Annotated in this window: 50 protein-coding genes and 1 pseudogene (1 of these 51 running past the window's edge); 27 read left to right on the top strand and 24 right to left on the bottom strand. The window is 65.2% G+C overall.

Going from position 1 to position 56979, the window contains the following annotated elements; translation table 11 throughout:
• The 4 genes from AB7290_RS02660 to AB7290_RS02645 form a co-directional block, all read left to right on the top strand.
• Nucleotides 1–220: the 3' end of a caspase family protein gene (locus AB7290_RS02660; RefSeq protein WP_085403653.1), read on the top strand. 1289 nt of this gene lie to the left of the window's left edge; only the last 220 of its 1509 coding nucleotides appear in the window; the start codon falls outside the window, past its left edge; the stop codon is at nucleotides 218–220.
• A gap of 146 nt (nucleotides 221–366) precedes the next feature.
• Entirely contained in the window at nucleotides 367–1038 is a 672-nt protein-coding gene (locus AB7290_RS02655; protein WP_085403654.1) for an OmpA family protein, read from the top strand.
• A gap of 177 nt (nucleotides 1039–1215) precedes the next feature.
• Entirely contained in the window at nucleotides 1216–2145 is a 930-nt protein-coding gene (locus AB7290_RS02650; protein WP_085403655.1) for an efflux RND transporter periplasmic adaptor subunit, read from the top strand.
• Nucleotides 2145–5279, top strand: a complete 3135-nt coding sequence (locus AB7290_RS02645; protein WP_063980494.1) for an efflux RND transporter permease subunit — start codon at nucleotides 2145–2147, stop codon at nucleotides 5277–5279. The genes AB7290_RS02650 and AB7290_RS02645 overlap by 1 nt, the downstream gene beginning before the upstream one ends.
• A 136-nt stretch (nucleotides 5280–5415) precedes the next feature.
• Here AB7290_RS02645 and AB7290_RS02640 read toward each other — a convergent pair whose 3' ends face one another.
• A complete protein-coding gene (locus AB7290_RS02640) occupies nucleotides 5416–6090 on the bottom strand; it encodes a Crp/Fnr family transcriptional regulator (protein WP_135215353.1) in 675 nt (224 codons plus the stop codon).
• Nucleotides 6091–6337: 247 nt separating this feature from the next.
• Here AB7290_RS02640 and AB7290_RS02635 point away from each other — a divergent pair, with 247 nt between their 5' ends.
• From AB7290_RS02635 to AB7290_RS02625, 3 genes are all read left to right on the top strand, one after another.
• A complete protein-coding gene (locus tag AB7290_RS02635; protein WP_085403657.1) occupies nucleotides 6338–8380 on the top strand; it encodes an AsmA family protein in 2043 nt (680 codons plus the stop codon).
• A gap of 247 nt (nucleotides 8381–8627) precedes the next feature.
• Nucleotides 8628–11075: an adenylate/guanylate cyclase domain-containing protein gene (locus tag AB7290_RS02630; protein ID WP_085403658.1), complete on the top strand. Its 2448-nt coding sequence runs from the start codon at nucleotides 8628–8630 to the stop codon at nucleotides 11073–11075.
• Nucleotides 11076–11285: 210 nt separating this feature from the next.
• A complete protein-coding gene (locus tag AB7290_RS02625) occupies nucleotides 11286–12152 on the top strand; it encodes a hypothetical protein (RefSeq protein ID WP_085403707.1) in 867 nt (288 codons plus the stop codon).
• Here the strand turns inward: AB7290_RS02625 and AB7290_RS02620 are convergent, their stop codons facing one another.
• Nucleotides 12153–13421, bottom strand: coding sequence for a Spy/CpxP family protein refolding chaperone (locus tag AB7290_RS02620; RefSeq protein ID WP_085403659.1), 1269 nt, complete (start codon nucleotides 13419–13421; stop codon nucleotides 12153–12155).
• A gap of 142 nt (nucleotides 13422–13563) precedes the next feature.
• Entirely contained in the window at nucleotides 13564–14577 is a 1014-nt protein-coding gene (locus tag AB7290_RS02615; protein WP_441253353.1) for a LysM peptidoglycan-binding domain-containing protein, read from the bottom strand.
• Between the two features lie 187 nt (nucleotides 14578–14764).
• On the opposite strand from AB7290_RS02615, the gene AB7290_RS02610 reads away from it, so the two are divergent.
• Both AB7290_RS02610 and AB7290_RS02605 read left to right on the top strand, forming a co-directional pair.
• Entirely contained in the window at nucleotides 14765–15460 is a 696-nt protein-coding gene (locus AB7290_RS02610; RefSeq protein WP_085403661.1) for a hypothetical protein, read from the top strand.
• A gap of 158 nt (nucleotides 15461–15618) precedes the next feature.
• Nucleotides 15619–18282 (top strand): bifunctional diguanylate cyclase/phosphodiesterase, encoded by a 2664-nt coding sequence (locus tag AB7290_RS02605; protein ID WP_085403662.1) that lies wholly within the window; start codon nucleotides 15619–15621, stop codon nucleotides 18280–18282.
• A gap of 35 nt (nucleotides 18283–18317) precedes the next feature.
• Here the strand turns inward: AB7290_RS02605 and AB7290_RS02600 are convergent, their stop codons facing one another.
• Nucleotides 18318–18641 (bottom strand): hypothetical protein, encoded by a 324-nt coding sequence (locus AB7290_RS02600; RefSeq protein WP_085403663.1) that lies wholly within the window; start codon nucleotides 18639–18641, stop codon nucleotides 18318–18320.
• A gap of 370 nt (nucleotides 18642–19011) precedes the next feature.
• On the opposite strand from AB7290_RS02600, the gene AB7290_RS02595 reads away from it, so the two are divergent.
• From AB7290_RS02595 to AB7290_RS02585, 3 genes are all read left to right on the top strand, one after another.
• A complete protein-coding gene (locus AB7290_RS02595; RefSeq protein ID WP_085403708.1) occupies nucleotides 19012–19278 on the top strand; it encodes a hypothetical protein in 267 nt (88 codons plus the stop codon).
• Nucleotides 19271–19567: a hypothetical protein gene (locus tag AB7290_RS02590; RefSeq protein WP_028149307.1), complete on the top strand. Its 297-nt coding sequence runs from the start codon at nucleotides 19271–19273 to the stop codon at nucleotides 19565–19567. Before AB7290_RS02595 ends, AB7290_RS02590 begins: the two co-directional genes overlap by 8 nt.
• A 117-nt stretch (nucleotides 19568–19684) precedes the next feature.
• Complete coding sequence (locus AB7290_RS02585; protein WP_028149308.1) at nucleotides 19685–19963, top strand: DUF1488 domain-containing protein; 279 nt, start codon at nucleotides 19685–19687, stop codon at nucleotides 19961–19963.
• Here AB7290_RS02585 and rpsU read toward each other — a convergent pair.
• Complete coding sequence (rpsU, locus tag AB7290_RS02580) at nucleotides 19953–20234, bottom strand: 30S ribosomal protein S21 (RefSeq protein ID WP_063980487.1); 282 nt, start codon at nucleotides 20232–20234, stop codon at nucleotides 19953–19955. The two genes, AB7290_RS02585 and rpsU, sit on opposite strands and share 11 nt — an antisense overlap.
• Nucleotides 20235–20706: 472 nt before the next feature.
• On the opposite strand from rpsU, the gene AB7290_RS02575 reads away from it, so the two are divergent.
• Nucleotides 20707–21003, top strand: a complete 297-nt coding sequence (locus AB7290_RS02575; RefSeq protein ID WP_085403665.1) for a transcriptional regulator — start codon at nucleotides 20707–20709, stop codon at nucleotides 21001–21003.
• Between the two features lie 30 nt (nucleotides 21004–21033).
• Here the strand turns inward: AB7290_RS02575 and AB7290_RS02570 are convergent, their stop codons facing one another.
• Nucleotides 21034–21156 (bottom strand): hypothetical protein, encoded by a 123-nt coding sequence (locus AB7290_RS02570; RefSeq protein ID WP_256376446.1) that lies wholly within the window; start codon nucleotides 21154–21156, stop codon nucleotides 21034–21036.
• Nucleotides 21157–21242: 86 nt separating this feature from the next.
• On the bottom strand, nucleotides 21243–21419 hold the full coding sequence (locus AB7290_RS02565) for a hypothetical protein (RefSeq protein ID WP_155794778.1): 177 nt from the start codon (nucleotides 21417–21419) through the stop codon (nucleotides 21243–21245).
• 143 nt (nucleotides 21420–21562) lie between these two features.
• On the opposite strand from AB7290_RS02565, the gene AB7290_RS02560 reads away from it, so the two are divergent.
• The 3 genes from AB7290_RS02560 to AB7290_RS02550 all read left to right on the top strand — a co-directional run bounded on the left by AB7290_RS02560 (nucleotide 21563) and on the right by AB7290_RS02550 (nucleotide 24100).
• Nucleotides 21563–21700, top strand: a complete 138-nt coding sequence (locus tag AB7290_RS02560; protein ID WP_161495889.1) for a hypothetical protein — start codon at nucleotides 21563–21565, stop codon at nucleotides 21698–21700.
• Nucleotides 21701–21823: 123 nt separating this feature from the next.
• Complete coding sequence (locus AB7290_RS02555) at nucleotides 21824–22939, top strand: lactonase family protein (protein ID WP_085403667.1); 1116 nt, start codon at nucleotides 21824–21826, stop codon at nucleotides 22937–22939.
• Between the two features lie 273 nt (nucleotides 22940–23212).
• Nucleotides 23213–24100, top strand: coding sequence for an efflux RND transporter periplasmic adaptor subunit (locus AB7290_RS02550; RefSeq protein ID WP_085403668.1), 888 nt, complete (start codon nucleotides 23213–23215; stop codon nucleotides 24098–24100).
• A gap of 260 nt (nucleotides 24101–24360) precedes the next feature.
• Here AB7290_RS02550 and AB7290_RS02545 read toward each other — a convergent pair whose 3' ends face one another.
• Nucleotides 24361–25212 carry a caspase family protein gene (locus tag AB7290_RS02545; RefSeq protein ID WP_085403669.1) on the bottom strand — a complete coding sequence of 284 codons (852 nt, stop codon included), beginning with the start codon at nucleotides 25210–25212 and terminating at the stop codon, nucleotides 24361–24363.
• Nucleotides 25213–25633: 421 nt separating this feature from the next.
• On the opposite strand from AB7290_RS02545, the gene AB7290_RS02540 reads away from it, so the two are divergent.
• The 3 genes from AB7290_RS02540 (at nucleotide 25634) to AB7290_RS02530 (ending at nucleotide 29690) form a co-directional block, all read left to right on the top strand.
• Nucleotides 25634–27361, top strand: coding sequence for a hypothetical protein (locus AB7290_RS02540; RefSeq protein ID WP_085403670.1), 1728 nt, complete (start codon nucleotides 25634–25636; stop codon nucleotides 27359–27361).
• Between the two features lie 251 nt (nucleotides 27362–27612).
• Nucleotides 27613–28338, top strand: a complete 726-nt coding sequence (locus tag AB7290_RS02535) for a thermonuclease family protein (RefSeq protein ID WP_085403671.1) — start codon at nucleotides 27613–27615, stop codon at nucleotides 28336–28338.
• Nucleotides 28339–28502: 164 nt separating this feature from the next.
• Nucleotides 28503–29690 (top strand): pyridoxal-phosphate-dependent aminotransferase family protein, encoded by a 1188-nt coding sequence (locus AB7290_RS02530; protein ID WP_063980480.1) that lies wholly within the window; start codon nucleotides 28503–28505, stop codon nucleotides 29688–29690.
• Between the two features lie 258 nt (nucleotides 29691–29948).
• Here AB7290_RS02530 and AB7290_RS02525 read toward each other — a convergent pair whose 3' ends face one another.
• Entirely contained in the window at nucleotides 29949–31049 is a 1101-nt protein-coding gene (locus AB7290_RS02525; protein ID WP_085403690.1) for a hypothetical protein, read from the bottom strand.
• Nucleotides 31049–32485: an MBOAT family O-acyltransferase gene (locus tag AB7290_RS02520; RefSeq protein WP_085403691.1), complete on the bottom strand. Its 1437-nt coding sequence runs from the start codon at nucleotides 32483–32485 to the stop codon at nucleotides 31049–31051. Before AB7290_RS02520 ends, AB7290_RS02525 begins: the two co-directional genes overlap by 1 nt.
• Nucleotides 32486–32715: 230 nt before the next feature.
• On the opposite strand from AB7290_RS02520, the gene AB7290_RS02515 reads away from it, so the two are divergent.
• Nucleotides 32716–34815, top strand: coding sequence for a S9 family peptidase (locus AB7290_RS02515; protein WP_354080951.1), 2100 nt, complete (start codon nucleotides 32716–32718; stop codon nucleotides 34813–34815).
• A gap of 285 nt (nucleotides 34816–35100) precedes the next feature.
• On the opposite strand, the gene AB7290_RS02510 is transcribed toward AB7290_RS02515, so the two are convergent.
• The 6 genes from AB7290_RS02510 to AB7290_RS02485 form a co-directional block, all read right to left on the bottom strand.
• Entirely contained in the window at nucleotides 35101–36192 is a 1092-nt protein-coding gene (locus AB7290_RS02510) for an SMP-30/gluconolactonase/LRE family protein (protein WP_085403693.1), read from the bottom strand.
• A 74-nt stretch (nucleotides 36193–36266) separates the two neighbouring features.
• Complete coding sequence (locus AB7290_RS02505; RefSeq protein ID WP_085403709.1) at nucleotides 36267–36986, bottom strand: ribonuclease activity regulator RraA; 720 nt, start codon at nucleotides 36984–36986, stop codon at nucleotides 36267–36269.
• Nucleotides 36987–37111: 125 nt separating this feature from the next.
• Entirely contained in the window at nucleotides 37112–38851 is a 1740-nt protein-coding gene (gene araD, locus AB7290_RS02500; RefSeq protein ID WP_085403694.1) for an L-arabinonate dehydratase, read from the bottom strand.
• On the bottom strand, nucleotides 38848–39711 hold the full coding sequence (locus AB7290_RS02495) for an ABC transporter permease (RefSeq protein WP_063980472.1): 864 nt from the start codon (nucleotides 39709–39711) through the stop codon (nucleotides 38848–38850). The genes araD and AB7290_RS02495 overlap by 4 nt, the downstream gene beginning before the upstream one ends.
• Nucleotides 39712–39722: 11 nt before the next feature.
• Nucleotides 39723–40484 (bottom strand): ABC transporter ATP-binding protein, encoded by a 762-nt coding sequence (locus AB7290_RS02490; protein WP_085403695.1) that lies wholly within the window; start codon nucleotides 40482–40484, stop codon nucleotides 39723–39725.
• On the bottom strand, nucleotides 40484–41503 hold the full coding sequence (locus AB7290_RS02485; RefSeq protein ID WP_085403696.1) for an ABC transporter substrate-binding protein: 1020 nt from the start codon (nucleotides 41501–41503) through the stop codon (nucleotides 40484–40486). The genes AB7290_RS02490 and AB7290_RS02485 overlap by 1 nt, the downstream gene beginning before the upstream one ends.
• Nucleotides 41504–41597: 94 nt before the next feature.
• On the opposite strand from AB7290_RS02485, the gene AB7290_RS02480 reads away from it, so the two are divergent.
• The 3 genes from AB7290_RS02480 to AB7290_RS02470 all read left to right on the top strand — a co-directional run bounded on the left by AB7290_RS02480 (nucleotide 41598) and on the right by AB7290_RS02470 (nucleotide 46495).
• A complete protein-coding gene (locus AB7290_RS02480; RefSeq protein ID WP_085403697.1) occupies nucleotides 41598–42308 on the top strand; it encodes a GntR family transcriptional regulator in 711 nt (236 codons plus the stop codon).
• A 205-nt stretch (nucleotides 42309–42513) separates the two neighbouring features.
• A complete protein-coding gene (locus AB7290_RS02475) occupies nucleotides 42514–42927 on the top strand; it encodes a response regulator (protein ID WP_085403698.1) in 414 nt (137 codons plus the stop codon).
• A gap of 67 nt (nucleotides 42928–42994) precedes the next feature.
• Nucleotides 42995–46495, top strand: coding sequence for a PAS domain S-box protein (locus AB7290_RS02470; protein WP_135215359.1), 3501 nt, complete (start codon nucleotides 42995–42997; stop codon nucleotides 46493–46495).
• 155 nt (nucleotides 46496–46650) lie between these two features.
• Here AB7290_RS02470 and AB7290_RS02465 read toward each other — a convergent pair whose 3' ends face one another.
• Nucleotides 46651–47286 (bottom strand): response regulator transcription factor, encoded by a 636-nt coding sequence (locus AB7290_RS02465; RefSeq protein ID WP_071916993.1) that lies wholly within the window; start codon nucleotides 47284–47286, stop codon nucleotides 46651–46653.
• Nucleotides 47287–47435: 149 nt separating this feature from the next.
• Between AB7290_RS02465 and AB7290_RS02460 the strand changes: the two genes are divergently transcribed.
• Complete coding sequence (locus AB7290_RS02460; protein ID WP_085398200.1) at nucleotides 47436–47726, top strand: hypothetical protein; 291 nt, start codon at nucleotides 47436–47438, stop codon at nucleotides 47724–47726.
• A gap of 54 nt (nucleotides 47727–47780) precedes the next feature.
• Here AB7290_RS02460 and AB7290_RS02455 read toward each other — a convergent pair whose 3' ends face one another.
• The 7 genes and pseudogenes from AB7290_RS02455 to AB7290_RS02425 all read right to left on the bottom strand — a co-directional run bounded on the left by AB7290_RS02455 (nucleotide 47781) and on the right by AB7290_RS02425 (nucleotide 54272).
• Entirely contained in the window at nucleotides 47781–48284 is a 504-nt protein-coding gene (locus tag AB7290_RS02455; protein ID WP_085398201.1) for a response regulator, read from the bottom strand.
• A gap of 155 nt (nucleotides 48285–48439) precedes the next feature.
• The gene (locus tag AB7290_RS02450) at nucleotides 48440–48757 is read right to left on the bottom strand and encodes a hypothetical protein (RefSeq protein WP_014490546.1); all 318 of its coding nucleotides are present in this window, start codon (nucleotides 48755–48757) and stop codon (nucleotides 48440–48442) included.
• Nucleotides 48758–48759: 2 nt separating this feature from the next.
• Nucleotides 48760–49641, bottom strand: coding sequence for a CheR family methyltransferase (locus AB7290_RS02445; protein WP_441253352.1), 882 nt, complete (start codon nucleotides 49639–49641; stop codon nucleotides 48760–48762).
• A 59-nt stretch (nucleotides 49642–49700) separates the two neighbouring features.
• Nucleotides 49701–50087 carry a response regulator gene (locus AB7290_RS02440; RefSeq protein WP_018321619.1) on the bottom strand — a complete coding sequence of 129 codons (387 nt, stop codon included), beginning with the start codon at nucleotides 50085–50087 and terminating at the stop codon, nucleotides 49701–49703.
• Between the two features lie 32 nt (nucleotides 50088–50119).
• On the bottom strand, nucleotides 50120–50596 hold the full coding sequence (locus AB7290_RS02435; RefSeq protein WP_063980462.1) for a chemotaxis protein CheW: 477 nt from the start codon (nucleotides 50594–50596) through the stop codon (nucleotides 50120–50122).
• A 27-nt stretch (nucleotides 50597–50623) separates the two neighbouring features.
• A complete protein-coding gene (locus AB7290_RS02430; RefSeq protein ID WP_441253351.1) occupies nucleotides 50624–53410 on the bottom strand; it encodes a hybrid sensor histidine kinase/response regulator in 2787 nt (928 codons plus the stop codon).
• 408 nt (nucleotides 53411–53818) lie between these two features.
• A pseudogene (locus AB7290_RS02425) lies at nucleotides 53819–54272 on the bottom strand (response regulator).
• A gap of 454 nt (nucleotides 54273–54726) precedes the next feature.
• Here AB7290_RS02425 and AB7290_RS02420 point away from each other — a divergent pair.
• The 3 genes from AB7290_RS02420 (at nucleotide 54727) to AB7290_RS02410 (ending at nucleotide 56857) form a co-directional block, all read left to right on the top strand.
• Nucleotides 54727–55437, top strand: coding sequence for a Crp/Fnr family transcriptional regulator (locus tag AB7290_RS02420; protein ID WP_085399711.1), 711 nt, complete (start codon nucleotides 54727–54729; stop codon nucleotides 55435–55437).
• A 191-nt stretch (nucleotides 55438–55628) separates the two neighbouring features.
• Nucleotides 55629–56327 carry a Crp/Fnr family transcriptional regulator gene (locus AB7290_RS02415; RefSeq protein ID WP_193560938.1) on the top strand — a complete coding sequence of 233 codons (699 nt, stop codon included), beginning with the start codon at nucleotides 55629–55631 and terminating at the stop codon, nucleotides 56325–56327.
• A 152-nt stretch (nucleotides 56328–56479) separates the two neighbouring features.
• Complete coding sequence (locus AB7290_RS02410; protein ID WP_063980460.1) at nucleotides 56480–56857, top strand: Hpt domain-containing protein; 378 nt, start codon at nucleotides 56480–56482, stop codon at nucleotides 56855–56857.
• Nucleotides 56858–56979 lie beyond the last annotated feature (122 nt).

Below are 56979 nucleotides of genomic sequence, written 5' to 3'. Positions count from 1 at the left end.
CCGGGGGCTCGTCAATCTGAAATCGGGAGCGGTCAAGAACGCCATCGCCGATTTCGACGCAGCCCTGAAGATCAACCCGCGCCTGACCTCCTCGCTCTTTGGCCGCGGGATTGCCAAGCAGCGCAACGGCTCGGCGCAGGAAGGCGCGCTCGACATCGCCAATGCCAAGGCGATGGACCCGAACATTGTTCAAGAGTTCGCAAGCTACGGAGTACGCTAGTATTTTTTTGAATTGAGGCGGCAGACGCCTCGAACCCTCGGCGGCCCAGGGAAGACTAACGGACGGATGCCGCAGGCGGCCTTTCCCGGGGGGCCATTGCAGGAATTTTTGGAACCGCGCGGTCAGCTGCGCAGGAGGGACTGGCAATGAGATTGGCTGCAAAGGGATTTACCGCGATCCTGTCCATCATCACGGTCGGCGCCGCTCTGTCGCTGACGACTCCGCTCGCATTCGCGGGCGACGACGGCAACAGCAAGAACGTTACCGAGGACGAGATCGTCCGCGCACTGGCGCCGCCGCCGAAGAAGCCGTTGACCCGCGGCCTCTCGATCGCCCCGCAGGCCGATCCCGCACCCAGTGCGGCGGAAACCAAGCTGATCCAGTCCGTGCGCGGCCGCTCGACGCGCTCGCTTTCGTCGACCGAGCGCGAAGAGATCGCGTCGGTGGCCAAGGACAAGCCGAATATCGATCTTGAAATCACGTTCGACTACAACTCGGCCAATATCAGCGCCAAGTCGCTCGGCTCGGTACAGGCGCTCGGTCGCGCGCTGACCAGCCCCGACCTGAAGGGCTCGACCTTCGTGGTTGCCGGCCACACCGACGCCGCCGGCGGCGAGGGCTATAATCAGGACCTGTCGGAGCGCCGCGCGGATTCGATCAAGCGCTACCTCGTCGACAAGTACGGCATCTCTGCGACCGATCTCGTCACCGTCGGCTACGGCAAGAGCAAGCTGAAGGACCCGGCCCAGCCGATGGCGGAGGTCAATCGTCGCGTCCAGGTCGTCAACATGGAAAACAAGACCACCGCATCGAAGTGAGAGCACGACGTAATCCTTTGAAGTGCCAAATCCTTTGAAGTGCCAAGTCGTGATGTGGTGTAAAGTCTTGCTTCAAAAGCGCGTCCCGCAGCCTTGTGGGACGCCGCTTTATTTCAGGGAAACGCTCTCAGCAGGCCTCGTGCGGATGGCCGTGAGCCAGGCCAGGACAATCCGGCGATGAACGCCTCCGAATATCTCAAGCCTGCCGGAACCGTGGTGTTCGTCGTTGCGCTCGGCGTCGGCTATTATCTGTTCGAGCATCGGCATCGCCCCGAGGCGAAGGAAACGCCGAGCGAGGCGCTCGTCATCGTGACGAAGTCGACCAACGCCTGCTTCTCCGACCTCGTGCGGGTGACCGGCTTCTTCGTGCCGCGCCGCGAGGCCGTGGTCGTCGCCGACCAGGAAGGCTCCAGGGTCACCGACCTCTTTGTCACCGAAGGCGCCATGGTCACCGACAATCAGGAGCTGGCGCGCCTGACGGCGCCGCCGCAGATCCCCGGCCAGCCACAAAGACCCGGCACGCAAGGCCCGATCTCGCTGAAGGCGCCCGCGCCGGGCCTCGTTACCGAAGTACGCACCATCGTCGGCGCGCCCGCCTCGCCGCAGGCCGGCCCGATGTTCCGCATCGCCGTCAACAACGAGATCGAGCTCGACGCCCAGGTCCCGGCGGTGCACATGCCCAAGCTCAATCCCGGCGCGACCGTGCGCATCAGCCGCGATGACGCGCCCGATTTGATCGGCCGGGTCCGGCTGGTCGCGCCCGAAATCGACCGCACCACGCAGCTCGGCCGCGTCCGCATCAGCGTCACCAACAATCCTTCGCTCAAGGTCGGCGTGTTTGCCCGCGCCTCGATCGACGCCAAGCGAAGCTGCGGCGTCTCGATCCCCAAGACCGCGATCGACCATCTCACCATTCAGGTCGTCAAAAACAATATTGTCGAGACGCGCAAGGTACGGGTCGGGCTGTCGTCCGACAGCGCGACGGAAATTCTGGAAGGCCTCGAGGTCGGCGAAATCGTCGTGGCCGACGCCGGCTCTTCGCTCCATGACGGCGACCAGATCAAGACCATGTTCGCCGATGAACTCGATCGCACGCGGGTACGCTGATGGCTCTCAATATCTCGGCTTGGTCGATCCGCAATCCGCTGCCGTCGGTCGTCTTCTCGATCATCCTCCTGGTCCTCGGCTGGGTGTCCTTCACCAAGCTCGCGGTGACGCGGCTGCCTTCGGCCGACATTCCCGTGATCTCGGTCGTGGTGTCGCAGTTCGGCGCAGCACCCGCTGAGCTCGAATCCCAGGTCACCAAGACGGTTGAAGATGCCGTCTCCGGCGTCGAGGGGGTCAGGCACATCACCTCCTCGATCACCGACGGCGTGTCAGTGACCACCATCCAGTTCGCGCTGGAAACCAACACCGACCGCGCGCTCAACGACGTCAAGGACGCGGTGACGCGCGTGCGCTCCAACCTGCCGCAGAACGTCACCGAGCCGCTGATCCAGCGCGTCGACGTCATCGGCCTGCCGATCGTCACCTATGCCGCGATCTCGCCCGGCAAGACGCCCGAGCAGCTCTCCTATTTCGTCGACGACGTCGTCAAGCGCGCGCTGCAGGGCGTGCGCGGCGTTGCCCAGGTCGAGCGCATCGGCGGTGTCGAGCGCGAGATCCTGGTCTCGCTCGATCCGGACCGGATGCAGGCGATGGGGCTGACCGCGGTCAATGTCAGCCAAAGCCTGCGCGGCACCAATGTCGACGTCGCCGGCGGCCGCGCCGAGATCGGCAAGAACGACCAGGCGATCCGCACGCTTGCGGGCGCGAAGACACTGGGCGATCTCGCCGGCACCATGATCCCGCTGTTCGGCGGCGGTGAGGTCCGGCTCGACGATCTCGGCACCGTCACCGACACCATCGCCGACCGCCGCACCTTCGCCCGCTTCAACGGCGAGCCGGTGGTCGCGCTCGGCATCAAGCGATCCAAGGGCGCCAGCGATGTGAAGGTGGCCGAGGCCGTGCAGAAGCGCATCGACGCGCTGAAGGCCGCCTATCCCGACGTCGACCTGAAGGTGATCGACACCTCGGTCGAATATACCAACGGCAATTACCACGCGGCGATCTCGACCCTGTTCGAAGGCGCCATCCTTGCCGTCATCATCGTGCTCCTGTTCCTGCGGGACCTGCGCGCCACCATCATTGCCGCGATCTCGCTCCCGCTGTCGATCTTCCCGGCGTTCTGGGCGATGGACCTTCTCGGCTTCTCGCTGAACCTCGTCAGCTTCCTCGCCATCACGCTGTCGACAGGTATTCTCGTCGACGACGCCATCGTCGAGATCGAGAACATCGTCCGGCACATGAACATGGGCAAATCGCCCTATCGTGCCGCACTTGAAGCCGCAGACGAGATCGGCCTTGCGGTGATCGCGATCTCGCTGACCATCATTGCGATCTTCGCGCCAGCGAGCTTCATGTCGGGCATCGCCGGACAGTTCTTCAAGCAGTTCGGCATCACCGTCTCGGTGCAAGTGTTCTTCTCGCTGCTCGCGGCGCGCTTCGTCACGCCGGTGCTGGCCGCCTACTTCCTCAAGCACCATGCGCACGAAGAGCCGCCGCCCGGCCGCGTGCTGCGGGCCTATCACAGGATCGTGGCCTGGTCGGTGAAGCACCATTTCATCACCGTGCTGATCGGCTTCGGGGTGTTCGCCGCCTCAATCTGGAGCATCACGCTGCTGCCGCAGGGCTTCCTGCCGGCGCAGGACAGCGCGCGCTCGCTGCTGGCGCTCGAGCTGCCGCCGGGCACCCAGCTTGCCTACACCGAGAAGGTCACCGAGGACATCGTCGCACGCCTGCGCAAGCGGCCGGAGGTGAAGAGCATCTTCGTCGATGGCGGGCGCGTCCCGCCGGGCACCCAGGAAGTCCGGCGCGCCTCTCTGATCATCAACTACACGCCCAAGGACAGCCGCGACATCACCCAGCGCGAGCTCGAATTCTCGATCAGCCAGGAGCTGGAGAACGTTCCCGACATCCGCTTCTGGTTCCTCGACGAGAACGGCCTGCGCGCCATCTCGCTGGTCGTGACCGGCGTCGACGCCAACATCGTCAACAACGTCGCCAGCGAGCTCGCGACGCAGATGAAGCGGATTCCGACGATCTCCAACGTGATCTCGGAAACCACGCTCGAGCGGCCCGAGCTGCGCATCGAGCCGCGCGCAGATCTCGCCGCGCGCCTCGGCGTCTCCACGGAAAGCCTGTCGCAGACCATCCGCGTCGCCACCATCGGCGATGTCGGGCCCGCGCTCGCCAAGTTCGACGTCGGCGACCGCCTGGTGCCGATCCGCGTCCAGCTCGAGGACGCCGCGCGCGGTAATCTGAGGACGCTCGAACAGCTGCGCGTGCCGCTCGGCGAGCGCGGCGAGAAGGGCGGCGTGCCGCTCTCGGTCATCGCCGACGTCAAGCTCGACCAGGGTCCGACCAGCATCAACCGCTACGATCGTGAGCGGCAGGCAACCGTCGCCGCCGACCTCGTCGGCTCCGCCGCACTCGGCGACGCGACCAAGAAGATCTACGACCTGCCGGTGATGAAGAGCCGGCCGAAGGGCGTGAAGGTCTCGCCCTCCGGCGACGCCGAAAGCCTGAACGAGCTGTCCGACGGCTTCGCCACTGCGATCACCGCGGGCCTGATGATGGTCTACGCCGTGCTGGTGCTGCTGTTCGGCACCTTCCTGCAGCCGATCACCATCCTGTTCTCGCTGCCGCTCTCGATCGGCGGCGCCATCGCCGCCCTGCTCATCACCGGCAAGCAGCTCACCACGCCGGTCTGGATCGGCATTCTGATGCTGATGGGTATCGTCACCAAGAACGCGATCATGCTGGTGGAATTCGCCATCGAGGCAATCCGCGCCGGCAAGCCGCGCGAGGAAGCGATGATCGACGCCGGCATGAAGCGCGCGCGCCCGATCGTGATGACCACGATCGCGATGGCCGCGGGCATGACGCCGAGCGCGCTCGCGGTCGGCGCCGGCGGCGAGTTCCGCTCGCCGATGGCGCTCGCGGTGATCGGCGGCCTGATCTTCTCGACCATCCTGTCGCTGGTGTTCGTGCCCGCGATGTTCATGGTGATGGACGATCTCGGCGCCCTGATCTGGCGATTCGCAAAGCGCCTGATCGTGCACAGCGAGGATGCCGACACCGCCGATCATCACGGCACGGCGCCGGATAAAAAGGGCATGGTACACCCAGCGGCGGAGTAGCCGTGATACGTCGACAGCTCAAGCTGGTTCAGCGAGCGGTGTCAGCGAACCCGGCGTCGCAGGAGATCGTCTCCGCTACGAAGCGTTCAAGCGCACCGGTCGCGCCGTCCGAACGACGAAGGTTTAGCCGATCTCTCTACTCGTTCCGCGCGATCGCCGTCAGCTTGGTCATGTTCCGCAGCAGGATGCGGCCGCGCTGGAGGTCCAGGATCGCCTCCTTCCGCCAGGCCTGAAGCTGGCGGTTGACGCTCTCGCGGGCCGCGCCGACGAAGATGCCGAGCTGCTCCTGCGAGATGTGGACCTCCGAGCCGAAATCGGCGGCGAGCGCGCAGAGCCGCCGTGCCAGCCGCACCGGCAGGGGTTGCAGCATGGATTCTTCCATGCGCTCGCTCTGCCAGCGGATGCGCTGGCACAGCAGCGCGATGATCTTGATCGCGACCTTCGGCTCGCGTTCGAGGAAGCTGAGAAAATCTTCGCGCCGCAGCACGAACAGTTCACTGGCTTCGCCTGCGGTCGCATCCGCAGTCCGGCTCTGGCCGTCCAGCACCGCGACCTCGCCGAACAGGTCGCCCGGCCCCATGAAGTTCAGGGTCAGACGGCTGCCGTCGGAGACGCCGGTCTCGATACGGACCTGGCCCCGGCGCATGCCGAACAGCGCGTCCCCCGCATCGCCCTTCTGGAACAGCACCTCGCCATTCCCCAGATGCTGGGTGTGGCAGAGATTCGACAGCCGCTGGAGCTCGTCTGCGCCGAGATCGGCGAACATCGCGTTCATCTTCAGGATGACCGCAAATTCGGCCTGCTTGCTCATTTCAATGTCCTTGTGAATTTCCTTAGCCAGTTTCCCTGGCAAATCGCTTGGAACCATCAAATCAGGATCGCGTAATACCGCGCCGGCGAAGTGTGTCATAAGTCACATAACTTTGCAGCACCCCCTGACTATTTTTACGTGCTTGGAGCCGCTTCCCGTCCGGGGATAAACTCAGGTGCAAAGGACGGATGCATAGGACGGTCATCTGCGGGATTCGCCGCCGATTGTCCGTCGTTGGAAAGTTGACATGAGAGCAGTGAAATTCGCCGGCGCGGCGATCGCCGCCGTCATCATCGTGATCGGGCTTCTCCTCGTGGTCGGGATTCCCTCGGGATTCCTGACCACGACGATTGCCTCGCGGGTCGAGAGCGCGACCGGTTATCGCCTGTCCATCGACGGCACCACGAAGATCAGCCTGTGGCCGACGCTGAACGTCACGCTCAACGATCTCACGCTTCAGGACCCGAAGGACCGCAGCGGCATCACGCGCCTGACGGTCGACAGCGTGCAGGCCGACATGTCGCTCTCGAGCGTATGGTCGGGCAGCCCGAAGATCAGCGAACTCGTCGTCACCCATCCCGTGCTCCACCAGCCGCTGCTGCGTGAGCGACTGCCGAATGCCGGCACCGCGTCGAAGCCGCTGGCGCTCGACACCGGTGGTGCGACCATCGACCGCGTCAAGGTCATCGACGGTGAAGTCGCATTCGCGCGCGTGCGCGACCGTGTCGAGGGCCGCATCAGCGCCATCAACGCCGACGCAGTCGTTGGCCGCGACCGCAAGGTCGACATCGCCGGCACCGCGCGGGTCGGCGATCACCCGACCAAGTTCGACATCAAGGCGTCGACGCCGGCGCCGCCGGCCGACCGACCGACCATTCCGGTGGATTTCGCCATCGACATGCCCGATGTGCTGAAATCCCAGCTCACCGGTCATGCCGAGATGCGGCTGAGCGGCGATGTCGTGATGATCAACGGCGTGAACGGCAGGCTCGGCGACGGCGCCTTCAACGGCTGGGCCTCGGTCGATATTGCGAGCAAGCCTCTGGTCAAGGTCGATCTCGACTTCCAGCGGCTCGCGATTCCGGTCGCGAAATCGCCGGAGGGCACGTCGGGACAGCCCTGGAGCAATGCACCGATCGACGTGTCCGGGCTCAATTATGTCGACGCACAAATCAGGATCTCCGCGAACGAGGCCGTGATCGGCGATACGCGCATCGCGCCGCTGGCGCTCGATGCGAAGCTCGCCGGCGGCGTGCTGAAGGCCGGCACCGCCAATCTCGGCGCCTATGACGGCCAGGTCTCGGGCGAGGTGATCCTGGATGCCACAAGCGGCGCACCGAGCTTTGCCATGCATTCCGATCTCGTCGGCGTGCGCGCATTGCCGCTGCTCCAGGGCCTTGCCGAGTTCGACCGGATCGACGGCAAGCTGCAGGCCAAGCTCGCGTTGCGCAGCGCCGGCACCAGCCAGCGCGCGCTGATGGCGAACATGCAGGGCACGGCCTTCGTCAATTTCCAGGACGGCGCCATCCGCGGCATCAATATCGCGCAGATGATCCGCTCGCTGACATCGGGTACGCTGTCGGGCTGGCAGGACAGCGAGGCCCAGAGCACGGATCTGTCGCAGCTCTCGGCGTCCTTCCGCATCGACAAGGGTCAGGCAGTGACGACCGATCTCAACCTGATCGGACCGCTGGTGCGCGTGACCGGCGCCGGCACCATCGCGCTCGACACCAAGATGATGGGTTTTCGCGTCGAGCCGAAGCTCGTGATGACCACCGAAGGCCAGGGCCGCGCGTCGGAGCCGGTCGGCTTCGGCATTCCCGTGATGATCCAGGGCAGTTGGTCGCAGCCGCGGATCTACCCAGACATGGCCGGCATGCTGGACAATCCGGACGCCGCCTATGCCAAGCTGCGCGAGATGGGCAAGGGCCTGTTCGGCCCTGACGGCGCCGGGCTCGGCAATATTCTGGGCAGCCTCGGATTGGGCGGCGCCGCAGCGCCGGGCAGCGGCAACGCGGCCGGCAATGCCAATCCGCAAACCCAGCAACCGGGACAGAACAACCCGCTCGGCGGCCCGCTGGGCGAGGCGATCGGCAATTTGATCCAGCAAGGGCTTTCCGGCGGCGCGGGGACCAGCACTGGCACCGGCCGCAGCCGCGGCCTGCCGGCAACACCGTCCACCCCCGCTCCGCAAGCCTCTCCCGCGCCCCCGGCCCAGGACGACCCGGCGGTGGTGCAGCAGGACAGCCAGCCGATGAACGACGTGCTGCGACAGCTCTTTAATCGATGATTGGCCGACCAACGCACTGGACTCCACGCCAATCCCTACATCGGCCTCCCCGTCCGCCGCTTCATCCGAAGGGATGAGGCCGCGACAATTCACGACCCTTTCGGCCTAGCCCGGCGTCGACAGCGGGTAACCACGCTGGGCGGTCGACCGGTCGCAGGACCGTCTCCTGGCCCGAATTGTGGTAGAAGGGCGCCTGGACCGGTACGGCCCGTAGCGCCGGCGTCGATGACGGCGCGAGAGGATCTGGATGGCGGGAGCGAAAGACAAGACACGGTTTCTGCGCGAGGGCCTGTTCGCCAAATACGTCGTCTCCCTCGTCGGCCTCGTCGTGTTTGTCCTCGCCGTCAACGGCGCGATGGAGACCTGGATCTCCTATCGCGCCACCAAGACCCAGCTGACCGACGGGCTCGACGACAAGGCGCAAGGAGCCGCCCGGCGGATCGAGCAGTCGATCTCCGAGCTCGAGCGCCAGATCAGCTGGGTGACGCGGGCAAGCCAGGACACGCTCGAGAAGCGCCGCGCCGACTACGCATCGCTCCTGCACCAGGTCTCGGTCGTCAATCAGCTGTTCCAGCTCAACGGCGAGGGACGCGAGGTGCTGCGCGTCTCGCGCCAATCGACCACGACCGGTGGCAATGCCGACCTCTCCCGCGACATGCGCTTCACCGACACGGTTGCCCGCGGCGTCAGCTACGCGCCGGCCTGGTTCTCCGACCGGACGCCGATGATGTCGATCTCGGTGGCGCATTCCGGCTTCAATGCCGGCGTCACCGTGGCCGAGATCGATCTCAGCTTCCTCTCCGACTTCCTGTCCGACGCCCAGGTCGGCAAGGCCGCGTTCGCCTATGTGGTCGATCCGCGCGGCCGCGTGCTGGCGACGTCGTCGAAAGGGCCCGATGTCGGCAAGGATCTGTCGAAGCTGCCGCAGGTGGCGGCGGCGATTGCGCCCGGCCGCGAGCCCGACACGTCGGGTACCGACTTCAACGGCCATGCGGTGATGAGCGCCGCCAGCACCGTGCCGAAGCTCGGCTGGAACGTGATGTTCGAGCAGCCGACGACGCAGGCGTTGATGCCGATCCGCGACCAGCTCGTGCGCATCGCGCTGTTGATCGGCATGGGCCTGATGGTCGCGATCCTCGCCGGCACGCTGCTCGCCCGCCGCATGATCATCCCGATCACGGCGCTGCGCGACGGCGCGCACAAGCTCGGCGAAGGCGATTTCAGCCACCGCATCGACGTCCACACTTCCGACGAGCTGGAAGACCTCGCCGGCCAGTTCAACCGCATGGCGGGCCAGCTCCAGGAAACCTATTCGGACCTGGAGACCAAGGTCGAGGAGCGCACCCGCGATCTCGCGCAGTCGATCAACGAGCTCAAGGCGCTGGAAGAGGTCGGCCGCGCGGTCGCCTCCTCGCTCGATCTCAACGCCGTGCTACCGACCATCGCCGCGCGCGCGATCGAGATTACCCATGCCGATGCGGTGCTGATCTACGGCTTCGATGCCGAGACGCGCCGCTTCAACCTGATCGAATCCAACGGCATCGACAAATCGGCCGACGGCGCGCATGTCACGATCCAGCAAGGCGCGAACATCCTGAGCGATGCCGCCGAGAGCGGCGAGCCGATCGCGATTGCCGATCTCGACCGGGCCTCCGAGCAACCGCTGCGCGACGTCGCGATCGATGCCGGCTTCCACTCCGTGCTGGTGGTGCCGCTGGTGGACCAGCAGGGCCCGCTCGGCTCGCTCGTGGTGCTGCGCCGGGCCGGCGGCGAGTTCGGCGGAAGCCTCACCGGCCTGATGCGCACCTTTGCCAACCAGGCCGTGCTGGCGATGCGCAACGCGCGGCTGTTCACCGAGGTCGATCACAAGGGCCGCGAGCTCGCCGCGGCACATAACACCGTGCAGCAGCAGGCGGCAAAGCTCCAGGAGCAGACCGAGCAGCTTCGCAACTGGAACCGCTCCCTGGAAGAGCGCGTCGAGAAGCAGCTCGGCGAGATTAGCCGCATCAAGCGGCTCGAACGTTTTCTCGCGCCGCAGGTCGCCCAGCTCATCGCTTCGTCGGATGGTCATGACTCGCTGCTCGACAGCCATCGCCGCGAGGTCACCGTGCTGTTCTGCGATTTGCGCGGCTTCACCGCCTTCACCGAGGCGACCGAGCCGGAAGAGGCGATGAACGTGCTGCGCGAATATCACGCAGCGCTCGGCAAGCTGATCTTCAAATACGAGGGCACGCTCGACAAATATGCCGGCGACGGCGTGATGATCCTGTTCAACGCGCCGATCCAATTCGAGGACCACACGCGGCGCGCGGTGCAGATGGCGGTGGAGATGCGCGACACGATCGGCCCGCTGACCGAGAAGTGGCGCAACCGCGGGCACACGCTCGGCTTCGGCATCGGCATCGCGCTCGGCTATGCCACGCTCGGCCAGGTCGGCTTCGAGCAGCGGCTGGAATATGCCGCGATCGGCAGCGTCACCAACCTCGCCTCGCGGCTCTGCGACGAAGCCAAGGCCAACCAGATCGTGGTCAGCCGCCGCGTCTACGGCATCGTCGAGCCCTGGGTCGAAGCCCGCGCGCTCGACGACCTCGTGCTCAAGGGGTTCAATCACCCGGTGCTGGCGATGGAGATTTTGTCCTGGCGCGAGGAAGTGGAGAACGTAGTGGATGCCGCGGCGGCGCGCCGGCGAGGGTAGCCAACAACAAAAACGCGAAAACAACCCCATGCACAGTAGACGGGGGCTGTCGGATCAATGACTTACGCGGGTGCCGGAGCGGTTTGACACGTCGGGCAAAACACCGGCAGGATGGTATCATCTCCCACACCGCGCCCACGAACCACATCCCTCCTCCCCGCGACTAACCATCGCCTCGATGGCGAGGCGAGAATCCGGATGGAGACGATCGTGGCGTTTGCCTTGCCTTCGCGCGCGTATGATTTGCAGATGCTGGACCGTCCCGCGGATCGTGCGCGCGATCACGGTTGGGTCTTTGGCCTGCCGCCGGGCATCAGCAGCGAGCAATGGCCGCTCGATCCCGTCACCGGCTTTCCGCTGATGCACGGCTTCACCTTGAAGCTGCCGGACGATTATCGCGTGCATGGCGAGGACATCGTCGCGGTCTCGTTCTTCGCCACCGCGCCCGATCACAATGACGGCGGGGCGCCCGATGATCCCGAGATTCGCGAGGCCGTGGCGGCGCGACCCGCGCATCCGCGGCTTTCGCGCATGACCGACATTCTCGACTACGAATATGCCGCGTTGCTGCTGACCAAAGCCGAATATGAGGGCGCATTCGCGGCGCCGCCGGCGCCGCTTCCGCTTGCGACAGCAGATCGGCCGCGCTGGCTCGACGTCGGCGGCGCCAGTGCCTTCTTCGAGGCCGCCGCGCCTTACGCAAAGAAGATGTTTGCCGCGCAGCCGCGCGCCGATCTCAGCGAGACCCGCGCGATCGCGCTTGTGCCGCGCGCGACCGATCCCAATGCCGGCAAGGGCCCGCAGGACGAGCACACAAGACAAAACCCGCCGACCGGTTATCAGCCCTACTATTACTATGTCGGCGGCGTGCCGAGCCGCGACAATTTCCGCCTGCACGACTGGGGCAAGGATCACGCGCACAACCATCTCGGCGGCACCATGCGGCCGTGCCAGGCGGTGCCGGAGATGAGCCCGTTCTACATCGAGTTCGAGGAATATTTCGGCGGCTACAATTTCGGCGGCGGCAACGCGCAGCTCGACTTCAAGGACATGAAGTTCGACTGGGCGTGCGGCTGATCACGCCCCTCGCTTCGGCCCGATCGCCTCGAAGCCGGCCTTCTGCTCGTTGCTCAAGTCTGCCTCGAAATCGTCGAGCGCGTCGCCGACGCCCTTCACCGCCTGCAGCATCGTCTCCAGCCGCGCCTTCACGGCCGTGAGGCGGGCCTGCGGCGTAGGCTCGGCCTTGGACGGGCAGGCGCTGAGTGTCTCCATGGTGCGGAGCGTGGTGTCCTGGAGCACCTCAAGCCGGGCGCGAGCGGTGTCGTCAAGCCTCAGCGTGGACGCGATCTCGCCGGCGGGCCATTGCTGCTGCACGAGCTGCTCGTATTGCCGCTGCGCCTGCACATCATAGCGGGGATCGTAGCCGGCCTCGCAGGCGGCTGGCGCCTGCGCGTCCTTGCGCTGGCCGGCCGCAAGCGCGGCACGGCGCTCATTGGCCAGCGCGTCGAGCTTTGCCTTCTGGCCGGCATCGAGGAGATCGACGAACTTTGCGAGCGGCGGTGCGATAGCGTCCGTCGCCTTGATCATGGCCGCGAGGCGCGTCTGCATCAGGCCGAGGCGCTCCGCGGCGGTCGCGGGGGCCTGCGTCGGGCAGGCCGTGCGGATGGTGTCGCGCGCAACGACCCAGGCGGTCGCGAGCTCATCGAGCGCGGCGCGCTGCAATTCGTTCGGCTGCACCAGGGCGGCGATACGGTCGACCGGCAGGCCGCCGGTGTCGCTGGCATCGCAAACGGCCTCGACCGAAGGGACCTTTCGCGCGCGCCTGCCTTGCGGCGCTGTGTAGGCGGCGAACTCCGTGGCCGCATAGGGCGCGAAGATCGCGGCATAGATGTCGCCATAGCCATAGAGCGAGAGACTGGTCGTATCGCCCAGGATGATTGCGGTGGTGAGGTCGTCATGCGCGAACGGCCAGAACACGGGGCCGGCCCAGCCATAGCTGCCATCGGGGTGGCGCCACCAGCCCTGCGGGCGGCGGCCACCGTGCCAGCCCGACAGCGCAGCTTGCGCCGTGAGCGCCGCACGCAGGATGTAGGGGTTGGCCGGCTGACCGCGTTCGGCGCCGCGAGGATCCTGCGACCTCAGCGCGGCGGAGCGGTATCGGCCGCCCCGTACCGCCATGCGCGCATGGCGCAGGCGTGTCATGCCGATCACGTGGCCGACGGCAAAGCGCGCGACACCGAGCGGGCCGCCGCGCAATCCGAACTGTGCCTCGGCTTTATTCGGCAGCAGCACTGCCGCAATCATGAGAGCAGCGCCCGCCAGCGCCAGTCCCATGCGTCCGGACATGAAAGCGGACCTGACCACCTCGGCCTCCTCCCAGCGCCAAGCGCGCAGTGGGTCGCATCACAATGACGCGCTGGGGAACCGAATGTTCCGGAGAGACGGAGGGCAAAGCGTCGCAACGCGCACCGGCGTTGCCGATGCGACCTCAATCCGCCTTCCGCGGCACCACAAAAGTCTGGCCGGGATAGATCAGGTTGGGGTTGTGGATCTTGCCCCGGTTGGCGTTGTAGATCACCGCGTAGCGGGCGCCGTCACCGTAAGCGAGCCTGCTGAGCGCCCACAGGCTGTCGCCGCGGGAGATCACCCGGTTGCCGCCCGCTTCGGCCGGTGCGCCGCTGATGGCGTCCGCCGGCGACGCCGATGCAACGGTCGTGGCCGCGGGCGCTCGCGCCATCACCCTGGGTTTCGGTGCACCGATAAATCTCGGCTGAACCGTGGGCCTGTCATGCGCCGATGCCTGGCGCGCCGATGCCGACGGCAGGGATGCCACGACATCAGACTTGTCGTCGGACTTCTCGGCCTGCTTCAGCTCCTGCTTCGCGGCCGGTGCCGGGCGCGCGGGCGGCGGCGCGGCTTCGGCGATGGTCACCGGCATGCTGCGGCCCGACTGCGTCACGGTACCGTCAGGCGCTTTCGCCCGCAGGGTCAGCTCATAGGAGCCGGCGGGAAGCTGCGGCGGGGTCATCACGAACTGGCCCGAGGCATCGGCGACAACCGTATCGAGCGGCCTGCCGTCGCGCAGCAGCTCGACCTGTGCACCCGGCGCGGCCCGACCCGCGATCACCGCCGCCTCGCCGTGATCGTCGACGCGCGCGACGTCGAACCGCGGGCCAGCATCGGTCGTGGCCGCCGGCGGCTTGGCCGGCACGAGATCGGCCAGCGCCGTGGCCTGCTTCTGCGTCTCGGCCAGCGCATCGACCTTCGGCGCGGAGGCCGGGGGCGCCGATGGCGCGGCGGCGAGCTTTGGCTCGTCCAGCTTCGGCTCTGGCTTGGTCTCCGCTTTGGCTTCGGGCTTTGCCTCCGGCTTGGCGGCGACGGCGATCTCGGTCTGCGCGCCGCCCGGCAGCAGGCGGCGCAGCTCGGTGGGACCGATCACCAGCAGGGTGCCGCCCACCGCGAGCAGGCAGAATGCAATGAAGGCCTTGGAAGCGGTGATCATCAGACAATGAACCCTTGGGTCGCAAATCAACCGAGGCCGGCAAATTGCGCCGATTTGGCTGCGTCAGCAAGTCGATCATTGGGATGATGCACCTTTCGTTCCGGCACGCCCGGCATGAACCGGCGGGGCACCGACGGCGTCAAATCACCGAGGCCGCATCGCGGTCATTTCTCGAGGATTTTTTTCCGTGACCGCATTTTGCCGTCCCGCACCATGGCTGGCGCTTGTCCTGACACTGGCCGCCTCTCCGGCGCTCGCCGCATCCGGCCCGCCGCCGGACTACATCCTCACCAACAATGCCGGCCTCGCCTTCACCTCGCCCGATGGCGCCACCAGGATCGAGCAGTACATGAAGGACGACGGGGATTGGGACGTCAAATGGCAGGTCTGGGCTCGCCGCGGCGAGCAGATGACGGAGCTGAAGCCCGAGCAGGGCTACGGGGCCGGCTTCCGCTTCACCGGCGACTCGCAATGGCTGGTGCGGATGCAGAAGACCGGCTCGGGCGAGCAGGACCTCTATCTCTACCATGTCGAGAAGGGCGCCTTCGCGAGCGCGACGAAGAAGCCGCTCAGCGATCTCGCCTGGGCCTATTTCTACGGCCGGCCGGAGACGAAGAGGTTCGCCAAGCTCGACTTCCATATCTCGGCCAATCTCATGGAGGGTACGGAAGAGGCCTATCGCTCGCTCGGCATGGACTGGCCCAACAACCGCTACCTCGTGATCTCGCTGTCGGGCGAATATGACAACCATCCCAAGAACGTCGCCATGAAGGGACTGGGCGGCTGGCGTTGCCGCTATGATCTCGAGACCGGAAAGTTTGACGTGCCCGAGACGTTCGCCAAGAAGAATGCGGAAGCCTTGAAGTGGGAAATCCGCCGGTGATCCCCGGAATCGCGTCAGCGTAAATCCAGCCTGCGGAACTCCCGCCGACCGAGGGAAAACCAACCCTCTGATTCCGTTCCGATTCATGTTTTCCTAACCCTTACTGGTAACGGGCTCTTGTCGGTTTTGCTGCATCTTGCATCCCACGGGAGGGCTGGATGGGCACATCAATCCGATGGACCACGCGCATGCGCGCGTTGCTCCGCCGTTGGCAGGGCGCGCCGCTGACGTGGCTGATCGCCGGCGGCTTCGTGCTGATGGTCGCGATGGCCATCGGCACCGCGCTCACCGTCGATCGTTTCCGGCAAAATGCAATCGAGAGTGGCCGCGACAGCCTGGAAAACTCCGTGCGCATGCTCGCCCGGCATTTCGACCGCGAATTCGCCGACTTTGCGGTGCTCCAGAAGAGCGTCATCGCCGAGCTCGAGAGCCACGGCATCACATCCGCCGATATCTTCCGCAGCGAGATGGCCACGCTGGCCATGCACGAGGTGCTGCGCGCCAAAGCCAGCGGCTGGTCCGACGTTGCCGGCGCCAACGTGTTCGATTCCAACGGCGTGCTGATCAACTCGTCGCGGCGCTGGCCGGTCGCCGATATTTCGGTCGCCGACCGCGGCTATTTCAATCGCCTCAGGAACGATCCGGCCTCGCAGGAAGAGATCGAGGTCGTGCCCGGCCGGTTCGGCAACGGAGCTGCGATCGTGTTCGCGCGGCGCGTCTCCGGTCCCCACGGCGAATTCCTCGGCATGGTGTCGCGGGCCATTTCGCCGGAGCAGCTCGAATCCTTCTTCGCCTCGGCGGGGCTCGGCGAGGAATCCTCGATCGCGATGCACCACCAGAATGGCCAGCTGCTCGCGCGCGTTCCGCATGTCGACGCGATGATCGGACAGAATTTTCGCAACGGCACGCGCGAGCAGATGGCGGTGTTCGAGCGCACCTTCGTCACGACGCAGCTCGCCAGCCCGATCGACGGCAAGGACCGCATCGTCGCCGCGCGCCTCCTGACCGGCGAGCCGCTGGTCGTGGTCGCGACCAAATCGCTGGACGCGACGCTGGCGACCTGGCGGACGCAGACAAAATTCTTCGTCGCCGTCGCCGTGCTGTCGATCGGCCTGCTCGTGCTCACGCTGTTCCTGATCTTCCGCCAGATGACGCGCAGGCTCGCCGCGGAGAAGCAGCAGCTCGACACCGCGATGAACACCATGACGCAAGGCCTGTTGATGTTCGACCAGGACGAGCGGCTGATCGTCTGCAACCGGCGCTACATCGAGATGTACGGGCTGTCGGCCGACGTGGTGAAGCCCGGCGCCTATTTCCGCGACGTGATCCAGCATCGCCATGACACCGGCTCGTTCCACGGTGACGTCGCGTCCTATTGCGACGACATTCTGAGCAATACCGGGCGAACCCAGAGCGCCGTCGTCGAGACCGCGGACGGCCGCCTGATCGAGATCAAGAACCAGCCCGGTGCTGCCGGCGGCTGGCTCGCGACCCACGACGACGTCACCGAACGCATCCGCGCCGACGAGCGCATCGCGCATATGGCGCATTACGACGCGCTGACCGACCTGCCCAACCGCGTGCTGATGCGCGGCCATCTGGAGCGCCGCATCGCGGAGCTTGCCCAGGGCCAGCCGTTCGCGATCCTTTACATCGACGTCGACGAGTTCAAGGGCGTCAACGATTCGCTCGGCCACGAGGTCGGCGACGAGCTGCTCCGCCAGGTCGCCAACCGCCTGCGCGCCTGCGTCAGCGGCAACGACCTCGTTGCGCGGCTCGGCGGCGACGAATTCGCCATCGTCAAGGCCGGCACCAGCGACCGGGCCGAGCTGACGGCGCTGGCGGAAAACATCCTCAAAGCGCTGCGTACGCCCGTGGACTGCAAGGGCCAGGAGATCCCGACCGATGCCAGCATCGGCATCGCGATCGCGCCGGATCACGGCGACAATCTCGACGACCTGCTCAAGCGCGCCGATCTCGCGATGTATGCAGCGAAGTCCGAGGGCCGCCGCACCTTCCGCCTCTTCGTGCCCGAATACGACGCCAAGGCGCGGCTGCGCCGCCAGCTCGAGCTCGACCTGCGCCAGGCCCTCGCCCGCGGCGAGTTCGAGGTGCATTACCAGCCGCTGGTCGATCTCGCGGCCAATGTGGTCAACGGCTGCGAGGCGCTTCTGCGCTGGCGCCATCCCGAGCGCGGCATGATCTCGCCCGCCGACTTCATTCCGGTCGCGGAAGAGACCGGGCTGATCGGCGAGATCGGCGAATGGGTGCTGAAGCAGGCCTGCACCGAGGCGGCGAGCTGGCCCGGCGATATCCATGTCGCGGTCAACGTCTCGCCGGTGCAGTTCCGCGCCAGGACGCTGGCGCTCAAGGTTGCAGCCGCGCTCGCGGAGTCAGGACTTGCGCCCGGACGGCTCGAGCTCGAGGTCACCGAGACCGTGCTCATCCGCGACGACGAGGAGGCGCTGACGATCCTCCAGCAGCTGCGCGAGCTCGGCGTGCGCATCGCGCTCGACGATTTCGGCACCGGCTATTCGTCGCTGAGCTATCTGCACCGCTTCCCGTTCGACAAGATCAAGATCGACCGCAGCTTCATCAGCGACATCGGCCAGTCCGAGGATTCCTCTCCGATCGTGCAGGCGGTGGTGCACATGGCGGCCGCCCGCCACATGGCGACGACGGCCGAAGGCGTCGAGACCGAGGCCCAGCGCGAGGTGCTGCGGCAGCTCGGATGCAGCCAGATGCAGGGCTGGCTGTTCAGCCCCGCCGTGCCGGCGGCGAAGCTGAGGCAGCTGTTGTCGGCGCAGGCGGTGGCCGCTTAGCGCGGCCAGTCACCCCATCCCTCGCCGACGCCTCGCTACTTCTTCTTCGCCGGTCCGAAATCCGGTTGCCAGGCGGCTTCCTTGCGGCTCGGCGCCGCCGCGATCACCTTGGATTTTTCCTTCTTCGGCTTCTTGGTTTCGCGATTACCGCGTTGCTGGCCCTTTGCCATGTCGCTCTCCGTTGGTTCGAGCTCGTCGAGCTCATCCGATTGCAGCAGCCGTCCACGAGGGGTGCAGACCCTGATGTCCATGTAGCCTTCGCGCAGCAGTTTTCGAGCGAGGCGCAGCGCGAACGTCGCCTTGCCGCGACCGAGATTGGAGCTGCCGTATTCGTTGGTCCCGCTGACCAGATACGGCACAATTGTTGCCCTAGCCATTGAAGATGGCGGCCGCGCCGACGAGAAGCAGAAGAAACCGCGGAACCATCACCGGCGGCACGATCCGATCCGCGATGCGAACGCACGCCATCGAACGCTCCTGCGAAGCCTTCGGCGGGAGCACACGTGCCCCTCAGTCACCGGTCGAAGCCGTTGAGACGTGCGGTGATGGCAGCGACCCTACGCCCGCACCGAGCCAATAGCGAGGGTTAAAATGCTGCGGAAACAATGGCTGCTGTGACATCGTCGCTTGCCGGCCCGGCGACGATAGTACTGGCTATTGCTGCGGCGAGCGCGCATGGTCGTGACGGCCGGCACCGGTTGGGGCTTCACTTGCGAAAGGCAGGCGTGCATGACCATCCGCTCGCGGCGTGAAACCGTCACCTTCAGGCATCCGTTCCGCATCCGCGGCGTCGAGCGCATGTTGCCAGCCGGCGCCTATGAGGTCGTCACTGACGAGGAGGCGATCGAGGGCCTGACCTTCGCGGCCTATCGCCGCGTTGCCACGATGATCACCGTGCCCGCCGAAGGCCCCCGCGGAACCATGGAGATGCTGTCGATCGGCTCGGTCGATCTTGCGAACGCGCAGGCCGCAGACGCGAGCGTGGCGAATGACTGACCGCACCGTCGATCTCGACAAGCACCGCGGCATGGCTGCGCAGAAGGCGACCGACCTGCGCCGCGCGCTGGCGGAGGTCGAGGCCAATGTCAGGGAGCTGCGCGAGCGCGAGGCCGATCTCGAGAACCGCATGATGACGGTGCCCGCCACGTCCTGGCCGGAAGCGGCGGTGAAGGCGCGCCATCTGCTCAACCTCTATGCTGCGAGCCTGCCCGCCGAGGACACACGCCACCGCGCGCTGGTGGCGGCGCTGTTGGACGATTTCGTCCGGCTGTCGGGGGATGACTGAGGCAAACGACGACCGCCTGCAGTCTCGACGCGCGCCTTGCTCCGGCCAACCGGGAATCGGGCGGCGATGATTTGAGGGACAATCATGCCAAGAAGCAATCAGGTGACGGAGTAAGCCATGACATTGACCAGCGGCCGCTTTATCGGCCACGAATACGATCGGATGATCGTTCGGTTCTCGATGCATGACGGCGCCAGGGAGATTCCTTGCGCAATCTCGACCTCGGCGATGGACTACCTCGAGCCCAGCCCGCAGGTCAGGCCCGAGCAACGTGAAGCCCAGTTCACGCGCCTGCGGGATCGCATCGAAGCACGCGCGGCAAGCAAATATCGCGCGACGGAGTTCGAAGGCACGCCGCCCGGCATCGTGCTGCGAGGCATCGACTTCAGGCTATAGGGACCCGGGCCTTGACATCCGGCAGGGGCGGCTTGCGCTCAAACGGCTTCTTCTTCGGCGGCGCGGGCAGCAATCCTTCGCGGATTGCCTGCTTTCGCGCGAGCTTGCGGGCGCGTCGAACGGCCTCGGATTTCTCGCGAGTCTTTCTCTCCGAGGGCTTTTCGTAGGAACGCCGCTGTTTCATTTCGCGGAAGACGCCCTCGCGTTGCATCTTCTTCTTGAGAACACGGAGTGCCTGCTCGATATTGTTGTCTCTGACGAGTACCTGCAATCGATCTTCCTCCTCGCTTGGGGCTGCAAATGCGACACGCCCTGCATGGCAGCCAATTGCGCAGGAGCTTCATTGCGAATTTTGAGGATAGCGCTGCGACATTCGTCGCCAGCTTCGGACAAGTCGATGCGCTTGTCACAGCGATGCAACTTCGCGCTGGCACGTGACCACTCCAGTGCAGCCCTGTCAATCGATAAAGCCTTGGCTGCACCTCGACCGGATCGTGTGAAGCCTCTCGATCGAGGCGCCGGAGCTGCCTGGCCGAGCCAAATCGGCCTTGCCGTCCTTGCAGAAAATCGAACGAGACATATATCGAGGGCGTTCGATCAACCGCTGTGCCTTGTTGAATGCGCCCGCGGGCACCTTTTCCAAAGACATCGACCGAGTTGAAGGCGTTCGCGCGATTGTCGCGCGCCAGCCCGTTCGATCCCCGGATCGAGCGGGTTTTGCCGGTTGCACAACGGAGTGAAGCATGAGTGCCAGGAAACCCGCCGAGCTGTCACCCGAAAGCATCGCGCGCTCCAATCGCAGGCGCCTCGCCGCCGAAGAGGGAGCACTTGCACTGGCAGACGTCGAAAGGCAGTCGATCGAGATTCGCAAGAACATGGCGCGGCTTCGAGAGGCGCGCGAAGCCAAACAAGCGGCTGACGCAGCCCTTCAGGCGACCTTGCCGGCGCCCACGGTTAGGAAGCGCGCGAGCAGAGCGGCGCGAAAGCCGTCTTCGACGCCGCCGGCGGACCAGCCATCGCTGCCCGCGAACGGTTCATAGCCCCGGAGGTCGGGCCTCAGGCGCGCGGGCTCACTTCGCCTGCTTTGCCGCCCGGATCTCGGCGAACTCGGCGTCGGGATGGGTGACGATGGTGGTGAACATGATGCCGCTGATGATGAGCGACCAAGCGGTGTTCCAATAGATCCAAAACACGTGCCAGCCTCCGGTTCGACCTCGTCCGCTTGCGGGATCAGCATAACGGCAAGGCGAGGCTGATGTTCCCGGCGCGAAATACAGCGCTATTTTTGTTTGGTCGGCGGCGGCGTGCGATCGGTTTGGCCGGTGTGGCGCTTTGCCACGACGTCCTCATCGCGCGGACCCTCGCGCGGGCGCGGCGGCGGCTTGGGCTGGCCTTTCTGGCCGCCATGCTTGCCGCCCATGTCGGGCTTGCCTTCGAGGTCGTTTTCACGCGGCATATGGGTCAATGCACTCCCGCGGCATTGGTTCGCAATGCCGATGCGATGTTGTGCCTGTGAACGAGTTCATAGGATCGTCGCCGTTTGCAGTGCACGATCATGTGCGGGCCCCGGGGTTTCAAACAACGGATGGACTTGGCTTGATGCGGAAACGATTGGTCGCCTGGACCATTTTGACCTGCGCGCTGCTGGCGGTGGCCGTGTGGGGCCTGCTCGGGGCACCCAACACTGCGTCCGGCCCGCATCTGCTCTCCCGCAGCCAGACGGCCGCAGTGCGGTAGCCACCGCGCGACCGATACAATTTCGGCATCGATCGATCTTCAACCGGAACTTGGTACGGCGGCACGGCTCCCGCTATCCTCCGGACAAAACGACAAGGCCGTAACGCTGTAAGGAGGAGCCCCATGCCGAGACCGACACGCCGCATCGCGCCACGCGCTGCGATCGCCACCACCCTCGCCTTCCTCACCCTCGTTTCAGGAGTCCGCCCCGGCATGGCCGAGACCTTCGCCTATGTCGGCAACGCCGACAGCAACGACATCAGCGTGTTCAAGCTGGCCGAGAGCGGCGAGATGACACCGGTGCAGACCGCCGCCTTCACCGGCGTCGACAAGCCCGGCTCCTCGACACCGCTCGCGATCACGCCCGACCACCGCGTGCTGATTGCCGGCGTGCGCTCGCAGCCATTCCTCGCGGTGAGCTTTGCGATCGATCCCAAAACGGGCCAGCTCAGCCCTATCGGCAACGGGCCGCTCGCCGACAGCATGGCGAACATCGCCGTCGACGGCACTGGCAAATTCCTGTTCAGCGCCTCCTATGGCGGCAACAAGGTCGCGCTGAATCCGCTCAGCCCGAACGGCGTCGCCGGCGAGCCGAAGCAGGTGATTCCGACCGGGCTGAATGCGCACGCCTTCCTGCCCTCGCCCGACAACCGCTTCGTGTTCGCGACCAATCTCGGTTCGGATCAGGTGCTGACCTTCGCGTTCGATGCAGTCGCGGGCACGCTGGCGCCGAGCGATCCGCCGGTGACCAAGGTGCCGGAGAAATCGGGACCGCGGCACTTCGTGTTCCATCCCAACGGCAAGTTCGTCTATCTCATCCATGAACTGAACGGCGACGTCGCGGCGTTCAGCTATGAGGCCAAGAGCGGCGCATGGGACGAGATCCAGCGCACCACCGCGCTGCCAGAAGGCTTTACTGGCAAGCCCTGGGCCGCCGACATCCACATCACCCCGGACGGCCGCTTCCTCTACGCCTCCGAGCGCACCACCCATACGCTCGCCGGCTACAAGGTCGACGCAACAAGCGGCAAGCTGACCTCGATCGGCAGCGTGCCGACGGAGAAGCAGCCGCGCGGCTTCCACATTGATCCGTCGGGGCGTTACCTCGTCGCGGTCGGCGAGCTCTCCGACAGCATGACGGTCTATGCGATCGACCAGAGCAGCGGCGCGCTCGCCAAGCTGAAATCCTATCCCACCGGCAAGAAGCCGAACTGGGTGGAGTTCTTGACGCTGCCGTGAGGGATCCAGTGCCTCCACAGCGTCATGGCCGGGCTTGACCCGGCCATCCACGCCTTGCCCGCGGCGCGAAGAACGTGGATGCCCGGGACAAGCCCGGGCATGACGAGTTTGTCGGGCGGCAACCACCGGCGAACCTCTTCGCTTATGCCACGACTAATCTACCAAGGGGCATCGCGCCGCCTGCGCTGTGGCATTCTCATCCGGCCGGCCCATGGTCCGCCGCGGCTGCTTCTGCTAACGATGAGGCCGTCAAGGCCCCAACCGGAATGACCGATGCGTCCATTGCCTGCGCGTTCCTTTTCCCAAAAACTCGTCGCTCTCGCCGGACTGGTTCTGCTGTCCGCTCAGCCCGCCCGCGCCGCCGATGACGACGCGCCCAAGGGGCCCGCGGTCACGGTGCTGAAGGTCGCAAAATCCTGCTTCTCCGACATCGTCGAGGCCACCGGCACGATCATCGCGCGCGAGGAGACCTCCGTACGGCCGGAACGTCCCGGCCTGAAGGTCACGGACGTGCTGGCGGAAGCCGGCGACACCACCACGGCCGGCCAGGTGCTGGCGCGGCTGGCGCTGCCCGAGGGCGGCACGCTTCAGGTCACCGCCCCCGTGGCGGGCGTGATCGCGACGTCGACCGCGCAGATCGGCAACCTCGCCTCGGCCAAGGGCGAGGCGCTGTTCACGATCGTGGCGCGCAGCGAATATGATCTCGTCGGCCTGGTCGCGACCACCGATATTCGGAAGCTCGCGGTCGGCCAGCAGGCGACCGTTCGCATTGCCGGCGCGGGCGACCTCGACGGCAAGGTGCGCCGCATCGGACCGACCGTCGAGCCGAACATCCAGCAGGGCATGGTCTATATCGGCATCTCCTCGCAGAAGCGGCTGCTGCTGAACGCGAGCGGGCGCGCGCTGATCAAGACCGGGCAGAGCTGCAACGTCGCGGTGCCCCTGACCTCGGTGCAGTATTCCACCGCCGGCACCGTGGTGCAGGTGATCCGCCGCAACCGCGTCGAGACCAAGCGGGTCGAGATCGGGCTGATGTCGGGCGGAAATATCGAGGTTCGCGATGGCCTCAACGAAGGCGATATCGTCGTCGCCCGCGCCGGCGCGATCCTGCGCGAAGGCGATCCGGTGCGCCCGGTGATGGCCACGGAAGCCGCGAAGTAAGTCTCGCCTCAACCGTCATTGCGAGCGAAGCGAAGCAATCCAGAATCTTTCCGCGGAGAGACCCTGGATTGCTTCGCTGCGCTCGCAATGACGATGTGGGGGCAGAGGTGCGTTACACACGCATACCGTAGGGCGGGCAAAGCGACTTGTCCGCCGTAGCTCGGCGAGCGAAGGCGGAAGCGTGCCCACGTCTTCTGTCGAAATCTCGGAAAGATGATGGGCACGGCGCTTTGCGCCTTTGCCCACCCTACGATTTGCGGCTAGCCGCCGGCTGCTTCGCCGAAATGGACGTCCTCGAGCAGCGAGGAGGAGATGGTCGGGACCTGGTCGCCTTCCGAGGCGCGGGAGATGGCGACGCGGGTCTTGTTGAAGACGCTTTCGGCGCTGCCCTGGGCATTGAGGTTGGTGAGGAACTCGCCGACCAGCACGCTGTACTCGCCCTTGCCGTCGTCGACGACCTTGCCGGGCGAAGCCGAGGAAAGGATCAACGCGTTGTCCGTCGCGCTGATCGGCGCGAGGCCGTGGCTATAGGAGCGGAAGCGGCGCTCGTAGGGGTTCCGGCGGGAGGCGTCGACGACGACGAGCTTGGCCTTGGCGCCCTGCTCCTTCATCATGTCGAGCACGCCGTCGATGGACACGCCCTGGCGGCGGACGTCGCTTTCCTTCCAGATCACCGCATCGACCGGCAGCATGTAGCTCTCGCGGCCGGCCTGCACGCCGTAGCCGCCGAAGAACAGCATGACGACGGTGTCGCGCTTGATCCGGGACTTCAGGCGGTTGACGGCGCGGACCATGTCGTCCTTGGTCGCGTCTTCCACCATATCGACGTCAAAGCCGTTCTTGCGGAGCGACGAGGACAGCGCGCGGGCGTCGTTGATCGACTGCGTCAGCGGCGCGCTGGCGTCGGGATAATGTCCATTGCCGATGACGAGGGCGAGGCGGGACGACTGGCCGATCGAGCCGGTGACCTCGTCGGTCGCCACGGCCTTGGCGGCATCGATCGCGCGCATGTTGAGGGCAGCACGGGCGCCGATCACGAGCGACACCGTGCCGATGAGGGCTGCGGCCACCGCAATCGTGCGTCTGGAAAGCTCGAGCTGCCTTACATTCATCTCGGTTCGTTCCTGTGCCAAAGACCAGCCAAGCGCGCGCACAATGTTTGAGTAGCGCGATGGTGGCTTCAGGTTTGAGGGATTGGCCGGGGATGTCCCCCCGAACTGCGCGCAATTTGCGGCGCCGCACCAAACAAAGCCTTAACCGGATATCTCCTCCCCGGCAATAGATCGCCCAAAATTTGAGCTAAGTGACTGAAGATATTAGTTAATCCTCCGAGCAGAATTTGCACGTTTTTTCGTCGCGAGCCCCTTGTAACGGCCTTAATCAAGCAGCTCCCGTGCCGGATTTTTCCGTGACCGCCATCACATTTGAATTTCCCGCGAATCCGGGTAGCTTTTTCAAAGACTTGGAGGGGGTGGCGCGCAGATGGGAGCGCGCCGGCCGGCCCCCGGCCAAAGCCCCGCGACCAGGTATTTCATGAGCTTTCATTATTTTGCCGGCGCCGCCTGCCGGGCGCTGACGGCGCGAAAAGACGGCCCCTCGCTTTACGACGTCTGCGATCCCGTATTGTCGGGCCCAGCCAGCGGCGATCCGCATCTGGCCAAGTTCTACAAGACCGCGCTCGGCAATCCCGCATTGCGGATCCTGCTCCGCCGCGCCGGGCTGCCCGAGTTGCGCGACGAGGCGAAGCTGACCCGGCTTCGCACGGCACTGGTGCGGGCACGCGACGACGCCGAGCCCGACTGGGCGGCGGTCGGCCAGCCTGTCGCCGATCTCGTCGACAGCATCGCGCTCGACCATCCAAAGCCGCCGCCGGCGATATTCACCGGCCTGGCGCCGCAACAAGCGCAGATCGACGGCGTGATCCGCGACTGCGCGCAGCATCTGCTCGGCTCGTACCGCAAGAACGGCTTCCTGCCGACCTATGCCGCCTTCAACCTGATCGGCGACCCCGATGTCCGTGGGCGCGAGCTGACCATGGCGCTGACGGGGCTGAACGCGCGCGGCTACAAGAACTCCTCGCTGCTGTTCAACCTCGCCCGCGTCTTCATCGCGCGCTCACAGGCAGCGGCCGTCGTCAATCCGCCCTGGAGCGGCATTGCCGAGCCGATGTGGGAGCCGGTGCAGATCCGACACCGCTCGGCCTATTACGACGCGTTCTTCATCGAGGCGCTGCTGAGCTATGTCGAGACCGGGCTCGCCTCGCCGGCCGACAAGATTGCAACCGAGCGTGCGATCGCCGACATGGTCGATTTCTGCGTCAACATCAGCCGCGAAGAGGTCGAGGGTATCGACGGCACACGCTTCAACGTCATCACCGCGCTCGCGCCGGCGCCGCATCCGCGCTTCTCCCGCTTCTTCGCCCAGATCAAGCAGGACCTCGGCTTCGGCGTCTACGTGCCGGATTGCGACACCACGGCGTGCTCGATCTCGGCAGCGACGCAAGCCGGCTGCACCGATCCGATCATCGACCAGCCGCTGCTGGACTTCTATTCGGGCTATCAGGTGCTCGCCGGCGTCAACGAACCGCGCGTGACCGTGCCGCTCAACGACAACATCGACTACGAGGGCGGCGTCGCGACCTGGATCGACAATCTCAAAGGCGAGCGGCCCTACGGCAACGATCTCGATCCGACGCTCAATCTCGACATTCTCGAGGTCAGCTTCCGCAACCTCGCGCGCTGGAAGATTTTGGAGACGCCGGCGCGGCTGGCCACCGTGCATCGGATCATCGGCTTTCAGAAGCGGCTCGCCGCCAGCGGCGCCTTCGCCAATCCGCGCTCGCACATCTATTATCTGCCTGAGCTCTACAGCGCCTATTTCGGCCGGTGCTATGCGGCCTTCCTGGCGCTGCCGCTGGCGGCGCAGGCCGTGATCGACCCCGACGGCGATTTCGATTTCATCCGCCATCGCGTGCTCTCCTACGTCAAGGGCGAGCTGATGGCCGCGGAGATGAACGTGTTCGACGCGGCGCTGGCGCTGATCGCGCTCGGCCATCTCGGCGCCGACCCGCGCGCCTTCGCGCCGGCGCTGAACGTGATCGTCGCGAGCCTCGGCGAAGGCGGCCGCCGCGGCCCGTTCCGCGCCTATGAATGGAACAAGATGAAGACGCCGACGCGGATTCTGGTCGGTGGTCCCGAGGTGACGTCGGCCTTCGTGCTGATGGGGCTGGCCGTGGCGAAGCGCGCGATGGCGCGGGGGTAGGTCTCGTAGGGTGGGCAAAGGCGCGCTCTTCGCGCGCCGTGCCCACCATTCCTCGCGACGCTAGCCATGGTGGGCACGCTTCCGCCTTCGCTCGCCGAGCTACGGCGGACAAGTCGCTTTGCCCACCCTACGGGGCCGTCGCAAAATGACGGGAAGTTGAAAGCTCAATCGTTGGGCAGGCGCTGGCCGGGCGGCCAAAAGCCGACCACAATTGCGACGTCTATCGAGATTTTCCTCACACGCGGACCGGCATGTTGCGAAAATTCCTGATTGCGCTGTCTTTGCTCGCCATCCCCTCGCTGGCCGAGGCCGCCGACATCACCGGCACCGCAAAGGTCCGCTCCGGCGATTCCGTCCTGATCGGGAACACGCGGGTCCGGCTCGGCGGCATCGACGCGCCCGCGGTCGACCAGCTCTGCCTCAATACAAAAACCGAACGCTGGACCTGCGGCATCGCGGCGCGCGATGAGCTCGCCAAATACACCGAAGGCAAGAGCTGGGTCTGCCACGCCCGCGCGATCGACCGGCGCGGCCGCACCGTGGCGCGCTGCGAGGTCGGCGGCGAGGACATCCAGAAATGGCTGGTGCGCAGCGGCTGGGCACTCGCCTACACCCGCGTCTCTCACGACTACGAACCCGACGAGGCCGCCGCGCGCGAGGCAAAGGCCGGCATGTGGCAGGGCGCCTTCATCGCGCCGTGGGACTGGCGCGTCCGCAACAAGAAGACCACCATCCTGGGCGCCACCAAGCCGCCCGAGGGCGCGCATGCGGTGCTGCTCGCCTCGGCCTCCGGGCCGGTCGCGCCCTCGCCGGACTGCACCATCAAGGGCAACGTCAACACCGCCGGCGAGTGCATCTATCACCAGCCGACCAGCCGCTGGTACACCCAGATCAAGATGAAGATCAGCAAGGGCACCCGCTGGTTCTGCTCGGTGGAAGAAGCCGAAGCCGCCGGTTGCCGCGAGACCAAGAGATAAGTGCATGGTCCGGAAAAGTGTGAGGCGGTTTTCCGACAAGACCATGCTCGAAGCAAAAACCACCCCAGACCTGCGTTTTGCGTGCTTTTCTTGGGCTTCCACCGCGCGTAGAACGTGAGTCAGCGACCCACCAGCCTGTTCTCAAGCAACAAGGACCAACAGCAATGACCGTTCGCGCGGGCCGGGAATTTCTGGCCATCCCCGGGCCCACCACGATGCCCGACGAGGTGCTGCAGGCGATGCATCGTCCGGCGATCGACATCTACTCCAAAGAGATGCACGAGCTGACCGATACACTTCTCGCAGACATCTCGAAGCTGTTCGCGACCAAGGGCAAGTCCTACATCTACATCGCCAACGGCCATGGCGCCTGGGAAGCCGCGCTGAGCAACGTGCTGTCGCGCGGCGACAAGGTGCTGGTGCTGGAGAGCGGGCGCTTCGCGATCGGCTGGGGCAACGCCGCCGCCCTGATGGGCGCCGAGGTCGAGGTGCTCAAGGGCGACTGGCGCCGCGCGGTGCGGCCGCACGAGGTCGAAGAGCGCCTGCGCCGCGACAAGGAGCACACCATCAAGGCCGTCGTCGTCGTCCAGGTCGACACGGCCTCGGGCGTGCAGAACGACATCGAGGCGATCGGCAAGGCGATCAAGGCGAGCGGCCATCCCGCGCTGTATATGGTGGACACTGTCGCCTCGCTCGGCTGCATGCCGTTCGAGATGGACAAATGGGGCATCGACGTCGCGATGTCCGGCTCGCAGAAGGGCCTGATGACGCCGCCCGGCCTCGGCTTCGTCGCGGCGAACGCGCGCGCACTCGAGGTGCAGAAGAAGGCCAACATGTCGACGCCCTATTGGAGCTGGAGCGAGCGCGAGGGCAGCGAGAATTATCGCAAATATGCCGGCACCGCGCCGGTGCATCTGTTGTTCGCGCTGCGCAAGGCGATCGACCTGCTGCACGAGGAAGGGCTCGAAAACGCATTCCGCCGCCACAGCCTGCTCGGCGAAGCCGCGCGCCGCGCCGTCTCCGCCTGGTCGGAAGGCCAGGTGCTCGGCTTCAACGTCGCGGAGGCGAGCGAGCGCTCCAACACCGTGACCACGGTGACCATGAGCAATGGCCACGATCCGGCGCTGCTGCAACGCTATTGCAAGGACAAGTGCGGCGTCGTGCTCGGCACCGGCATCGGCGATCTCTCGGGACAAGCCTTCCGCATCGCCCATATGGGCCACGTCAATGCGCCGATGCTGCTCGGCACGTTGGGGGTGGTCGAGATCGGGCTGAATGCGCTGAAGATCCCGCACGGCAAGGGCGGGCTGGAAGCCGCGGTCGCGTATCTCGGCGAGCAGGTGGCGGTGTAGCGGTAAGCCACAAGCACCTCCGTCGTTCCTGCGAACGCACGGCTTCTTTCTTCCTTCTCCCCTTGTGGGAGAAGGTGGCGTAGGCGGCCTTCGGCCGCCGTTCTTAGGAACGCCGAAGCGAAGCTTCGGCTATGGCGCCGGATGAGGGGTTTCTCTCCGCAAACTTCACTGCGAGAGTTGTACGCGCGGATAGATACCCCTCACCCGTCTCGCCGCTGCGCGGCGAGCCACCCTCTCCCGCAAGGGGAGAGGGTAAGGTCAGCGCTCCACGCGATACGCCTCGATCTGCGCCTTCAGCGCATCCAGCGACGCGAGCGGCGCCTCAGGATCGACGCGATACTCTCCGCTCGCCAGCCATTTCAGCACCATCGCGTCCACCGCCGGCGAATGGTGGATGACGTCGCTGTAGTTATCGAGATCGTGCGTCACCGCCCTGATCGCGCGGAAATCGTACAGACGCACATTCGGAAGCTGCGTCAGCCGCTCGGCGATGCGCGCGGTGAGGTCGGTGACGATCTTCAGCGTCGCAGGCGAGGCATCACGCATCGCCACGAACTGCAGGATCGAATAGGGCGGCAAGTAGATGTCGAAGGTCACGTCCGGATGACGCGTGATCAAGCCGACGGCGTCGCGTTCGAAATGCCGGAGCATGGCGTCGTAGCCATAGCCTTCGCCGAGGAAGCGGCTGCGTATGGGGCTCGTGATGTAGGCGAACGAGGCAAGCGTCTTCCTCGCATTGTAGTCACGCGCGACGTCGAAATCGCGCGGCAGCGCGTAGATGTCGTCGACGTCGGACAGCGCGAACTTGACAGGCAGAAACGGTGCCGCACGGGTCAGCGGCTGTCGCAGCGGCGGGATCGACCGCAGCAGCGCGAACAGGGATTCCTTCGCCATCGCGGCGCTGAACAGATAGGACGCGATGCCCTTCGTTGTCTGGCGATAGAGATCGACGGACAGAAAGGGATCGGCCTCGATATCGGCCGCATCGACAAAGATGAAATCGTCCATCGCCCAGATCACGCGCCGGGCACCGCGCTCGATCGCCCGCTCCAGCACAAAGCCCTGCTGGCGCGAATTGGACCCGGTCATCGCCAGTTTGAGCGAGTGGATGCCGAGCGCGCGATCGATGTCGCTCTGGCGGAAATGGATCGCGAGCGAGGTGCCCATGAAGGCGGTGTCGAACGACTGGCTGCGGATCAGCCCGGCATTCTGCACGCGCGTATCGTCGGAATAGAAGGCCAGTCGCGACGGGCGAAACAATTGCAGGGGATCGACGAGATAGGTGAGCACCGCCGCGCCCAGCACGCAGGCGATGCTGGCGAGCAGAAGACGTCTCAGATGTGTGAAATTGCCCTGCATCAGAACCGGAAATAGATGAATTCGCTGTGGCTCTGGATGCCGAGAATCCCGAGAGCGAGCACCAGCGACGCGCCGTAGAGAAACAGCGGCCGCATCCGCCCTGCTGGCAGGGCCTCGCCGACCCTGCGGTTGTCGTGATCGTATCCCATGATTCCTTGCGTGTTCGGCACCAGCCACACCAGCGCGCCGTAGATCGACACCAGAACCAAGGCGGCGACCTCCTCGCGGCCGAGGACGATATTCGACGGATCGGCCATCGCGTGGAGCACGCGCAGTGCCCAAGTAACGCTCTCGGCGCGGAAGAAAACCCAGGCCACGACGACGGCGAGGAACGTCAGCACGGCTCCGACGATGCGGACCGGGCGCACGAGCAACGTCGGGACGTTGGGCACCAGCGCGTTGAAGGCATGATTGACGCAGAGATAAGCGCCATGCAGCGCGCCCCAGGCGACAAAAGTCCAGGCCGCGCCGTGCCAGAGCCCGCCGAGCAGCATCGTGATCATCAGATTGACGTAGCGCAGCACGCGGCCGCGGCGATTGCCGCCGAGCGAGATGTAGAGATAGTCGCGCAGGAACTGCGACAAGGTCATGTGCCAGCGGCGCCAGAACTCGACGATGCTGGTGGCCTTGTAGGGCGAATTGAAATTCACCGGCAGGAAGATGCCGAACATCAGCGATATCCCGATCGCCATGTCGGAGTAGCCGGAGAAGTCGAAATAGAGCTGGAACGTGTAGGCGAGCGCACCGCACCAGGCCTGATCAAAGCTCGGCGAGCGCGCCTCGAAGGCGAGCGCCACCAGGGGCTGGATGCCGTCGGCAAGGCAGGTCTTCTTGAACAGGCCGATCGCGAAGATGACGATTCCGCACAGGATCAGGTGCGCGTCCGGATACTTGGTCTCCTTCCGCTCGAATTGCGGGATCATGTCCTTGTGGTGGAGGATCGGCCCCGCGATCAGGTGCGGAAAATACGTCACAAACAGCGCATAGTGCGGCAAGGCGTAACGCGCGACCTGGCCACGATACGCATCCACCAGGAACGCGATCTGCGTGAAGGTGTAGAAGGAGATGCCGACCGGCAGCAGGATGTGGACCGCGACATGCATGCCGGCGAGCGCATTGATGTTCTCGGCGACGAAGCCGGCATATTTGAAGATGCCGAGCACGAGGAGGTCGCCGACGACGCCGAGCGCGAGCGCCGCCTTTCGTTGCACTGGGGCGAGCTCCGCCGCGATCAGGAGATAGCCGACGCCGTAGTTGAAGGCGATCGAGATCAGCAGCAGGGCCACGAACTGCCAGCTGCCGATGGCGTAGAAGGCGAGCGAGGCCAGCGCCAGCCAGATCACCGGCGCCAGATTGCTGCGCCGCCCGAGCCAGAAATAGCCGGCCAGCACGGCCGGCAGGAACAGCAGGATGAACGGGTAGGAATTGAACAGCATCAGGCTGGACCGGCGGCGGGGATATCGCCCCTAAAGCATACAAGGGGGCGATCAACAACCCGGCGACTTGGCGCAGTCCTTGGCGCAGCGGCGCTGGCAATTCGCGGAATCGGGACGATATAAGGTGGAACACGGCGAGCGATGCGGCGCGCCTTTCTTCTCCCTCTCCCCGTTCTTACGGGGAGAGGTAAAGAGGGAGCGCAGCGCGAGTACGAGATGATGAGGACCGAGTGACACAAGCCAAGAGACCTTCCCAGCCCCCCGTCGCCCCGCGCCGGCCGCATTCCTTCACGCGGCACGGCATCACCGTGACCGACGATTATGCCTGGCTGAAGGACGAGAAATGGCAGGAGGTGCTGCGCGATCCCGCCGTGCTCGATCCCGACATCCGCAAATATCTCGATGAAGAGAACGGCTACACCGAGAGCCTGCTCGGCCACACCTCGTCCCTACAGAAGACGCTGGTGCGCGAGATGCGCGGACGGATCAAGGAGGACGATTCCAGCGTGCCCTCGCCCGACGGGCCGTTCGCCTATTTCCGCAGGTTTCGCGAGGGCGGGCAGCACGAATTGTTCGGCCGCATGCCGCGCGACGGCGGCGAGGGCCATATCGTGCTCGACGGCGATGCGCTCGCGAAAGACCACAAATATTTCAAGTTCGGCGGCAGCCGCCACTCGAACGATCACAAGCTGCAAGCCTGGAGCGCGGACACCAAGGGCTCGGAATATTTTTCCATCCGCGTCCGCGACTGGGCCACGGGCAAGGATCTTGACGATTTGGTCGAGGAAACCGACGGCGGCATCGTCTGGAGCAAGGACTGCAAGAGCTTCTTCTATGTGAAGCTCGACGACAACCATCGCCCGATGCAGGTGTGGCAGCACAAGCTCGGCACCAGGCAGGCCGACGACACGCTCGTCTACGAGGAGCAGGATTCCGGCTGGTTCACCCATCTGCATGAGAGCACCAGCGGCCGCTTCTGCGTGATCGCGGGCGGCGATCACGAGACCTCGGAGCAGCGGCTGATCGATCTCGCTCACCCCGAAGCGCCGCCGCGGCTGGTCGCGGCGCGCGAGGACGGCGTGCAATATTCGCTGGCCGACCGTGGCGAAGAGCTCTTCATCCTCACCAATGCCGACGACGCCATCGATTTCAAGATCGTCACCGCGCCGCTTGGCGCACCCGAGCGCAAGAACTGGCGCGACCTGATCCCGTATCGTCCCGGCGTCTACATCATCGACCTCGATCTCTATGCCGGCCATCTGGTGCGGCTGGAGCGCGCCAATGCGCTGCCGTCGGTCGTGATCCGCGATCTCGCGACCAGGAACGAGCACGCCATCGCCTTCGACGAGGCGGCCTATTCGCTCGATACGATGGGCTCCTACGAATTCGAGACGACGAATTTGCGCTTCGCCTATTCGTCGATGACGACGCCGTCGGAAGTCTACGATTACGACATGGTCAAGCGTACGCGCACCTTGCGCAAGCGCCAGGAAATCCCGTCCGGCCACGATGCGGCCGACTATGTCACCACGCGCATCATGGCCAAGGCGCATGACGGCGCCGAGGTGCCGGTGTCGATCCTCTATCGCCGCGGGCTGAAGCTCGACGGCTCGGCGCCGCTGCTGCTCTACGGCTACGGCTCCTACGGCATGGCGATGCCGGCCTCGTTCAACGCCAACCGCCTCTCGCTGGTCGACCGCGGTTTTGTCTACGCCATCGCCCATATCCGCGGCGGCGCCGACAAGGGCTGGGGCTGGTATCTCGACGGCAAGCGCGAGAAGAAGACCAACTCGTTCGACGATTTCGCCGCCAGCGCCCGCGCACTGATCGATGCGAAATACACCAGCGCAAAACGCATCGTCGGCCATGGCGGCTCGGCCGGCGGCATGCTGATGGGCGCGGTGGCAAACCGCGCCGGCGAGCTGTTCGCGGGCATCGTCGCCGAAGTGCCGTTCGTCGACGTGCTCAACACCATGCTCGACGACACACTGCCGCTGACGCCGCCGGAATGGCCGGAATGGGGCAACCCGATCGAGAGCGAAAAGGATTTTCGCACCATACTGTCGTATTCGCCCTACGACAATGTCGCGGCGAAGGAGTATCCGGCGATTTTGGCGATGGGCGGCCTGACCGATCCGCGCGTGACCTATTGGGAGCCCGCGAAATGGATCGCGCGCCTGCGCGCGACGATGAGCGGCGGCGGCCCGGTTCTCCTGCGGACCAACATGGGCGCGGGCCACGGCGGCGCATCGGGGCGGTTCGATCGGCTGGATGAAGTCGCGATTGTGTATGCGTTCGCGCTGTGGGCGGCTGGAATGGCGGAGGCGTGATCTTGTAGCCCGGATGGAGCGCAGCGAAATCCGGGATTCGTGCAGACGGCAAGACCGCCCCGGATTGCGCTGTGCTCCATCCGGGCTACGGGCCTCTCCCCGCACGCGGGGAGAGGCGAAGGAATTCGGCAGCTCTGTAGGGTGGGCAAAGGCGCATCGCGCCGTGCCCACCATCTTTCAGCAATTGCGACGAGAGCGGTGGGCACGCTTCCGCCTTCGCTCTTCGAGCTACGGCGGACAAGTCGCTTTGCCCGCCCTACGGCAGCTTAGCTGGTCAACTCTGCCTCACACCGCCCCATGCGCCTCGACATACAGCGCATACACCGAGTGGCTGCTCGCCATATAAAGCCGGTTGTTCTTCGGGCCGCCGAAGCAGAGGTTGGCGCAACGTTCGGGCAGCTTGATGAAGGCGAGCGGCTTGCCGTCCGCGTTGAACACCATCACGCCGTCGAGATCTTCCGACTTGCCCCTGAGCTGAAACACCCTGCGGCCGCCGATGTCGGTGGGCTCGGATTGTAGCGCGCCGTTGGAGCCCCAGCCGCACCAGAGATTGCCGTCGCGGTCGACGCGAAAACCGTCGAGCGAGGCCTGGTCGGCGGCATCGATCAGCTTGGTCTTGCCGCTCAAGCTGCCGTCGTCGCCGACATTGTAGCTCCAGATGCTGCGGTTGGGCGTGCCCTTCCATTCGACGATGTAGAGCTTCTTCTCGTCCGGCGAGAAGGCGAGGCCGTTGGGATTGACGAGGTCGGTGAGGACGGCACTGATCTTGCCGTCCTTGGCGATGCGATAGACGTTGGTGGTGGCCTGCTCGGACTTCTCCTTGTTGCCTTCCCACTCGCCGTTGATGCCGAACAGCGGATCGGTGAACCAGATGCTGTCGTCGGATTTCACCACGATGTCGTTCGGTGCGTTCAGTCGCTTGCCCTCGAACTTGTCGGCGAGCACGGTGATCTTGCCGTCCTTCTCGGTGCGGGTGATGCGGCGGGTGACGGAGTGCTCGCAGGTGACGAGGCGGCCCTGGCGGTCGCGCGCATTGCCGTTGGCGTAGTTGGCGTTGGCGCGGAACACGCTGGTCTGCCCGGTCTTCTCGTCGAACTTCATGATCCGGTTGTTGGGAATGTCGGAGAACAGGAGATAACCGCCCTCGGGGAAATAGGCGGGGCCTTCGGCCCACCGCATGCCAGTCGCGACCTGCTCGACCGTCGAGGAATAGAGCCGGTATTTTCCAAAGCTGGGATCGAGGATCTGGACGGCGGGGTCGGGGTAGCGCTGGTAGGGCGTGAACGGAAACGACTGGGCACCGGCGGCGCGGGCCAGAAGTGCGGAAGCCGCCGTCGCACCGGCGCCGGCCATGAGACTACGTCGCGTGAAATTCATAACAATCCTCCCTGCTCGATAAAAGGCCGGCGCTTGATGCGCCGGCTCGTTTCTTGACGTGACTTAGCTTCGGCCTAGCGGCCGTTCTTCTTCCGCCATTCCGCGAAGTCGGTGAGCGTCTGCGGATCGGTGGCGGGATAGAGCCCAAAAATGCCGCGGCCGTTGCCGACTTCCTCGGTGACGAAATCCTCGAACGCCGTCATCTCAAAGGTTTCGTTCGCGATCTCGTCGGCGAGATGCGCGGGGATCACGATGACGCCGTCGCTGTCGCCGAGAATGACGTCGCCCGGAAATACCGGCGCATCGCCACAACCGATCGGTACGTTGATCTCGATCGCCTGGTGCAGCGTGAGGTTCGTCGGCGCCGAGGGGCGATGGTGATAGGCGGGGATGCCGAGCTTTGCGATCTCGGCGGAATCGCGAAAGCCGCCATCGGTGACGACGCCGGCGACGCCGCGCTTCATCAATCTCGTCACCAGGATCGCGCCGGCAGAGGCCGCGCGCGCGTCCTTGCGGCTGTCCATCACCAGCACGCTGCCGGGCGGACAATCCTCGATCGCCTTGCGCTGCGGGTGGGAACGGTCCTTGAAGACGTCGATGGTGTTGAGGTCCTCGCGCGCCGGCATGTAGCGCAGCGTGAAGGCCTCGCCGACCATGGTCGGCTGGTCGGCACCTAAGGGGTGCACATCCTGGATCATCTGGATGCGCAGGCCGCGCTTGAACAACGCGGTGGCGACGGTGGCGGTGGAGACGGATTTGAGTTTTGTGCGGGTGGCTTCGGTGAGTTTGGACATCTCGTACTCTCTCATCTTCGTCATTCCGGGATGCGCCGGAACGGCGCAGGCCCGGAATCCATACTCACGATCGTGGTTATGGATTCCGGGCTCGCCGCTTCGCGGCGCCCCGGAATGACAGGTTGCTAGTAGATTGACGGCTCGCCGATCGGCGCGCCGAAATCGGTTTCCAGGAAGTCGAAGTCGCAGCCGTCGTTGGCCTGCTTGATGTGTTTGGTGAACATCCAGCCGTAGCCGCGCTCGAAGCGGCGCTCGGGCTGCTTCCAGGCGGCGCGGCGCTTGTCGAGCTCGGCTTCGGACACATCGAGGTTGATAGTGCGCGCTGCGACGTCGAGCGTGATGCGGTCGCCATTCCGCACCAGCGCCAGCGGGCCGCCGACATAGGATTCGGGCGCAACGTGCAAAATGCAGGCGCCATAGCTGGTGCCGCTCATGCGCGCGTCCGAGATCCGCACCATGTCGCGCACGCCCTTCTTCACGAGTTTTGTCGGGATCGGCAGCATGCCCCATTCCGGCATGCCCGGCCCGCCCTGCGGCCCTGCATTGCGGAGGATGAGGATGTGATCCTCGGTGACATCCAGGTTGGGGTCGTCGACCGCCTTCTTCATCGCGGGATAGTCGTCGAACACCAGCGCCGGCCCGGTGTGCTTGAGGAAGCGCGGCGCGCAGGCGCTCGGCTTTATGACGCAGCCGTCGGGCGCGAGATTGCCCTTGAGCACGGCGAGCGCGCCCTCCTTGTAGATGGGATTGTCGACCGAACGGATCACGTCGTCATTGTGGACCTCGGCGCCCTCGATGTTCTCGCCAACAGTCTTGCCGGTGACCGTGACGCAGTCGAGATGCAGGTGCTGCTTGATCTCGCCCATCAGCGCCGGCAGGCCACCGGCATAGAAGAAATCCTCCATCAGATAGGCATCGCCGCTCGGGCGGACGTTGGCGATGACAGGCACCTTGCGGCTCGCGATCTCGAAATCATCGAGGCCGATGTCGAGGCCGGCGCGGCGGGCCTGCGCGATCAGATGGATGATCGCGTTGGTCGAGCAGCCCATCGCCATGGCGACCGCAATCGCATTCTCGAACGCCTTGCGGGTCTGGATCGTCTTCGGCGTCAAATCCTCCCACACCATCTCGACGATGCGGCGGCCGCATTCGCTGGCCATGCGGATGTGGTTGGCATCCGCGGCGGGAATCGAGGAGGCGCCGGGCAGCGTCATGCCGATGGCTTCCGCAATCGCAGTCATGGTCGAGGCCGTACCCATGGTCATGCAGGTGCCGTAGCTGCGGGCAATGCCGGCTTCGATGTCGAGCCAGTCCTTGTCGGAGATTTTTCCGGCGCGCCGCTCGTCCCAGTATTTCCAGCCGTCGGAGCCGGAGCCGAGCGTCTTGCCCTTCCAATTGCCGCGCAGCATCGGACCCGCGGGCAGATAGATCGCCGGGATGTTCATCGAGGTCGCGCCCAAGAGCAGCGCCGGTGTGGTCTTGTCGCAGCCGCCCATCAGCACCACGCCGTCGACGGGATGGCTGCGCAACAGCTCCTCCGCGTCCATCGCCAGAAGATTGCGGTAGAGCATCGTGGTCGGCTTCAGCAGCGATTCCGACAGCGACAGCGCCGGCAGCTCGATCGGCAAGCCGCCCGCCATCAGGATGCCGCGCTTGACGTCGTCGACGCGCGACTTGAAGTGCATGTGGCAGGGCTGCGCGTCCGACCAGGTGTTGAGGATCGCGATGATCGGGCGGTCCTTCCACTCCTCCGGGGCGTAGCCCATCTGCATGGTGCGGGAGCGGTGGCCGAAAGAGCGGAGGTCGTCGGGCGCGAACCAGCGCGCGCTGCGGAGCTGGTCGGGCGTGATTTTCTTCTTGGTCATGATTGGGTGCCCCATTTCTGCACGGTGTTCCGCTCGATGGCGCGGAAGATCAGGTTCTCGACAAAAAGCCCGATGATAATCACCGTCAAGAGGCCCGCGAACACTGCGGGTATGTCGAGGAGGTTGCGGTTCTCGAAGATGAACCAGCCGAGCCCGCCTTGCCCCGAGGAGACGCCGAACACCAGCTCGGCCGCGATCAGCGTGCGCCAGGCAAAGGCCCAGCCGATCTTGAGGCCGGTGAGGATCGAGCCGAACGCCGCCGGGATCAGGATTTTCGCGACATAAGGCAGCCCGCGCAGGCCGTAATTGCGCCCGACCATGCGCAGCGTGTTGGACACGCTCTTGAAGCCGGAATGGGTGTTGAGCGCGACCGGCCACAGCACCGAATGGATTAGCACGAAGACGAGGCTGCCATTGCCGAGCCCGAACCAGATCAAGGCGAGCGGCAACAGCGCGATCGCCGGCAACGGGTTGAACATCGCCGTGACCGTTTCGAGGAAATCGGTGCCGATCCGCGTCGAGATGGCGAGCACGGTGAAGATCGCGGCGAGCACGATGCCGGCCGAATAGCCCATGAAAAGGACTTTCAGCGAAGCCCAGGCGCGCATCGGAATGGTGCCGTCTTTCACGCGGTCCCAAAGCGTCACGATGGTGTCGTGCAGCGTTGGAAACAGCAGCGGATTGTCGAGGGCGACGCCGTAGGCCTCCCAGACCGCCGCCAGGAACAGGATGATGACGGTCTTGCGGACAAAACCGTCGTTCCACAACAGCTCCGGCACGCTCAGCTTGCGCTCGACCTCGCCCGCACCGCCGGTCGCGGCGACCGACGCGTCACGCAACAATATTCTCGCTTCGCCCATGACAGGCTCCCTCAATGCGCCGTGGCTTCGGCGGCGAACAGGAGATCGTGGATCTCCTTCTCCAGCCGGCCGGCGCTGCCGTCTCCATTCGAGACCTTGTCGACGTCGACCACCTCGGCCTTGACGCGGCCGGGATGCGGCGACAGCAGCAGGATGCGGTTGCCGATGCGGATCGCTTCCGCGATGGAGTGCGTCACGAACAGCACCGTGAATTTGGTCTCGCTCCAGAGCTGAAGCAGCTCGTCCTGGCAGGTGCGCCGCGTCAGCGCGTCGAGCGCGGCGAACGGCTCGTCCATCAGCAGGATATCGGGCTCCATCGCCATGCCGCGCGCGATCGCAACGCGCTGCTTCATGCCGCCGGACAGCGTGTGCGGATAGGCATCGACGACGCGGGTGAGGCCGACCTTCTCGATATAGGCCCGCGCGCGGGCCTCGGCGTCCTTGCGCGACAATTTTCGCGCGGTCAGCAACGGGAACATCACGTTTGCGAGCACGCTCTTCCAGGGCAGCAGCTGGTCGAACTCCTGGAAGATCATCATGCGGTCGGCGCCGGGACCATGGATCTCGCGATCGTTGATGCTCATCCGGCCTTCGCTCGGCATCATGTAGCCGCCGACGGCCTTGAGCAGGGTCGACTTGCCGCAGCCGGACGGCCCGAGCAGCACGAAGCGGTCGGACCTGTCGACAGTGAAGCTGACCCTTTCGGTGGCGGTGACGACCGCGCTGGAGGTCTTGTAGCGCAGCGTCACCCCGTTGACGTCGAGCAGCGCCATCAGTTGCCCTTCAGGTCGTGCGCGACGGGGAGATAATAGTCCGTCCAGGCCTTGGGCTGCATCTTCAGCGTGCCGGTCTTGTACAGATGAGCTGCGAATTTCATCGTGCCCTGCGGCTCGAGATTCCATTCCATCATGCCGGGCTCCTTCAGGAGATCGAGCAGCTCTTCCACCGAGGTTTTGTCGCCGGTGATCTCCTTGTAGATCTCGACCGCCTGCTTGGTGTCGCTGCGGATCAGATCCTGCGCTTCCTTGGTGGCATCGCGCACCGCCTGGATGATCTTCGGATTGGCGTCGGCGAATTTCGTCGTGGTGAAGAACTGCGCCTGGCTCAGCGGACCGCCCATCACGTCAGGCGAATTCAGCACGACATGCGCGCCCGGCACGTTCTTCAGCTCGAGGAAGGTGAAAGGCGGGATCGAGAAGTGGGTGTGGACCTCGTGCTTCGAATTGGACAGCGCCGCATAGGCGTCGGGATGGCCAAGCTGCACGGTGTTGGCGTCCAGCTTCGACCATTGGTCGGCACCAAAGGCCTCGGCGGCCGCGATCTGAAGCACGATCGCCTGGGTCGAGACTTTTACGGTCGGCACCGCGATCTTGTCGCTCGGACCAAAATCCTTGATCGACTTGATGTTGGCGTCGCGGCTGATCAGCGTCATCGGCTGCGCCGAGGTCGCGACGATGCCCTTCACGCCGCCGCGGGTGCGGTCCCACAGCAAAAGAAGATTGCCGGTGCCGGTGTTGAGGATGTCGACGCCGCCGGCGAGCAGCGCATCGGTCTGCGCGCCGCCGCCGGAAAAGGTTACCCATTTGGTGGTGACGCCGGGTACGCCGAGCGAAGCTGCGTGCTTCTCGATCAGCTTCTGCTTTTCCATGATGTGGCTCGGCATGTAGAAAATGCCGGGCTGGCGCGACAGCGAGATCTCGGATTTCTGCTGCGCATGCGCCGCGGATACCGGCAGGACCGTTGCGGCGATCAGGGCGGCAGCCGCAAGCTTGCTACGAAGATGCTTGATCATTGTTGTGTGTTTCCTCCGGCCAGCGTCGAGCTGCGTTGACCCTACTGATGCACTAATATATTAGTGCATCAAAGGCAAGCCCGCGGGACCCGCCATGGAAGCAACCGATACCGCGCCGCGCGCGGCACGACCCGCCCGGCTCGATCGCGCCCGCCAGGCCGCGCCGCAGGTGTTCGAGCGGCTGCGCAATGCGATCATCGCCCTGGAGCTGCCGCCGGGCGCGCCCCTGTCACGCGCCGAGCTTGCCGGCCAGTTCGGCGTCAGCTCGACACCGGTGCGCGATGCGCTGATGCGGCTGGAGGAGGAAGGGCTCGTCGACGTGTTTCCGCAGCACGCGACCGTGGTCAGCCGGGTCGACGTCGGCCGCGCCGAGCAGGCACATTTCCTGCGCCAGGCGCTGGAGCTCGAAATCGTCCGGATGCTCGCGGAACAGCATGACCAGGCCCTGGTCATCCGCCTTGACCACGCGGTCGCGCTCCAGCAGCAATTCGCCAAGGCCGGGGACTTCGAGAGCTTCATCGCCGGCGACAACGATTTTCACGCGCAGCTCTACGCCGCCGCCGGAAAGCAAGACCTGTGGACGCTGGTGCGCAGCCGCAGCGGGCATATCGACCGGCTGCGCCGGCTGCATCTGCCCTCGCCCGGCAAGGCCCAGAACATCGTCCGCCACCACAAGCTGATCACGCGCGCGATCGAGGCCGGAGACGCCGACGCCGCGCAGCAGCATCTGCGCAAGCACCTGTCGGGCACGCTCAGCGAGCTCGACAAGATCCGGAGCCACCATCCCGAATACCTGACCGATTAGGCCCGCGACACGATCCGGGCGTGCGTCAGGGACCGCATGTGCACGTAAGCATGCATATGGCCGACCTCGCCGAAATCGCGCGAGGCGGACAAGGTGTCGGCCGCGAAGTGCTTGCAGGCCGGACGGAAACCGCGCAACAATTTCGCATTTGATGCTTTGATTTGGGGTCGCTGGAACGTCCCATCCGGCCCGGAGGGTTTCAGACGTGGCCAACATCCTGATTGTGGATGACGACCCGGCCGTGCAGATCACGATCCGGCTGATCCTGGAGAGGGCCGGCCATCACGTCACCGCCGCCGGCGACGGCCACACGGGGCTTGCGCTGTTCGAGGCGAGCCGGTTCGACCTCCTGTTCCTCGACATATTCATGCCTGGCATGGACGGACTGGAGACGATGCGCCACATCCGGGTGCTGCAGCCGGCCCTTCCGATCATCGTCATTTCCGGCCGCGCCGTCGCCCCGGACGCGTATGCCGAGCCGGACTTTCTGAAGATGGCGACCAAGCTCGGCGCGGTCGCAAGTCTGCAGAAGCCGTTCCGGCCGGACGCCCTGCTCGCCGCTGTCGACGGCTGCCTCCCATCCGCGCCACAAGCCAATGCCGCCTCCGGCAGCCGATGACGGGGCGATCCATGTTGCAGCGTAGCAGGACATTCGGGACCGCTCGCGACGCGGCGCGAAGGCCGATATGACCCTCGCGACCCGGCTGGCCATCGCAATGATCCTGCTGGTCGCGGCTGCGGTCGCCGCTGTCGGATGGCTGAGCCATTACAGCCTGGAACAAGCGTTCCTGCCGCGCGTGCTCGACCGTATCGAGGGCCACTCGCGGCTCCTGGCCTCGCAACTCGAAGCGCATGTGAACGGCGCTCGCGCCGACGTTGCGACGTTCCGCTCCCGTGCCGCCGCGCGCGGCATGATCGATGCCCATTTCAACGACGGGGTCGATCCGGTCGATCACCTCTCGGAGAAGACCTGGCGCGACCGCTTGCTGACGCGCCTCGTGGCCGACGTCGGCGCCAACCCGGCCTACGCAAAATTCCGCATCATCGGTGCCGACGGCGTCGAGTATCTGCGCGTCGACCGCTCCGGCCCGAACGGAGCGGTGCGTGCGGTTCCCGACGATGCCTTGCAGAACAAGGGCGAGCGCTCCTTCTTCCAGGCGGCGATCAAGCTGGCAGAAGACCAGGTCAGCGTCTCCCCGGTCGAACTGGACGTCGACGACGGCGTGGTTCAGATGCCCTATGTTCCGACCTTGCGCGTCGCGGCGCCCCTGTTTGGGTCCGATCACCGGCTGTTCGGCATCGTCGTCGTCAATGTCGACATGCGCCAGGTGTTCGACCGTATCAGGATATCGATCCGGAACGGTGAAGCGGTCTATGTGGTCGGCCGTAACGGCGATTATCTCGTGCATCCGGATCGCACCCGCGAGTTCGGTTCGCAACTGGGGACACCAACACGCTGGCAGGACGACTTCCCCCATTTCGCAGCCATCACCGGATCGACGCTGGGTGCGACCCAGGTCGTGCCGGGCAGTGACGGCAAGCCGAGCGGCACCGCGATCGCGCCCGCAATCCTGGCCGAGGACCAGTGGGTCGGTGTCATCCGCGTCGTGCCCAACGCCGTCTTCATGGCGCCGGCCGTCACCATCGAGAAATCGACCATCACGATCGGCCTCATCGCGGTGCTGGTCGCCGCCATACTGGCCGTGCTGCTGGCGCGGTCGTTGACCCGGCCGATCGGGCAGCTCACTGCGGCGGTCGAGTGGCTCGGTCGGGACAATTCCATCAGAATTCCAACCGACGCCCCCGGCGAGACTGGTGTGCTGGCGCGGGCATTTGCCCGTTTGATCGATGAAATGCGGGCGAAGACGGCAGCGCTGGAGCATGAGGTCGAGGAGCGGCGGCGCACCGAGGCCGCGCGCGACCAGCTCGCCGTCCGCGAACGCCTGTTCAGCGCGGCGGTCGAATCCTCCGACGATTCGATCGTCATGCAGACGCTCGACGGCATCATCATCGGCTGGAATGCGGCGGCCGAGCGCCTCTACGGCTATACGGCCGAGGAAGCGGTCGGACAGCCGACCTTGATCCTCCTGCCACCCGATCGCCGCGAAGAGGGCAAGGACTATCTGCGGCGGATTGCGACGGGCGAGCGGATCGAGCACTTCGAAACGGTGCGCCTGCGCAAGGACGGCAGTCCGGTCGAAATCTCGGTGAGCCTGTCACCGATCAGGGACGATTCAGGCGAGATCATCGGCGCGTCCGGCACGGCGCGCCGCCTGACCGATGCGCGACGGACCGAGCGCGCGCTGCAACAGCAGATCGAGGAACGGCGGCAGCTGTTCGACGCCTCGGAAGATCTGATCATGATCATGGATTCGCGGGGCCATATCGTGCAGGTCAGCCCGAGCAGCCAGGCCGTGCTCGGCTACCCGCCGGACGAGATGATCGGCCGCAGCGGCGTCGATTTCATCCATCCCGCGCATCTCGAGCAATCCCGCGAGGAGATGCGCGCGCTCCGGCGCGGCGGGCACCCCAGGCTCGCCGACACCCGCTGCATCCACAAGGACGGACGCGAGGTCTGGCTGTCCTGGCTCGGCAACTGGTCAGATCAGGCCAAACGCTTCTTCTTCGTCGGACGCGACATGACCGAGGCGAGGCGCGCGGAAGAGTCCTTGCGCGAAAGCGAGCTGCTCGCGCGCAATATCGTCGAGACCGCGCTCGACGCCTTCGTCCAGACCGACGAGCGCAGCACCATCCTGAACTGGAGCTCGCGGGCCGAGGAGCTGTTCGGCTGGCGGCGCGACGAAGCGCTGGGCAGGAATGGGGTCGACCTCATCGTCGCCGAGAGCGAGCGGGAGCGGGTCAAGGCCGGCCTCGCGCGCTTCCTCGAGTCCCAGGACGGCCAGACGCTCAACCGCCGCCGCGAGCTCGCGGTTCGCCGTCGCGACGGCAAGGAATTCAGGGCCGAGCTGAGCGTCACGGCGCTGAAACGCCGCGAAGGCATTCTGTTCAACGTGTTCTACCGCGACCTCACCGACAAGATCGCGTCCGAGGAGCGCATCCGCCACGCCGACAAGATGGAGGCGGTCGGCCAGCTCACCGGCGGCGTGGCGCATGACTTCAACAACATCCTCACCGTCATCACCGGGACGATCGAGATCCTGGCCGACGCGGTGGCGAAGGAGCCGGAGCTTGCGGCGATCACGAAGATGATCGACGAGGCCGCCGGGCGCGGCGCCGAGCTGACCCAGCACCTGCTCGCCTTCGCGCGCAAGCAGCCGCTGCAGCCGCGCGAGGTCGACATCAACGCGCTGATCATCGACACCGCAAAGCTGTTACGCCCGACGCTGGGCGAGCAGATCCAGATCGAATCGGTGTTCGAGGACGAGAGCTGCGTCGCGATCGTCGACCCCAACCAGCTCACCACCGCGATCCTCAACCTCGCGCTCAATGCCCGCGACGCCATGCCCGGCGGCGGCAAGCTGATCGTGGAGACGGGCGCCGCCTATCTCGACGAGGTCTATGCCAGCGTCAACGACGTCAGGCCCGGACACTATGTGCTGATCGCCGTGAGCGACACCGGCACGGGCATTCCTGCGCACATGCTGGCCCGGGTGTTCGATCCGTTCTTCACCTCGAAGGGACCGGGCAAGGGCACCGGGCTCGGGCTTTCGATGGTCTACGGCTTCATCAAGCAGTCCACGGGCCACATCAAGATCTACAGCGAGGAAGGCCACGGTACCACGATCAAGATGTATCTGCCGCCCGGCAAGACGGCCGCGGCCGTGGGCGAAGGCGTGACGCCGTCGACGATCGAGGGCGGACACGAGACGATCCTCGTGGTCGAGGACGACCGGCTGGTGCGCGACTACGTGCTGGCGCAGCTGCATTCGCTCGGCTACGTCACCTTGCAGGCCGCGAACGCAGCTGAGGCGCTCGCGATCGTCGCCACCGGCAAGCCGTTCGACCTGCTGTTCAGCGACGTCATCATGCCCGGCAAGTTGAACGGACGGCAGCTTGCCGACGAGGTGTCGAAGACGCGTCCGGACCTCAGGGTGGTCTACACCTCAGGCTATACGGAGAACGCGATCATCCATCACGGCCGGCTGGATTTAGGCGTGCTGCTGCTGGCAAAGCCGTATCGCAAATCCGATCTGGCGCGGATCATCCGCAAGGCGCTGAGCAGTTGAGGAACCGTGTCCCGGACAAGGCGCAGCGTGCAACGCTACGGCGCAGAGCCGGGACCCAGAACTGTCAGCCGTGACATTGGAGAGATGGGCCCCGGCTCAGCAGCGCATCATTGCATGACGCGCTGCGTCCGGGGCACGAGAGATGGCCAGTCGCGTTACGACGCGCGCTGGGCCGCGGTCATCACGATGCGGATCAGATCGGCGGCGTTGCGCGCCCCGAGCTTCTTCATGATGTTGGCGCGATGGTCCTCGATGGTGCGTGGGCTGATGCCGAGCGTGCGGCCGGCTTCTTTGTTGGACGCACCGGAAGCGAACTGCTCGAGCACCTCGCGTTCACGCCGCGTCAACGGCTCGCGTCCGGGGAAGTGCAGCGAAGAGAATTTCGGCGATACGCTCTCTGCCTGCCTGCGTGCATAGGCTCCGATCGCCTCGTCCAGCCGGCCGACGATCTCGCTGCCGCGGAACGGCTTTTCGATGAAATCGAGCGCGCCGCTCTTGATGGCGCCCACCGCCATCGAGATGTCGCCCTGCCCGGAGATCATGAAGATCGGCGCCGGATAATCTTCGCCCTGCAGTTCCTTCAGAATGTCGAGGCCCGACTTTCCGGGAATGTGCACGTCGAGCAGGATCGCAGCCGGCGTACGGTTCCGCGCGACGGAGAGCAGCGCTGCGCCGTCCGCAAAACAGATCACCTCATAACCCGCCGCCTTCAACACCATCGACAAGGTGTCGCGAACCGCAGGGTCGTCGTCGACCACGAAGATTTCACCACGAGAGGTTTGCTCGGCCATGTGCCACATCCAGTTGGCATTACGGACTCGCGTCCGCGCCAACCGTTATGGCGTTCGGCGCGGATTCGGCCCACCCGTATTTGTACGGGACATAGACTTAACGCACAAGTAGCGGCATTGCGCCTAATTGCAGGAGACGGAGAATATCCATGCTAAATTTGGCCGATACGCTGCCGCTGGTCGCAACATCCGAGGCCGACAGCCAACGATTGATCGCCGCCGACCTTCGCTTGCTGATCGCGCAGATCGAGACCAGTATGCGCCGGATCGCCGCAGCCATGGATCAAGAACACAGCAACGATCCGGAAGGTTCCGCCGACGTCTTCATACTCGACGACGTCACGCCGCGTTATGCCACCGCGAACGCCGCTCTGAACGCCTGCCGGGCAGGCCTCGGCCACGCCCTGCAATACCTGTCTGAATCCGGCAATCCGGCTTGAATTGCGACCGGCGCGGCGCAGTGCCCGCGTCCGATCGCATGGCAGCTCCGCGCCTCAGGCGCGGTGCCGTTCCACGATCGCGTCGGTAGCGACGCCACCCCAGGTGTGGATCGCCGGCAGCCCCATTGCGGTCTTGCCGAGATTGGCGAGACTGATCCGCAGGGCGGCGAGATCGAGCGGCTTCGGCAGGCCCTGGAGCTGGATCCCGACGGAACGAGCGAAGCTGCGGGCGGCGCTGCGGCGCTTGCCGTCCATACCGCTGATGACGATCACGTGGCCTGCGAATTTCGCGGCCACCATCTCGCGCAGCACGTCGATGCCGTCGCCATCCTCCAGCACGAGATCGAGCGTCACGCAGTCGAAGCGGGCGGCGCGGAGCTTCTCGATCGCCTCGGCGACGGACGGCGCCACCGTGACTTCATGGCCGGCCTGCTTGGCGGCGACCGTGATCAGGCTGCGCTGCGTGGCGTCGTCGTCGACCACCAGGAGCTGAAGCGCACGCCGCTCGGCGACGTCGGGCAGATTTGACGGGATGGGGGAGAGGGAACTTCGGGGCATTGCCGTATCCTGAGATTGAGACGGGCAATGTCTACACGGCTCGCGCTTAGGCCACGTAAAGCCGGTGCGGCGAATTCGTCCGGATGTTTTAGCAAATATGAACCAACGTCTCGGAAAGCGGCGACGGGGCGAGCGGGACGAGGCCTATTTGGCGATCACGCTGCCTCGTCACGGCCGCCGGCGGCGCCGCGCTTCTTGCGGTTCTTGCCGCGCAGGAACTGGATGTCCATTTCGGCGCCGTTGACGCGCACCAGCTCGCAACGGCGATAGGCGAGCCCGGTCGACGACAGCAGCAGGAAGAATTCCTTCAGGTTCAATCCCTGGATCGAGCCATCCACGGTGAGGATGGCATCGGTGTCGGAAATCGCATTGAGCTTGCAGTCGCGCCGCCACGTGCCGTCGATCGCCATGATGCAGACATCATAGCCACGACTGAACGTGACGCGCTCCGCGCCCTTGCCATCCTCTGCCATGCCTATCGTCCTGCCAACACCGCCATGCGCGGCGGCGCGGCGCCGGCGAGAGCCGGTTTGGCTGCCGCTGCACGCGGGTCGTTCGGCTTGTAGAGGCCGCGACGATCCGGGATCGGCCTGAACGTGTCGGTCAGTCCGACCACGGTTTCGGCTGCACCCAGCACAAGGAAGCCGTCTCCCTCGATCTGGCGGGCGAGGCGGTTGAAGATGTTGATCTTGGTGTCCTGGTCGAAATAGATCAGCACGTTGCGGCAGAAGATGACGTCAAAGGTGCCGAGCTGGGCAAAATCATGCAGCAGGTTGAGCTGCCGGTGCTGGATCATCGCGCGCAGCTCGGGATTGATCTGCCACGTCTCGCCGGTCTGCTTGAAATATTTCATCAGCATCTGGATCGGCAGGCCGCGCTGCACCTCGAACTGGCTGTAGATGCCGGCCTTGGCCTTCTCGAGCACCTCCTGCGACAGGTCGGTGGCGATGATCTCGACGCGCCAGCCGGGCAGGGCCGCGCCCATCTCCTTCAGGCACATCGCGAGCGAATAAGGCTCCTGCCCGGTCGAGCCGGCGGCGCACCAGATGCGCACGCTCCGTCGGCCGGCGCGCGCCTTGATGACCTCAGGCATGATGGTGTCGCGGAAATGATCGAACGGGACCTTGTCGCGGAAGAAGAAGGTCTCGTTGGTGGTCATGGCTTCGACCACGCTGGTGACGAGCGCGCTCGAGCCGCCCTGCAGCTTCTGCACGAGCTCGCCGATCCCGGACAGCCCGGCCTTGCGGGCGAGCGGCAACAGCCGGCTTTCAATCAGATATTGCTTGTCTGCGGACAGGTCGAGCCCGGAATGATCCCTCAGGAACTTACGCAGATACTCATACTCGGTCGGGGTCACGGATAGCCTCTCGGAAGCTGTACTGGGGACACTCTGGCTGAAGCGCTCGGGCCAGATACTCAGACCATGGCTTGTCCGACCGGGATCAAGCCGACTTCAGCGAACTTGTCGGCGATGATGTCTTTATCGAAGGGCTTCATAATGTACTCGTTGGCGCCGCCGCTGAGCGCCTGGGCGATATGAGCCACGTTGTTCTCGGTGGTGCAGAACACCACCTTCGGTTGGTCGCCGCCGGGCAGCCGGCGCATGTGGCCCATGAACTCGAAGCCGTCCATCACGGGCATGTTCCAGTCGAGCAGCACCGCATCGGGCAACTGCCGCTGGCAGATCTCCAGCGCCTTCGAGCCGTCCTCGGCCTCGGTGACTTCGAATTCCAGGCCTTCCAGGATCCGGCGTGCGATCTTTCGCACGACGCTGGAATCATCGACCACCAAACATGTCTTCATTTTGGTTCTCCGGCTTCGATGTTTCGGTTAGCTCAGGCAGCCATTTGCACTTCGGTTTTAAGCTCGAGGACGCGATCGACGTCGAGGACGACCATGAGCTGGCCGTCGAGGCGGTGGACGCCGCCGGCGAGCTTCGCCATGCGGGGGTCGAGGTTGACGGGGTTCTCTTCCATGCCGGCCTCGGCGAGCCGCAGCACTTCGCCGATCTGGTCGATCAGGAGGCCGTAGGATTCACCGCGCAGGTCGACGCCGACCGCCATCGGGGTCTTGCCGTCCTCGGGCTTGGGCAAGCCGAGCCGGGCGCGCATGTCGACCACGGTGACGATGCGGCCGCGCAGGTTCAGCACCCCCGCGATCTCGCGCGAGGACAGCGGAACGCGGGTGACGCGCTCGGGCATGAACACGTCCTGCACGCGGGAGATCGGCAGGCCGAACAGCTGGCCGCCGATCATCGCGGTGACGTATTCGACCATGGCGCCTTCGCCGATCTGCGTCTTCTTGTTGCTCATAGCGGTATCTCCTGATCCCCAGTGCCGTTACGCCGCTGCCCGGCTCAGCTCGGAGGCGCCGGCGGCGCCCGCGGTCTGTTCCTTCAGCGCCGCGATCAGACCGGGACGGTCGAACTTGGCGACATAGTCGTGGAAGCCGGCCTGACGGCCGCGCTCGATCGCCGCCGGCGACACCAGCGCGGACAGGCCGATGATCGGCATCGCGCCCAGATTGGTGTCGGAGCGGATCACTTCGGCGAACTCGAACCCGTTCATGTCGGGCATCTCGATGTCGGTCAGGACCACGTCGAAGCTCTGCGCACGCAGCGCAGCCAGGCCCTCCTGCGCGGTCGGCGCGGTGCGGACGCGGTAGCCGGCCGCCTTCAGCACGGGTGCCAGCATGTTGCGGAAGAACGCCGAGTCGTCGACCAGCAACACCGACTGCGAGTGCTGCGACGGCTTCATCTCCTTGCGGGTGAACCAGTCGGCGAACGCCATCGGCAGGAAGTGGCCGACGTCGATCACTTCGGTGGCCTGGCCCTTGATCACGGCCGAGCCGAGGATGCCGGAGGCGGAGCCGCCGACCTCGATGTTGAGCCGTTCCTCGACGATGTCGATGATCTCGTCGACGACGAGGCCCATGGAGCGGCCGTCGTCCGCAAACACCAGGATCGGCTGGGCGCCCTGGCTGGCGATGGTGACGCTCTCCATGGCGACGAGCGGCATCAGCTGCTCGCGGTACTGCACCATGTAGCGGCCGTTGCTGAACTCGATCTTGTCGGCCGGCAGCTCCTCCAGGCGGGTGACGAGCCCGAGCGGGACCGCCTTGGGCTGGCTGGAGCCAGCGCGGAAGACGAGCAGCGAGGTGGTCTGCTCGCCCGATCCGATGTGATGCGCGCCGTTCTCGTCGCCCATGTCATGGGCCGAGGAGCCGGCAGCACCCAGCGCCTTGGCAATGCCGTTGGGATCGATGATCATGATGACAGCGCCATCGCCCAGAATGGTGTTGCCGGAGAACATGTCGATGTGACGCAACTTCGTCGACATCGGCTTCACGACGATCTCTTCGGTGTGGAACACGCCGTCGACGACGATGCCAAAGGTCTGGCTGCCGACTTGCGTGACCACGATAAAGCCGTTCTCGGGATCGCTGGCGGCGCCGTCGTCGATCTTCAAGAGCTTCTTGAGGTGGATCAGCGGCAAGAGCTTGTTGCGCAACCTGAGGACAGCGGTGTCCTTGATGCGCTCGATGCGGTGCTCGCTGTTGGCCCGCGCACGGACGAGCTCGACCACCGAGAGCTGCGGGATCGCGAAGCGGTCGCCGGCGGCTTCGACGATCAGCGCCGAGACGATGGCCAAGGTCAGCGGGATCTTGATGGTGACGGAGGAACCCTCGCCGGCCACCGACTTGATGTCGATGGTGCCGCCGATCTGGTCGATATTGGTGCGCACCACGTCCATGCCGACGCCGCGGCCGGAGACCGAGGTGATGGCGGCCGCGGTGGAGAAGCCGGGCGCGAAGATGAACTTGTGGATCTGGGCTTCGCTCATCTTCTCGAGCTCGGCCTCGGTGACGAGACCGGAGGAGATCGCCTTGGCCTTGATCCTCTCGGTGTTGAGGCCTCTTCCGTTGTCGGCGATGCAGATGATGATGTGGCCGCCCTCGTGATAGGCGGACAGGCGGATGGTGCCCTGCTCGCCCTTACCGGACGCGAGCCGCTCGGCGGGGGTCTCCAGGCCGTGGTCGGCGGAGTTGCGCACCATGTGGGTGAGCGGGTCCTTGATCAAATCGAGCACCTGGCGGTCGAGCTCGGTGTCGGCGCCGTGCATCTCCAGCTCGATCTGCTTGCCGAGTTCGCTCGACAGGTCCCGGACGATGCGGGGCAGCTTCTGCCAGGCATTGCCGATCGGCTGCATGCGCGTCTTCATGACGCCTTCCTGCAGCTCGGCGGTGACGTTGGACAGGCGCTGCAACGGCACCTTGAACTCGGTGTCCTCGTTGCGGCGGGAGATCTCCAGCAGCTGGTTGCGGGTCAGGACCAGCTCGGAGACCATGGTCATCAGATGCTCCAGCGTATCCACGTTGACGCGGATCGACTGGTTGGCGATGCGGTCGCCCTCGGCGGCGCCCTCGTCGGCCATCGACTTCTTCGGCGCGACCTTTTCCTTGGCCGGCTTCGCAGCTTCCTTGGCGGCGGGCGCGGGAGCTTCAGCAGCCGGCGCGGGCTCGGCCTTGACGACGGGGGCCGGCGCTTCGATCGCGGTCTCGCGGAAGGCGCGCTCGAGCTCGTCGAGCGAGACTTCGCCCGGACGCAGCGGACGCTCCAGGGTCTGGTCGATCAGCGTGCCCTCGGTCATTTCTTTTTCTTTCGACGGTGCGGCCTTTGCTTCGACGGGAGTGGGAGCTTCCGGCACGAGCGGCGGTGCATCAGCAACAGCACCTGCGGCCATTGCCGCCATGCCCTGCTCGACCATCGCTTCCAGCTTGTCGATGAGATCGCGGTCGGTGCCCTCGGGCTCGGCTTCGGTCGCCTCCAGCCCGGCGAGGATCTCCTTGATGCGGTCGATCGAGGACAGGATCACCGTCACCGCGCCGGCCGTCACCGGCATGCCGTCACGGAATTTGCTCATCAGGGTCTCGCCGGCATGCGCCAGCGCTTCAAGCCGCGGCAGTCCGAGGAAGCCGCACGTGCCCTTGATGGTGTGGACCAGGCGGAAGATGTTATCCAGGATCTTGGCGTTATTCGGCTCCTGCTCGAACTTCACCAACTGATTGTCGACGGTGTCCAGGCTCTCGCTGGTCTCCGTCAAAAACTCCCGCAACAGATCATCCATGAGCTACGCCTTACTGAGCCGGACTTCGACGCCTGGGCCGCACCTGGAGTTCGGCGGAGGTCCGCGCCTGGATCGTTAGACAACCCCTTTCACGGTCCCGTTAATTTCAGCCTCCGTGCTAATACGGATATTGAAGACAAGTTTGCGCTTCGAGGCCTGCGATAGCGTCTTGCGACAAAAGCGGCGCCGCATCTCACGCGACAGACGCAATAGGTAAATGCTCCGATAACAACACGGCGACGTGCGCGAAAAATCCCGTCGGCGAAGGACGATATGCACGGGCCGCGCGAATTGAATCAAATCACGCGCAATCAGAATCGCTCACACCGCCGCCCGCTGCTCGCCTGCTCAATCCGCAACAGCTGCGCTTGCGGTAAACGAACGCTTATTTCGCGGCCGCCGCGATTGCTACCGCGCTAACCCAATTGCGGAGACAGCACGTTGCGCCGCGAGGCAATCCTTGATGGCAGCGAGTAACGCATCCGGTGTAAACGGCTTGCGAAGGCAACGCGCAGCGCCGAGCTCCAGCGCCATCCGGAGGAAGTCGGGTGCGGGCGCGTTCAAATTTGCGAACGCGTAGCCGGACATCGCGATCAGCGGAATGGCCGGCGCGCTCGTGAAAGATCCGGATCGACTCGAACCCGCGCATATGCGGCATCAAGATGTCGATCATCATCAGATCGACCTGTTCGTTCTCGAGAGCGCGGAGGCCGGCTTCTCCTCCGTCGGCAATCGTCACCCGGAAATGATTCCGCTGCAGATAGATCTCGATGGCCATGCACACCATCGGGTCGTCTTCGACGAGAATATGGTGCAGGTCTGCCGTCCCCGTTTGAGTTTCCCGTTTCGGCGATTCAAACATCAAACCGCGGGGCACGCCGCTCTCCCCTGGCTGGGGTCGAAACATTGATGGCCGCAAGCGTCAACGGTCCTGTCGGGAAATCAGGCGCAAGTGGTGCGACAGTCGCGGCGTCGCGAAGTCGCGCAGACCAGTCCCGGATGGCGAGAATGCCCGCTTGAGGGGAAGCCGCAGGTGCCGGCCGGCGTCCGATGGCGGCGCAGATGCGGTGCTAGCGGCTCATGACAGCCCTCTTGCCGCTTTTTCCTGCCGCCCGGCGCAAGACGGACACCCCTAATTAACGCGCGAATCAGCGTGCGTTTCTCAATTTCCGCCGCAAATGCCGCAGCCTGTCTGCCCCCCAACGGGTATATGGACGACACCACAACCCTTACAATATGTTTTGGTCGCCGTGCAACTGGATGACGCACAGGGCGCGGCGCCCGATCGTACCATCGAACGCGCCGGATTGACCTGCATGACCGCGAGCGGCCACCCGTCCAACCAGTTGCTGCAAATGCTCGGCGTGGCGGATTTCGATCTGCTGCGCCCCCATCTCGCGACAGTCGAAATGGTCAGGGAATCTGTCTTGGCCGAGGCAGGCGCCGCGCTGCGACATGTCTACTTCCCGCACGGCGGGTCCGTTTCGATCACGGTGGGTCTCTCCGAGGGACAGATGATCGAGGTCGCGATGCTGGGCCGCGACAGCGCCGTCGGCGCCGGCGCCGCCCTTGCCGACGGCATCGCTCCGACGGATGCCGCCGTGCTCTTCCCCGGGACTGCGTCCGTGCTCGAAATCGCGGCCTTCCGAGCGGTGGCGGCCGCAAGCGCGCAATTTCGCGGCCTGATGATCCGCCACGAGCAGGCGCTGCTCGCGCATGCGCAGCAATCGGTGCTGTGCAATACGGTGCACCCGGTCGAAGCGCGGCTGGCGCGCTGGCTCCTGCGTGCCCGCGACCTGTCCGACAGCAAGTTCCTTCCGCTGACACAGGAGACGCTGGCGCAGATGATGGGCGTACGGCGCAACGCGATTTCCCTCGTCGCAAATGCGCTCCAGCGCGCCGGCATCATTCACTACACCCGCGGCCAGATCGCGATCGTCGACGAGCACGCATTGGAGACGAGGTCCTGCGACTGCTATGCGGCGGTGAAGGGCTGCCACGCCCGCCTGCTGGGAGCCCCGCGGTGAAGATAGCCCGGCGCAACCGGCCTGCTGCATGCCGGTGTGCACACAGTGCAGCGGGGGCGCCATCGCAACCGGACATCTTGTCCCAATTGCCAATATATCCCGACGAGAACATGATCAAACTTATCCGTGCAGCGAGCAGCCCGTTCGCTTCGAGTTCGGGGGCTGACGAGACGGAGGCAGTCTTGGAAACGATGGCGCGCCCATCCAACGGTTTCCTGTCCGCACTGTCGGCGGAGGATTACGAATTAGTCCGCCCGCATTTGCGCATGATCGATCTGCCGCACGAAGCGATCCTGGTGGAGACCGGCGAAACGCTCAAGCGCGCCTACTTCCCCCACCGCGGCGTCATCTCGCTGGTGGTGAAACTCGCCAAGGGCGAGCATGTGCAGGTCGCCATGGTCGGCCGCGACAGCCTGCTCGGAACGCTCTCGACCATGGGCGATGCCTGCGCGCTGAACACGGCAATCGTGCTGGTCCCCGGTGCCGCCTCCGTGATGGACCTCGACCGGCTGCGCGACGCGGCCGACCAGAGCAGCACCTTGCGGACGCTGCTCACCCGTCACGGGCTGGCCGTCTACGCACAGGTCCAGCAGACCGCGGGCTGCAACGCCGCCCATCCGGTGGAGTCGCGGCTGTCGCGTTGCCTGCTGCACACCCATGACCTGTCGGGCGACTACCGGCTGCTGCTGACCCAGGAGGCGATGGCGCAGATGATCGGGGCGCGCCGCAACAGCGTGTCGCTGGTCGCCAATACGTTGCAGCACGCCAATTTCATCCACTACAGCCGCGGGCACATCCAGATCCTCAACCTGGACGGCCTGCGCCAGACGGCGTGCGAATGCTACGCCACCGTGAAGGCGCAGTACGAGCGGCTGCTCGGCCCGCGCTGACCGGCGCCTTGGTAAACCGGCGGCTAACGCCGGCCTGCAAACACGGATCGTCCTGCTACCGGAACTGAAATTCGGATGCCGTAGACACGGGGCGTGCCTCGCGCCGTACAGGCCGCGCGGCAGACGAACCGTGACCAGGACGGGCCAAAGCCATGTTTGAAGTGACCGCCGCGCCGATGCCAAAAGCGCTCGATGCTGCGCCCGCGCGCGAGCCGGGTGCGTACGAAGCGCTGGTGCGGGAGATCGGCGAGGACGGGGCCTGTGAAGTCCGTGACGTGTTCTGGAGCGAGACCTGCGCGCGCCTGCAGCTGTTCCGCACGCTCTCGCTCGCGCGGCACCTCGCCAGGATCACCCGCGAAGCGCATTCGCTGAAGAGCGCGGCCGGAACGTTCGGCTATGTCAGGCTTGCGGCGCTGGCGCTGCGGCTGGAGCAGACCGCGGAGACGCTTGGCGAGGCCGAATTCCACGGTCTCCTCGACCTGATGGATGCCGCCTACGCCGCCGCGCGCGCACAGGAGCCGCAGGGCTAGAGCCATTTTCGTTTCGATGGAATCGGAGCGGGGCTTGCGCAAACCGTATCCACTTCGCTCAAAAACGCTCTGACGAAAACTGCGCCAGGCCCGCCGTACTTCTACGGTTTGGGATTTTCACA

The sequence above is a fragment of the Bradyrhizobium sp. 613_E4_N2_2 genome, from assembly GCF_052075995.1.
GTDB lineage: Bacteria > Pseudomonadota > Alphaproteobacteria > Rhizobiales > Xanthobacteraceae > Bradyrhizobium > Bradyrhizobium barranii.
This window is presented reverse-complemented; position numbering and strand designations above follow the sequence as displayed.

Excerpts from the sequence above, each read along its gene's own strand:
- AB7290_RS02655 (WP_085403654.1), top strand. The coding sequence starts at position 367 with ATGAGATTGGCTGCAAAGGGATTTACCGCGATCCTGTCCATCATCACG.
- AB7290_RS02650 (WP_085403655.1), top strand. The coding sequence starts at position 1,216 with ATGAACGCCTCCGAATATCTCAAGCCTGCCGGAACCGTGGTGTTCGTC.
- AB7290_RS02645 (WP_063980494.1), top strand. The coding sequence starts at position 2,145 with ATGGCTCTCAATATCTCGGCTTGGTCGATCCGCAATCCGCTGCCGTCG.
- AB7290_RS02640 (WP_135215353.1), bottom strand. The coding sequence starts at position 6,090 with ATGAGCAAGCAGGCCGAATTTGCGGTCATCCTGAAGATGAACGCGATG.
- AB7290_RS02635 (WP_085403657.1), top strand. The coding sequence starts at position 6,338 with ATGAGAGCAGTGAAATTCGCCGGCGCGGCGATCGCCGCCGTCATCATC.
- AB7290_RS02630 (WP_085403658.1), top strand. The coding sequence starts at position 8,628 with ATGGCGGGAGCGAAAGACAAGACACGGTTTCTGCGCGAGGGCCTGTTC.
- AB7290_RS02620 (WP_085403659.1), bottom strand. The coding sequence starts at position 13,421 with ATGTCCGGACGCATGGGACTGGCGCTGGCGGGCGCTGCTCTCATGATT.
- AB7290_RS02615 (WP_441253353.1), bottom strand. The coding sequence starts at position 14,577 with ATGATCACCGCTTCCAAGGCCTTCATTGCATTCTGCCTGCTCGCGGTG.
- AB7290_RS02605 (WP_085403662.1), top strand. The coding sequence starts at position 15,619 with ATGGGCACATCAATCCGATGGACCACGCGCATGCGCGCGTTGCTCCGC.
- AB7290_RS02595 (WP_085403708.1), top strand. The coding sequence starts at position 19,012 with ATGACCATCCGCTCGCGGCGTGAAACCGTCACCTTCAGGCATCCGTTC.
- AB7290_RS02590 (WP_028149307.1), top strand. The coding sequence starts at position 19,271 with ATGACTGACCGCACCGTCGATCTCGACAAGCACCGCGGCATGGCTGCG.
- AB7290_RS02585 (WP_028149308.1), top strand. The coding sequence starts at position 19,685 with ATGACATTGACCAGCGGCCGCTTTATCGGCCACGAATACGATCGGATG.
- AB7290_RS02575 (WP_085403665.1), top strand. The coding sequence starts at position 20,707 with ATGAGTGCCAGGAAACCCGCCGAGCTGTCACCCGAAAGCATCGCGCGC.
- AB7290_RS02565 (WP_155794778.1), bottom strand. The coding sequence starts at position 21,419 with ATGCCGCGTGAAAACGACCTCGAAGGCAAGCCCGACATGGGCGGCAAG.
- AB7290_RS02560 (WP_161495889.1), top strand. The coding sequence starts at position 21,563 with ATGCGGAAACGATTGGTCGCCTGGACCATTTTGACCTGCGCGCTGCTG.
- AB7290_RS02555 (WP_085403667.1), top strand. The coding sequence starts at position 21,824 with ATGCCGAGACCGACACGCCGCATCGCGCCACGCGCTGCGATCGCCACC.
- AB7290_RS02550 (WP_085403668.1), top strand. The coding sequence starts at position 23,213 with ATGCGTCCATTGCCTGCGCGTTCCTTTTCCCAAAAACTCGTCGCTCTC.
- AB7290_RS02545 (WP_085403669.1), bottom strand. The coding sequence starts at position 25,212 with ATGAATGTAAGGCAGCTCGAGCTTTCCAGACGCACGATTGCGGTGGCC.
- AB7290_RS02540 (WP_085403670.1), top strand. The coding sequence starts at position 25,634 with ATGAGCTTTCATTATTTTGCCGGCGCCGCCTGCCGGGCGCTGACGGCG.
- AB7290_RS02535 (WP_085403671.1), top strand. The coding sequence starts at position 27,613 with ATGTTGCGAAAATTCCTGATTGCGCTGTCTTTGCTCGCCATCCCCTCG.
- AB7290_RS02530 (WP_063980480.1), top strand. The coding sequence starts at position 28,503 with ATGACCGTTCGCGCGGGCCGGGAATTTCTGGCCATCCCCGGGCCCACC.
- AB7290_RS02525 (WP_085403690.1), bottom strand. The coding sequence starts at position 31,049 with ATGCAGGGCAATTTCACACATCTGAGACGTCTTCTGCTCGCCAGCATC.
- AB7290_RS02520 (WP_085403691.1), bottom strand. The coding sequence starts at position 32,485 with ATGCTGTTCAATTCCTACCCGTTCATCCTGCTGTTCCTGCCGGCCGTG.
- AB7290_RS02510 (WP_085403693.1), bottom strand. The coding sequence starts at position 36,192 with ATGAATTTCACGCGACGTAGTCTCATGGCCGGCGCCGGTGCGACGGCG.
- AB7290_RS02505 (WP_085403709.1), bottom strand. The coding sequence starts at position 36,986 with ATGTCCAAACTCACCGAAGCCACCCGCACAAAACTCAAATCCGTCTCC.
- araD (WP_085403694.1), bottom strand. The coding sequence starts at position 38,851 with ATGACCAAGAAGAAAATCACGCCCGACCAGCTCCGCAGCGCGCGCTGG.
- AB7290_RS02495 (WP_063980472.1), bottom strand. The coding sequence starts at position 39,711 with ATGGGCGAAGCGAGAATATTGTTGCGTGACGCGTCGGTCGCCGCGACC.
- AB7290_RS02490 (WP_085403695.1), bottom strand. The coding sequence starts at position 40,484 with ATGGCGCTGCTCGACGTCAACGGGGTGACGCTGCGCTACAAGACCTCC.
- AB7290_RS02485 (WP_085403696.1), bottom strand. The coding sequence starts at position 41,503 with ATGATCAAGCATCTTCGTAGCAAGCTTGCGGCTGCCGCCCTGATCGCC.
- AB7290_RS02480 (WP_085403697.1), top strand. The coding sequence starts at position 41,598 with ATGGAAGCAACCGATACCGCGCCGCGCGCGGCACGACCCGCCCGGCTC.
- AB7290_RS02470 (WP_135215359.1), top strand. The coding sequence starts at position 42,995 with ATGACCCTCGCGACCCGGCTGGCCATCGCAATGATCCTGCTGGTCGCG.
- AB7290_RS02465 (WP_071916993.1), bottom strand. The coding sequence starts at position 47,286 with ATGGCCGAGCAAACCTCTCGTGGTGAAATCTTCGTGGTCGACGACGAC.
- AB7290_RS02460 (WP_085398200.1), top strand. The coding sequence starts at position 47,436 with ATGCTAAATTTGGCCGATACGCTGCCGCTGGTCGCAACATCCGAGGCC.
- AB7290_RS02455 (WP_085398201.1), bottom strand. The coding sequence starts at position 48,284 with ATGCCCCGAAGTTCCCTCTCCCCCATCCCGTCAAATCTGCCCGACGTC.
- AB7290_RS02450 (WP_014490546.1), bottom strand. The coding sequence starts at position 48,757 with ATGGCAGAGGATGGCAAGGGCGCGGAGCGCGTCACGTTCAGTCGTGGC.
- AB7290_RS02440 (WP_018321619.1), bottom strand. The coding sequence starts at position 50,087 with ATGAAGACATGTTTGGTGGTCGATGATTCCAGCGTCGTGCGAAAGATC.
- AB7290_RS02435 (WP_063980462.1), bottom strand. The coding sequence starts at position 50,596 with ATGAGCAACAAGAAGACGCAGATCGGCGAAGGCGCCATGGTCGAATAC.
- AB7290_RS02430 (WP_441253351.1), bottom strand. The coding sequence starts at position 53,410 with ATGGATGATCTGTTGCGGGAGTTTTTGACGGAGACCAGCGAGAGCCTG.
- AB7290_RS02420 (WP_085399711.1), top strand. The coding sequence starts at position 54,727 with ATGACCGCGAGCGGCCACCCGTCCAACCAGTTGCTGCAAATGCTCGGC.
- AB7290_RS02415 (WP_193560938.1), top strand. The coding sequence starts at position 55,629 with ATGGCGCGCCCATCCAACGGTTTCCTGTCCGCACTGTCGGCGGAGGAT.
- AB7290_RS02410 (WP_063980460.1), top strand. The coding sequence starts at position 56,480 with ATGTTTGAAGTGACCGCCGCGCCGATGCCAAAAGCGCTCGATGCTGCG.